The organism is Erythrobacter sp. JB1-7 (assembly GCF_057365015.1).
Map to the genome: position 1 here is coordinate 113,355 of NZ_CP200291.1, position 57,671 is coordinate 171,025.

The 57,671-nt window shown below is 58.3% G+C and carries 52 protein-coding genes, 1 tRNA gene and 1 pseudogene (2 of these 54 cut by a window edge); 37 read left to right on the top strand and 17 right to left on the bottom strand.

The window, feature by feature from the left end; genetic code table 11:
- Together grpE and AC0V6W_RS00585 are read left to right on the top strand one after the other, a co-directional pair.
- On the top strand, positions 1-321 hold the 3' portion of the coding sequence (gene grpE / locus AC0V6W_RS00580; protein WP_486146151.1) for a nucleotide exchange factor GrpE. 258 nt of this gene lie to the left of the window's left edge; the window shows 321 of its 579 coding nt (coding positions 259-579); its start codon lies beyond the left edge, outside the window; it ends in the stop codon at positions 319-321.
- A 9-nt stretch (positions 322-330) separates the two neighbouring features.
- On the top strand, positions 331-1,275 hold the full coding sequence (locus AC0V6W_RS00585; RefSeq protein ID WP_486146152.1) for a cobaltochelatase CobT-related protein: 945 nt from the start codon (positions 331-333) through the stop codon (positions 1,273-1,275).
- Here the strand turns inward: AC0V6W_RS00585 and AC0V6W_RS00590 are convergent.
- Both AC0V6W_RS00590 and AC0V6W_RS00595 read right to left on the bottom strand, forming a co-directional pair.
- Entirely contained in the window at positions 1,272-1,754 is a 483-nt protein-coding gene (locus tag AC0V6W_RS00590; protein ID WP_486146153.1) for a vgr related protein, read from the bottom strand. The two genes, AC0V6W_RS00585 and AC0V6W_RS00590, sit on opposite strands and share 4 nt — an antisense overlap.
- Before the next feature lie 35 nt (positions 1,755-1,789).
- Positions 1,790-2,287 (bottom strand): copper chaperone PCu(A)C, encoded by a 498-nt coding sequence (locus tag AC0V6W_RS00595; RefSeq protein WP_486146154.1) that lies wholly within the window; start codon positions 2,285-2,287, stop codon positions 1,790-1,792.
- Positions 2,288-2,478: 191 nt separating this feature from the next.
- On the opposite strand from AC0V6W_RS00595, the gene dnaK reads away from it, so the two are divergent.
- The 3 genes from dnaK (at position 2,479) to AC0V6W_RS00610 (ending at position 6,612) form a co-directional block, all read left to right on the top strand.
- Positions 2,479-4,419, top strand: coding sequence for a molecular chaperone DnaK (gene dnaK / locus AC0V6W_RS00600; protein ID WP_486151408.1), 1,941 nt, complete (start codon positions 2,479-2,481; stop codon positions 4,417-4,419).
- Positions 4,420-4,501: 82 nt separating this feature from the next.
- Complete coding sequence (gene dnaJ / locus AC0V6W_RS00605; RefSeq protein ID WP_486146155.1) at positions 4,502-5,647, top strand: molecular chaperone DnaJ; 1,146 nt, start codon at positions 4,502-4,504, stop codon at positions 5,645-5,647.
- Between the two features lie 59 nt (positions 5,648-5,706).
- A complete protein-coding gene (locus AC0V6W_RS00610; protein WP_486146157.1) occupies positions 5,707-6,612 on the top strand; it encodes an MBL fold metallo-hydrolase in 906 nt (301 codons plus the stop codon).
- A gap of 4 nt (positions 6,613-6,616) precedes the next feature.
- Here the strand turns inward: AC0V6W_RS00610 and AC0V6W_RS00615 are convergent, their stop codons facing one another.
- Entirely contained in the window at positions 6,617-8,953 is a 2,337-nt protein-coding gene (locus AC0V6W_RS00615) for a patatin-like protein (RefSeq protein ID WP_486146159.1), read from the bottom strand.
- A 71-nt stretch (positions 8,954-9,024) separates the two neighbouring features.
- On the opposite strand from AC0V6W_RS00615, the gene radA reads away from it, so the two are divergent.
- The 9 genes from radA to rnr all read left to right on the top strand — a co-directional run bounded on the left by radA (position 9,025) and on the right by rnr (position 19,367).
- Complete coding sequence (radA, locus tag AC0V6W_RS00620; protein ID WP_486146161.1) at positions 9,025-10,392, top strand: DNA repair protein RadA; 1,368 nt, start codon at positions 9,025-9,027, stop codon at positions 10,390-10,392.
- A 57-nt stretch (positions 10,393-10,449) separates the two neighbouring features.
- Positions 10,450-10,983 carry a CvpA family protein gene (locus tag AC0V6W_RS00625; protein WP_486146163.1) on the top strand — a complete coding sequence of 178 codons (534 nt, stop codon included), beginning with the start codon at positions 10,450-10,452 and terminating at the stop codon, positions 10,981-10,983.
- Positions 10,980-11,420: an iron-sulfur cluster assembly scaffold protein gene (locus AC0V6W_RS00630; protein WP_486146165.1), complete on the top strand. Its 441-nt coding sequence runs from the start codon at positions 10,980-10,982 to the stop codon at positions 11,418-11,420. The genes AC0V6W_RS00625 and AC0V6W_RS00630 overlap by 4 nt, the downstream gene beginning before the upstream one ends.
- Before the next feature lie 60 nt (positions 11,421-11,480).
- A complete protein-coding gene (locus AC0V6W_RS00635; protein ID WP_486146167.1) occupies positions 11,481-13,139 on the top strand; it encodes an MFS transporter in 1,659 nt (552 codons plus the stop codon).
- Positions 13,136-14,179: an alanine racemase gene (alr, locus tag AC0V6W_RS00640; RefSeq protein ID WP_486146169.1), complete on the top strand. Its 1,044-nt coding sequence runs from the start codon at positions 13,136-13,138 to the stop codon at positions 14,177-14,179. Before AC0V6W_RS00635 ends, alr begins: the two co-directional genes overlap by 4 nt.
- Before the next feature lie 66 nt (positions 14,180-14,245).
- The gene (gene phaR, locus AC0V6W_RS00645; protein WP_486146171.1) at positions 14,246-14,809 is read left to right on the top strand and encodes a polyhydroxyalkanoate synthesis repressor PhaR; all 564 of its coding nucleotides are present in this window, start codon (positions 14,246-14,248) and stop codon (positions 14,807-14,809) included.
- A gap of 53 nt (positions 14,810-14,862) precedes the next feature.
- The gene (gene proS / locus AC0V6W_RS00650) at positions 14,863-16,407 is read left to right on the top strand and encodes a proline--tRNA ligase (RefSeq protein ID WP_486146173.1); all 1,545 of its coding nucleotides are present in this window, start codon (positions 14,863-14,865) and stop codon (positions 16,405-16,407) included.
- Positions 16,408-16,428: 21 nt separating this feature from the next.
- Entirely contained in the window at positions 16,429-16,968 is a 540-nt protein-coding gene (locus tag AC0V6W_RS00655) for a DUF805 domain-containing protein (RefSeq protein ID WP_486146175.1), read from the top strand.
- A 68-nt stretch (positions 16,969-17,036) separates the two neighbouring features.
- Positions 17,037-19,367 (top strand): ribonuclease R, encoded by a 2,331-nt coding sequence (gene rnr, locus AC0V6W_RS00660; RefSeq protein WP_486146177.1) that lies wholly within the window; start codon positions 17,037-17,039, stop codon positions 19,365-19,367.
- Between the two features lie 21 nt (positions 19,368-19,388).
- Here rnr and AC0V6W_RS00665 read toward each other — a convergent pair whose 3' ends face one another.
- Entirely contained in the window at positions 19,389-19,841 is a 453-nt protein-coding gene (locus tag AC0V6W_RS00665) for a universal stress protein (RefSeq protein WP_486151410.1), read from the bottom strand.
- A 131-nt stretch (positions 19,842-19,972) separates the two neighbouring features.
- Between AC0V6W_RS00665 and AC0V6W_RS00670 the strand changes: the two genes are divergently transcribed.
- The 4 genes from AC0V6W_RS00670 to AC0V6W_RS00685 all read left to right on the top strand — a co-directional run bounded on the left by AC0V6W_RS00670 (position 19,973) and on the right by AC0V6W_RS00685 (position 24,101).
- Positions 19,973-21,418: a 2-oxo acid dehydrogenase subunit E2 gene (locus AC0V6W_RS00670; RefSeq protein ID WP_486146179.1), complete on the top strand. Its 1,446-nt coding sequence runs from the start codon at positions 19,973-19,975 to the stop codon at positions 21,416-21,418.
- Positions 21,415-21,837 (top strand): hypothetical protein, encoded by a 423-nt coding sequence (locus tag AC0V6W_RS00675; protein ID WP_486146181.1) that lies wholly within the window; start codon positions 21,415-21,417, stop codon positions 21,835-21,837. Before AC0V6W_RS00670 ends, AC0V6W_RS00675 begins: the two co-directional genes overlap by 4 nt.
- 210 nt (positions 21,838-22,047) lie before the next feature.
- A complete protein-coding gene (gene lpdA, locus AC0V6W_RS00680; protein ID WP_486146183.1) occupies positions 22,048-23,463 on the top strand; it encodes a dihydrolipoyl dehydrogenase in 1,416 nt (471 codons plus the stop codon).
- Between the two features lie 14 nt (positions 23,464-23,477).
- Positions 23,478-24,101, top strand: a complete 624-nt coding sequence (locus tag AC0V6W_RS00685; RefSeq protein WP_486146185.1) for a hypothetical protein — start codon at positions 23,478-23,480, stop codon at positions 24,099-24,101.
- Positions 24,102-24,123: 22 nt separating this feature from the next.
- On the opposite strand, the gene AC0V6W_RS00690 is transcribed toward AC0V6W_RS00685, so the two are convergent.
- A tRNA-Ser gene (locus AC0V6W_RS00690) sits at positions 24,124-24,213 on the bottom strand.
- Between the two features lie 117 nt (positions 24,214-24,330).
- Here AC0V6W_RS00690 and AC0V6W_RS00695 point away from each other — a divergent pair.
- From AC0V6W_RS00695 to mazG, 9 genes and pseudogenes are all read left to right on the top strand, one after another.
- Positions 24,331-25,374 carry a lytic murein transglycosylase gene (locus AC0V6W_RS00695; protein ID WP_486146187.1) on the top strand — a complete coding sequence of 348 codons (1,044 nt, stop codon included), beginning with the start codon at positions 24,331-24,333 and terminating at the stop codon, positions 25,372-25,374.
- 38 nt (positions 25,375-25,412) lie between these two features.
- Positions 25,413-26,651, top strand: coding sequence for a D-alanyl-D-alanine carboxypeptidase family protein (locus tag AC0V6W_RS00700; protein WP_486146189.1), 1,239 nt, complete (start codon positions 25,413-25,415; stop codon positions 26,649-26,651).
- A complete protein-coding gene (gene tmk / locus AC0V6W_RS00705) occupies positions 26,648-27,307 on the top strand; it encodes a dTMP kinase (protein WP_486151412.1) in 660 nt (219 codons plus the stop codon). Before AC0V6W_RS00700 ends, tmk begins: the two co-directional genes overlap by 4 nt.
- Positions 27,300-28,265, top strand: a complete 966-nt coding sequence (locus AC0V6W_RS00710; RefSeq protein WP_486146191.1) for a DNA polymerase III subunit delta' — start codon at positions 27,300-27,302, stop codon at positions 28,263-28,265. Before tmk ends, AC0V6W_RS00710 begins: the two co-directional genes overlap by 8 nt.
- Positions 28,258-29,833: pseudogene (gene metG, locus AC0V6W_RS00715) on the top strand (methionine--tRNA ligase). Before AC0V6W_RS00710 ends, metG begins: the two are co-directional and overlap by 8 nt.
- Positions 29,833-30,609, top strand: coding sequence for a TatD family hydrolase (locus AC0V6W_RS00720; protein WP_486146193.1), 777 nt, complete (start codon positions 29,833-29,835; stop codon positions 30,607-30,609). The pseudogene metG and the gene AC0V6W_RS00720 overlap by 1 nt, the downstream one beginning before the upstream one ends.
- Entirely contained in the window at positions 30,606-31,388 is a 783-nt protein-coding gene (locus AC0V6W_RS00725) for an MBL fold metallo-hydrolase (protein ID WP_486146195.1), read from the top strand. Before AC0V6W_RS00720 ends, AC0V6W_RS00725 begins: the two co-directional genes overlap by 4 nt.
- Positions 31,385-31,561, top strand: coding sequence for a hypothetical protein (locus tag AC0V6W_RS00730; RefSeq protein ID WP_486146197.1), 177 nt, complete (start codon positions 31,385-31,387; stop codon positions 31,559-31,561). The genes AC0V6W_RS00725 and AC0V6W_RS00730 overlap by 4 nt, the downstream gene beginning before the upstream one ends.
- Before the next feature lie 79 nt (positions 31,562-31,640).
- Positions 31,641-32,438: a nucleoside triphosphate pyrophosphohydrolase gene (gene mazG / locus AC0V6W_RS00735; RefSeq protein WP_486146199.1), complete on the top strand. Its 798-nt coding sequence runs from the start codon at positions 31,641-31,643 to the stop codon at positions 32,436-32,438.
- On the opposite strand, the gene hflX is transcribed toward mazG, so the two are convergent.
- The 7 genes from hflX to dusB form a co-directional block, all read right to left on the bottom strand.
- Positions 32,435-33,733 carry a GTPase HflX gene (gene hflX / locus AC0V6W_RS00740; protein WP_486146201.1) on the bottom strand — a complete coding sequence of 433 codons (1,299 nt, stop codon included), beginning with the start codon at positions 33,731-33,733 and terminating at the stop codon, positions 32,435-32,437. The genes mazG and hflX overlap by 4 nt on opposite strands.
- A 63-nt stretch (positions 33,734-33,796) precedes the next feature.
- Positions 33,797-34,396, bottom strand: a complete 600-nt coding sequence (hfq, locus tag AC0V6W_RS00745) for an RNA chaperone Hfq (protein WP_486146203.1) — start codon at positions 34,394-34,396, stop codon at positions 33,797-33,799.
- 163 nt (positions 34,397-34,559) lie between these two features.
- A complete protein-coding gene (gene ntrX, locus AC0V6W_RS00750; RefSeq protein ID WP_486146205.1) occupies positions 34,560-35,948 on the bottom strand; it encodes a nitrogen assimilation response regulator NtrX in 1,389 nt (462 codons plus the stop codon).
- Positions 35,949-35,988: 40 nt separating this feature from the next.
- Entirely contained in the window at positions 35,989-38,250 is a 2,262-nt protein-coding gene (locus AC0V6W_RS00755; protein ID WP_486151414.1) for a sensor histidine kinase, read from the bottom strand.
- A 76-nt stretch (positions 38,251-38,326) separates the two neighbouring features.
- The gene (locus tag AC0V6W_RS00760; RefSeq protein WP_486146207.1) at positions 38,327-39,787 is read right to left on the bottom strand and encodes a sigma 54-interacting transcriptional regulator; all 1,461 of its coding nucleotides are present in this window, start codon (positions 39,785-39,787) and stop codon (positions 38,327-38,329) included.
- Positions 39,788-39,794: 7 nt separating this feature from the next.
- On the bottom strand, positions 39,795-40,931 hold the full coding sequence (locus AC0V6W_RS00765; RefSeq protein WP_486146209.1) for a two-component system sensor histidine kinase NtrB: 1,137 nt from the start codon (positions 40,929-40,931) through the stop codon (positions 39,795-39,797).
- Positions 40,932-40,942: 11 nt separating this feature from the next.
- Positions 40,943-41,959, bottom strand: a complete 1,017-nt coding sequence (gene dusB / locus AC0V6W_RS00770; protein WP_486146211.1) for a tRNA dihydrouridine synthase DusB — start codon at positions 41,957-41,959, stop codon at positions 40,943-40,945.
- 77 nt (positions 41,960-42,036) lie between these two features.
- Between dusB and AC0V6W_RS00775 the strand changes: the two genes are divergently transcribed.
- The 3 genes from AC0V6W_RS00775 (at position 42,037) to AC0V6W_RS00785 (ending at position 44,285) form a co-directional block, all read left to right on the top strand.
- Complete coding sequence (locus AC0V6W_RS00775) at positions 42,037-43,194, top strand: bifunctional 2-C-methyl-D-erythritol 4-phosphate cytidylyltransferase/2-C-methyl-D-erythritol 2,4-cyclodiphosphate synthase (protein ID WP_486146213.1); 1,158 nt, start codon at positions 42,037-42,039, stop codon at positions 43,192-43,194.
- Between the two features lie 62 nt (positions 43,195-43,256).
- Positions 43,257-43,763, top strand: a complete 507-nt coding sequence (locus AC0V6W_RS00780) for a hypothetical protein (RefSeq protein WP_486146215.1) — start codon at positions 43,257-43,259, stop codon at positions 43,761-43,763.
- A gap of 9 nt (positions 43,764-43,772) precedes the next feature.
- A complete protein-coding gene (locus AC0V6W_RS00785) occupies positions 43,773-44,285 on the top strand; it encodes a CinA family protein (protein WP_486146217.1) in 513 nt (170 codons plus the stop codon).
- Here the strand turns inward: AC0V6W_RS00785 and AC0V6W_RS00790 are convergent.
- Together AC0V6W_RS00790 and lipA are read right to left on the bottom strand one after the other, a co-directional pair.
- Positions 44,246-44,707 carry a type II toxin-antitoxin system RatA family toxin gene (locus AC0V6W_RS00790; protein ID WP_486146219.1) on the bottom strand — a complete coding sequence of 154 codons (462 nt, stop codon included), beginning with the start codon at positions 44,705-44,707 and terminating at the stop codon, positions 44,246-44,248. The two genes, AC0V6W_RS00785 and AC0V6W_RS00790, sit on opposite strands and share 40 nt — an antisense overlap.
- Positions 44,707-45,657: a lipoyl synthase gene (gene lipA / locus AC0V6W_RS00795; RefSeq protein WP_486146221.1), complete on the bottom strand. Its 951-nt coding sequence runs from the start codon at positions 45,655-45,657 to the stop codon at positions 44,707-44,709. The genes AC0V6W_RS00790 and lipA overlap by 1 nt, the downstream gene beginning before the upstream one ends.
- Positions 45,658-45,801: 144 nt before the next feature.
- On the opposite strand from lipA, the gene AC0V6W_RS00800 reads away from it, so the two are divergent.
- Positions 45,802-46,443: a carbonic anhydrase gene (locus tag AC0V6W_RS00800; protein WP_486146223.1), complete on the top strand. Its 642-nt coding sequence runs from the start codon at positions 45,802-45,804 to the stop codon at positions 46,441-46,443.
- A gap of 48 nt (positions 46,444-46,491) precedes the next feature.
- Positions 46,492-47,220, top strand: a complete 729-nt coding sequence (locus AC0V6W_RS00805; protein WP_486146225.1) for an NYN domain-containing protein — start codon at positions 46,492-46,494, stop codon at positions 47,218-47,220.
- An 82-nt stretch (positions 47,221-47,302) separates the two neighbouring features.
- Here the strand turns inward: AC0V6W_RS00805 and AC0V6W_RS00810 are convergent, their stop codons facing one another.
- On the bottom strand, positions 47,303-48,658 hold the full coding sequence (locus AC0V6W_RS00810) for a hypothetical protein (protein WP_486146227.1): 1,356 nt from the start codon (positions 48,656-48,658) through the stop codon (positions 47,303-47,305).
- A gap of 334 nt (positions 48,659-48,992) precedes the next feature.
- Between AC0V6W_RS00810 and gyrA the strand changes: the two genes are divergently transcribed.
- The 3 genes from gyrA (at position 48,993) to trmFO (ending at position 54,144) form a co-directional block, all read left to right on the top strand.
- Entirely contained in the window at positions 48,993-51,764 is a 2,772-nt protein-coding gene (gene gyrA / locus AC0V6W_RS00815; RefSeq protein WP_486146229.1) for a DNA gyrase subunit A, read from the top strand.
- 131 nt (positions 51,765-51,895) lie between these two features.
- Positions 51,896-52,714, top strand: a complete 819-nt coding sequence (locus tag AC0V6W_RS00820) for a fatty acid desaturase family protein (protein ID WP_486146231.1) — start codon at positions 51,896-51,898, stop codon at positions 52,712-52,714.
- A 44-nt stretch (positions 52,715-52,758) separates the two neighbouring features.
- Entirely contained in the window at positions 52,759-54,144 is a 1,386-nt protein-coding gene (gene trmFO, locus AC0V6W_RS00825) for a methylenetetrahydrofolate--tRNA-(uracil(54)-C(5))-methyltransferase (FADH(2)-oxidizing) TrmFO (protein ID WP_486146233.1), read from the top strand.
- A gap of 22 nt (positions 54,145-54,166) precedes the next feature.
- Here trmFO and AC0V6W_RS00830 read toward each other — a convergent pair whose 3' ends face one another.
- Together AC0V6W_RS00830 and AC0V6W_RS00835 are read right to left on the bottom strand one after the other, a co-directional pair.
- Positions 54,167-54,631 (bottom strand): EF-hand domain-containing protein, encoded by a 465-nt coding sequence (locus tag AC0V6W_RS00830; RefSeq protein ID WP_486146235.1) that lies wholly within the window; start codon positions 54,629-54,631, stop codon positions 54,167-54,169.
- A gap of 60 nt (positions 54,632-54,691) precedes the next feature.
- On the bottom strand, positions 54,692-55,354 hold the full coding sequence (locus AC0V6W_RS00835) for a hypothetical protein (protein WP_486146237.1): 663 nt from the start codon (positions 55,352-55,354) through the stop codon (positions 54,692-54,694).
- A gap of 214 nt (positions 55,355-55,568) precedes the next feature.
- Between AC0V6W_RS00835 and AC0V6W_RS00840 the strand changes: the two genes are divergently transcribed.
- Positions 55,569-57,590, top strand: a complete 2,022-nt coding sequence (locus AC0V6W_RS00840; protein WP_486146239.1) for a TadE/TadG family type IV pilus assembly protein — start codon at positions 55,569-55,571, stop codon at positions 57,588-57,590.
- Positions 57,590-57,671 carry the beginning of a TadE/TadG family type IV pilus assembly protein gene (locus tag AC0V6W_RS00845; protein WP_486151416.1) on the top strand. Its footprint extends 530 nt past the window's final position, so 82 of the gene's 612 nt are visible here — the first part of the coding sequence; it begins with the start codon at positions 57,590-57,592; its stop codon lies off the right edge, out of view. Before AC0V6W_RS00840 ends, AC0V6W_RS00845 begins: the two co-directional genes overlap by 1 nt.

The following is a 57,671-nucleotide window of genomic DNA, read 5'->3' on the forward strand; positions in this document are numbered from 1 at the left end:
ATCCTGAGTGTGTCAGACAATCTGGCGCGCGCAGTGGATGCGATCCCTGATACCTTGCGTGAAGATGACAAGATGAAAGGTCTTGTCACAGGGATTGAGGCGACCAAGCGTGAGCTTGAAAAAGTGTTCAAAGGCCACGGCATCGAACGCGTGCCGGCCATGGGCCTGCCGCTTGATCCCAATCACCATCAGGCCATGATGGAAGTGCCCACCGAAGAGCATGAGCCGGGCACCGTCATTCAGGAAATGCAGCCCGGTTGGACAATCAAGGACCGCCTGCTGCGCCCGGCCATGGTAGGCGTGGCGAAAAAACCGGACTGATAGGGCTCCATGCCCTTAGCTGACCTGCTCATCGTTGCCATCTTAACTGGTGCTGCGATCGGGTTGGGGTACGGATTGTCTGTGCGAAAAAGGCTGCGATCTTCTGCAATTGCAGAGGATCGGCCCGGCGCAAAATACAATATCTTTACCACTGAGTTTGACCATGTGTGCAGCGCCTCTCAGCTCGACACATTGCTCGAAACCCACGCGGTTAATCGTGGGGCGCCAGCAAGCGCGTCTGGAGCGTCCACCGAAGAGAGATATGCTCAAGCGTGCAAAGTTAGAGCAGAACGCCGGGTTCAGTGCCAAACCGCTGAGCGTGTTGACTTGCCTGATTGTTCAGTGCTCGTCTTACTCGATCAATCGGGCTCAATGCATGACTTAATGCCGCGTGTGGCTGGCGAAATTTTTGCCGCATTGGAAAGCTTGGAGGAATCCGGGGCGCACACTCAGCTAACAGGTTTCACAACGGTGGGCTGGCATGGCGGCCAATCGAGATTAAAATGGATCGCTAAAGGAAAGCCACCTTATCCCGGTCGCCTTTGCGATCTGCTGTTGGTCAATCACTGCGATTTTGAAGAGCCAATGAAAACGGCGGATTTGGCTCCGATTGTTCAGTCTAATGTGCTCTTCGAAAACATTGATGGCGAAGCGCTTTTGTGGGGGCAGCAGCATTTGCTTGAACAGCCCGCAAAAGAGCGTGTTCTAGTCATCATCAGCGATGGCGCTCCGGTTGACGATTCTACCATTGTAGCCAACGGCGATGCATTTTTGCCTTCGCACCTTCGAAAAGTGGCGACTGGTATTGAAAGCGCACATGATGTTCAACTGGGAGCGATAGGGTTGGACTTCATGGTGGACGATATTTACCGAAACGCGCAGACATCCGAAGGCGCAATTGGTCTAGGCGAGGATTTGGTTTGCTTGGTCAACGACTTACACGCGCAGATCTAACTCCCCGGAAAATTCACCAGCATATCGTAAGCTTGCGGGTCCGGTGCGCCTGCGACTTTTGCACCGTTTCTCAGCCAGAATGCGTGTTTGACGATCTCGGCCTGTTGTTCGATGCCATAGGCGGCGAACGGTTGGCCGGGTTTCAGCGCATAGTCATAGCGGCAAAACGGGTGGCGGTTTAGTACCAGATACCACCGCCCGCGCGTCTGCGCCTGCCAGATATGCGTCATCTCGTGAATGAACAGCCCCTGCCGGATCAGGTTTTCTTCGGCAAAATCATCGCAATAGGCGTGGCCTTTGGGATGAAAATGCATGTGCCCCTGGGGCGCCATGGTCACTTTGCGCGGCTGAAAGGGAAACCATTTGCGCCGCTTGATCTTTACCGCGCCATAATCGACCGCAGTGCCGAAAACAGAGCGCGCCAATTCCGCCTCGCCCGATGTCAGATGGCGTTCTGCGCCAACCGGACATGCGGGCAAAGTGGGATCGGTTTTGCGTATATCTGGCGGTGCGTTCAGCGCTCGTCCCCGGCGGCTTTCACCTCAGCGCTGAATTTGTGACGGTCGCCGCCCGATACGCGCAATTCCACCTCGACAGTGCTGCCCGGCGTGATGCCTTCATCAAGGTCAAACGCCATCACATGCTTGCCGCCCGGTTCAAACTTGATCGTCTCACCTTTGGGCATGGCGACAGGGCCGGTTTCGCCCATGGTCATTTTGAAATTGTATTCCATCGTATCGTGGACTTCGGTTTTCTCAGCGCCTTCAACGCTGGCCCCGTTGATCGACAGGCCGCGTTCCCCGTTATAGGTGAGGTCGAAATACACCGCCCCCGGATTGCCCGATACCGCCGGCAGCATCAAACGCGCATCGGCAATTTCAAGGCCGGGCACCACGCCTTCGGGCGGGGCCTCAACCGCGGCTTCTTCAGCGCATGCGCCAAGCGCCAATGCAGCCGCCGCTGCCATCACGCTCGCCCCGCGCTTTCGCATTCCAAATCTTAAAGTGCCCATCACGCAAATTCCCCTCATTTTGTCTCGGTATAAAACTAGGGCGTGTCGTCCCTTGTGCCAAGCAAAACCGCACCTATATCGCGGTCATGTTCACGCTGCTTGCGACTTTTGCAACGCCCCGCCACGCGCTGGCGATGATTGCAAGGCCGCTGTCCCGCAGCATTTAGCAATCTGTAATGGATGGGGAAATAATGGCTAAAGTTATCGGTATTGACTTGGGCACCACCAATTCGTGCGTTGCTGTCATGGATGGCGGCAAACCCAAGGTTATTGAAAATGCAGAAGGCGCACGCACAACGCCTTCCATCGTGGCTTTCACCAAAGATGATGAGCGCCTGATCGGTCAGCCGGCAAAACGCCAGGCAGTGACCAATCCGGATAACACACTGTTCGCGATCAAGCGTCTTATTGGCCGCCGGTTTGATGATCCGCTGACCAAAAAAGACATGGGCATCGTTCCCTATGATATCGTCAAAGGCAAAAACGGCGATGCCTGGGTCGAAGCCAATGGCGAGGAATATTCGCCCAGCCAGGTTTCCGCATTCATCCTGCAAAAGATGAAAGAAACCGCCGAAAGCTATCTGGGCGAAAGCGTGGAGCAAGCGGTTATCACTGTGCCTGCGTACTTTAACGATGCCCAGCGTCAGGCGACCAAAGATGCAGGCCAGATCGCTGGCCTCGAAGTCTTGCGCATCATTAACGAGCCGACAGCGGCTGCGCTTGCTTACGGTATGGACAAGGATGATGGCAAAACCATCGCAGTCTATGACCTTGGCGGCGGCACGTTCGACGTTTCCATCCTTGAGATTGGCGACGGCGTGTTCGAAGTGAAATCGACCAATGGCGATACGTTCCTTGGCGGCGAAGATTTCGACAATGCAATCGTCGAATGGCTCGCTGGTGAATTTCAGAAGAAAGAAAACATGGACCTGAAAGCGGACAAACTCGCGCTTCAGCGTCTGAAAGAGGCAGCCGAGAAAGCCAAGATCGAGCTTTCCAGCGCCGCCACCACCGAAGTCAACCTGCCGTTTATCACCGCGCGCATGGAAGGCGGCAGCTCCACTCCGCTGCACTTGGTTGAAACGATCAGCAGGGCTGACCTCGAAAAGCTGGTGGGCGATCTGATCACCCGCACGCTTGATCCGTGCAAAAAGGCATTGAGCGATGCGGGCGTGTCGAAAGACGATATCGACGAGGTGATCCTGGTCGGCGGAATGACCCGTATGCCGCGCGTTCGCGAAGTGGTTGAGAAATTCTTCGAAGCCAAGCCGCATACCGGCGTGAACCCCGATGAAGTCGTCGCCATGGGCGCGGCCATTCAGGCAGGCGTGTTGCAGGGCGATGTGAAAGACGTGCTGCTGCTCGACGTGACCCCGCTGTCACTCGGCATTGAAACGCTGGGCGGTGTCTTCACCCGCATGATTGATCGCAACACGACAATCCCGACCAAGAAAACACAGACCTATTCGACCGCCGAAGACAATCAGAACGCGGTGACGATCAAAGTCTTCCAGGGCGAACGCGAAATGGCGAGCGATAACAAATTGCTCGGCAATTTTGACCTCCTTGGCATTCCGCCAGCACCGCGCGGTGTACCGCAGATCGAAGTGACGTTTGACATTGACGCAAACGGTATTGTCAGCGTCTCTGCGAAAGACAAAGGCACGGGCAAAGAGCAGACGATCAAAATTCAGGCATCGGGCGGTTTGTCCGATGGCGATATTGATCAAATGGTCCAGGATGCGGAGAAATTCGCCGAGGAAGACAAGAAACGCCGTGAAAGCGCCGAAGCGCGCAACCAGGCTGACAGTCTTGTCCATGCGACTGAAAAGCAATTGTCCGAACACGGCGATGCCATTGATGAGGCGACCAAAACCTCTGTCGAGGAAGCTGTTGCTGCGACCAAGACCGCTCTTGAAGGTGACGATGCTGAAGAGATCAATTCCAAAGCGCAGGCTCTGACCGAAGCGGCCATGGAAATGGGCAAGCAGATCTACGAAAAAGAGCAAGCCGCCGCGACCGCAGAAGCAGAAGCTTCGGGTGCAGCCGATGATGCCGCGCCTGAAGCGGCTGAAGATGATGACGTGGTGGACGCCGAATTTTCGGAAGTTGACGAAGACAAAAAGGGCTGATCCCCTTACATGCAACCCGGCGGGGACGGATCGCTATAATTTAGGTGATCCGGCCCCCGCCAGTTCGCCGGGATAGGTCAACATGGTGCAGACAGCTTCAGATTATTATGCAACGCTGGGCGTGGCCCGCGATGCCGATGGCCCTGCGATCAAGGGGGCTTACCGTAAGCTCGCGATGAAGTTTCACCCGGACAAAAATCCGGGCGATGCCGCAGCTGAGGCGAAATTCAAGCAGATTAATGAGGCCTATGATTGCCTCAAAGACCCGCAGAAACGTGCGGCCTATGATCGCTATGGTCATGAGGCGTTTCAGCAGGGCATGAGCGGCGGCGGTGGTGGCCGCGGCGGGCCGGGCGCTGGCGGTGATTTCGGCGATATTGGCGACATATTTGAAACCATTTTCGGCGGCGCATTTGGCGGCGGCGGCGGCGGTGCACGCCAGCAGAACCGGCGCGGGGCTGATCTGCGCTATGACATGCAAATCTCTTTGGAGGAGGCGTTTCACGGCAAATCCACCGAGATCGAGATCGAAGTCAGCCAGGAATGCGACACCTGCGATGGCAGCGGCGCGCGGCCCGGTACAGGCGAGCGTTCGTGCAATCTGTGCCATGGGCGCGGAACGGTGCGCGCAAAACAGGGGCTGTTCGTGGTCGAACGGTCTTGCCCCACATGCAGCGGGCGCGGCGTGGTTATCGAAGACCCCTGCGCGGTGTGCCGGGGCGAGGGCAGGGTGGACCGCCCGCAAAAGCTCGAAATAGAAATCCCGCCGGGCGTGGATACCGGCACGCGCATCAGGCTCGCTGGCAAAGGCGAAGCGGGCGCGCGCGGTGCGCCTGCGGGTGATTTGTATATCTTTATCCATGTCGCCCCGCACGAATTGTTCGAACGCGAAGGGACGACTTTGGCAGCGCGTGTCCCCGTCAGCTTTACGACGGCAGCGCTCGGCGGCACGGTTGATTTCCCCGATATGGACGGCAGCACCAATTCGATCGAAATTCCCGTCGGCATTCAATCGGGCAAGCAATTGCGCGTGCGCGGGGCTGGTATGCCCGTTCTGCAAGGACGCGGGCGCGGCGATCTGGTGGTCGAAATTGCGGTGGAAACCCCGACCAAGCTCAGCCGCAAGCAAAAAGAGCTGTTGCAGGAATTTCGCGAGACCGAAACGGGCGATGAATGCCCGGAAAGCAAGGGTTTCTTCTCCAAACTGAAAGACGCTTTCGGCACCTGATCCTAGACTTGGGGCGCGCGCTGGCATAGACGGTCTCTCGAACATTCGGAGAGAGACCAATGCCTAAAATCGCCGCCAATGCTTTTGCGGCCACTGCCGCCGCCACTTTCGCGTTTACCGCAGTAAGCGCAACCGCCCAAAGCAATCTCGATAATGTCGAGATCCGCACCGAAGAGGTCGCGCCGGGCGTGGCTGTGCTGTTTGGCGCGGGCGGCAATATCGGGGTCAGCCACGGCGAAGATGCAACCGTTATCATCGACGATCAATTCGCGCCTCTATCCGGCAAAATCGAAGCCGCCATTGCTGAACTGGGCGCGGCCCCTGTCAAATATGTCGTCAACACGCATTGGCATTTCGATCATACCGGCGGCAATGAACATTTCGGCAAAACCGGTGCGACCATCTTTGCGCATGACAATGTGCGAGTGCGCATGGCAGCAGGCGGCACGGCAGGCGGGCGCGCGACACCGCCCGCGCCAAAGGAAGCCTTGCCGATTGTGACCTACAGCCAAGGTCTGCGCTTTCACCTGAATGGCGATACGATCAATCTGATGTTTCTTGGCGGCGGGCACACGGACGGTGATAGCGTTGTCATCTGGGAGGAAAACAAGGTCGTCCATATGGGCGATCTGTATTTCAACATTGCAGGCTATCCCTTTATCGACACCAATTCGGGCGGCAGTGTCTATGACGCGATGCGCTCTATTGACGTAGTGCTCGCCATGATTGATGCGGATGCGAAAGTCATTCCGGGGCATGGCCCGATGTCAAACAAGGCAGAGCTGACCGCTTACCGCGCTGTCATTGGCGAAGCGGTCTCGCGCGTTGATGCGCTTGCCGGTGAGGGTGCCAGCCTTGAGGATATTCTGGCGGCCAAACCCCTGGCGGATATCGACCGGGGCGAGGGCGGTTTTATCGATGCCGATGCCTTTGTCACCGCGATCTGGAACAGCAAAGCGCGCTGATAGGTCACTCCGCGTCAAACCGGGCGAGGATTTCTGCCTCAATCGTGGCAATCAATCCGCGCTGGCAGCGCCCGGCCTGAGTTTCCTCCTCCAGCACCGCGAGGAATGCGGATCGTTTGTAAGCGCGGATGACGTGTTCATTCACGCCGCCTTCGATGCTGTCTTCGGCGGTTGAGCAGACGAGATCGATCATTCGCTCTGTCCCGTGCAGGCGGCCCCACAGGTAATCGTTTTCGCGGTAAGCGCGGCTGAAAAACGCGCCGAAATTATAAAACTCGGTCCCGCGCAAAGTCGCTTTCGTCCCGCCATCGCGGATGGAGCGCGCATCTTCGGGCGATATCCGGTCGACTTTAACCGGGTTATATTCCACCAGTCGGTCGCTTTTCAGTAGGGGCAAGGTCGCCAGATCGTAAAAGGGAAAGCCCAGATATGTCAGCAGCATGCGCCGTTTCAGATTGCGCGGCATGGCCTCCAGCGCCTGTGCCAGAATATCCTCAACCTGCGCGTCGACCTGCGCCAATTGAAGATGGGCGGCCAGGCAATCGATCAATTCTCCCGGATCGGTCAGCGCGTTGCTGGCCGCAGCGCGGAATGCCGGGCTGGTCAGCGCATCGGCCTCTGCCTTTTGATACAATTGCAGCGCCTTGTAGATATGGGTGCGCGCCAGATCGAGCGCATCGTCGGGAATGTCAGGATCGCTTTCCCAATCACGCGCCAGCCTGCGGGCCAGCAATTGCAAGCGGCGTATCCGAAAACGGGTATCTTGCGAGCGGAAGAACGCTATCGCCGCTTCACTCGCCCCGCCGCTTTCCACTACCAGCTGATCGGCCCCGCGAACGTCCAATTCGCGGCGCAGCACCTGCACGATCAGATCGGCATTGGACAGGCCCAGTTCGGGCGCGGCCTGATGCGCCATTTCGGCCATGTGATCGACAATGCCGGTGAATTTAAGCTGCGCATACGGACCATAGGCATAGCCTGCATTTTCAGCGGCAGCCTGATGCGCTTTCGCTCGCCAATTGGCGAGCCGTTTTGGCGTGGGATGATTGAGGAAAAACGTCATCCCGAACAATTTTTCCACCGCGCGGTCAATTTCGGGGCGCAGCCCTTTGACAATGCCGGTCAGCCGGGCGGCATCGCGCGACAATTGTTCGATCCGTTCCAGATCATCGCGGATCGGCTGTTCGCGCGGAATGGTTGACAAGGCGCCAAAAATGGCTCCGAAAAAGCCAACCGGCTCGATAGGCTGCTGACTTGTTTCAGGATGGCGATCGGGGCGCGGATCAATATAGACGATGCGCCTGTCGACCGCGCGCTGTGAAGGGCGGCTATCAAGAGCGGCCAAAGCCGCGCCAAACGGCGCATTCACCAGCACCGATCCATCAATCAGCACCACTTCATCCAAGGTTCCGCGCCGCGAATGGACAGGCATCACCCGGTTTAAGAAAGCCTCCCGCGATGGCCACTGCGCGCCGTTTTCGCCTGCCAATCGGTCAATCTCTGCCAAAGTCAGCGGCGGGAATGCGCCGGGGAAACTCGCCGTGGCGCGCGCGGCCAGCGTCAGTTCGAGTGGATCGGCCAGCGGCATTTGCTCAGCTGCGGGCACACGTTCGCGAAAGGCAATCGGCATCCGGTGCTCTGTCTCTTCAATGACAGCGGGCGAATTGAGGCGCAGCAATTCGGCATGGCCGCGAAAATCGGTGGCGGTCACAAACAGATCAAGCGGATGGCCCGGCGGCAGCAGGGGAGCCTCTGCCTCAGCATCGGCCATTTTCTCAAGCGCTTCAAACAGCATGGCGGAAAACTTGTCGCCCGAAAATGGCGGGCTGAACCAGCGACCGCGCACCAGATGCGAAACCTTGCGCCGCACTTCGGCCTGGGTTTCGGGCGAGACAGTTTCGTTCACGACATTGCCGGGGCGTTTTAAAAACCAATCCGCAATCGGCTGCGCCCAAATCTTGGCATAGCGCCACATCGGGCCGTTCTCCGGATCGACCAGCTGATCGACATCAGCATTTTCAAGCCACAGATCAGTAAGCGGCTCCAGCGAATGGCCCGAATGCATGGCTTGGGCAAGGAACACCGCGTTAATCCCGCCCGCGCTCGCGCCTGTCAGAATATCGGGCAGCACGCGCAGTTTCAGCGCATGGTCGCGCTCAATCTCGCACAGCAAATCGCGGTAAACAGCAGCAACGCCCGCTGCGTCTTTTGCGCCTTCACCGTGATAGGCGCGGCTTGCGCGGGCCAAATGCCAGATCTCTTTGGTGATGCCGTGCATGTACACAGCGAGGCTAACCCCGCCATAGCACACCAGAGCCAGTCTTAATTCCTTTTGCCGCATAACAAAGCTGTAAGGGGAAAGCGCCCTGCGATGCAATTGCGTTCAGCTTCTGTTCTCGATAAAGCCTGTGCATGGCCAAAGCGAAAAAACGGTATGTCTGTCAAAGCTGCGGGGCGGTTTCGCCGCGCTGGCAGGGGCAATGCGGGGATTGCGGGGAGTGGAACACTCTGATCGAAGACGCGCCTGCTACGGTGTTTTCGCAAAAGCATGATCTGTCGCGCGGGGGGCGCTCGCTTGAATTTGTGCCGCTTAATCAGCCGGCTGAATTGCCTGTGCGCAAATCCACCGGGCTGGCGGAATTTGACCGCGCGCTGGGCGGGGGTCTGGTTCCGGGCTCAGCGGTGCTGATGGGCGGCGATCCGGGGATTGGGAAATCAACGCTGCTGCTGCAAACCGCGGCCACCATCGCAAAAGGCGGCAATGATGTCGTCTATGTCAGCGGGGAAGAGGCTGCGGGCCAGGTGCGCCTGCGCGCCACTCGTCTGGGCGTTGCCGATGCGCCCATTCGCCTCGCATCTGACACATCGGTGCGCGATATTCTGACCACACTTGGAAGCGGGCCGCCGCCTGCGCTACTGGTCATCGATTCCATTCAAACCATGCATTCCGACACAATCGAAGGCGCGCCGGGCACTGTCAGCCAGGTGCGCGGATGCGCGCTGGAACTTATCCGCTATGCCAAGGAACACGGCACCGCGCTGTTTCTGGTCGGCCATGTGACCAAGGATGGCAGCATTGCTGGCCCGCGCGTGCTCGAACATATGGTCGATGTCGTCATGAGTTTCGAAGGCGAACGGTCACATCAATACCGCATCTTGCGCGCGCTCAAAAACCGGTTTGGCGCGGTCGATGAAATTGGCGTGTTCTCAATGGCGAGCGAGGGGCTGGAAGAGGTCGCGAACCCTTCGATGCTGTTCCTCTCAGGGCGCGATGCGCCGCTGGCAGGCAGCAGCGTTTTCCCCGCATTGGAAGGCACGCGGCCTGTCCTTGTTGAGATACAGGCGCTGATTGTACGATTGCAATCAGGCGCAACCCCGCGCCGCGCGGTGGTGGGGTGGGATAATGGCCGGCTTGCGATGCTGCTTGCTGTGCTCGAATCTCGCTGCGGGCTGAACTTTTCATCAGCGGAGGTCTATCTCAACATTGCAGGCGGATACCGGCTGTCAGACCCGGCTGCCGATCTGGCGGTGGCCTCTGCTCTCATATCGGCTCTGGCGGATAAACCGTTGCCCGATAAATCGGTGTGGTTTGGCGAGGTGTCTTTGGCGGGGGAGATTCGCCCCGTTTCCCATTCCGATCTGCGCTTGAAAGAGGCGGCTAAACTCGGATTTTTGCGCGGATATGGGCCGACGGGTTCAAAGGTTCATTCATCTTCACTAAATTATAACGGTGTTGCTCAATTGGCGAACCTCGTTGACCAGGTGATGGCTCCTGCATAATCGGGGCTTTGAAGCTGCGGCAGTGACGGATGGAAAAGCAGCGTAATCGGGGAAGTTATGGCGGGCTTTGATGCACTTGTTTTGTTAATTGTCGGGGTTGCCGCGATTGGCGGTTTCCTGCGCGGATTGGTGCAGGAAGTGCTCTCGCTCGCCGCCTGGATATTGGCGGCGTTCTCGATCTATTATCTGCACACCCCGCTGACAGAGCAATTGCGCCAGTTTTACGATGCGGACCCGGCGACTTCTATTCTGGCTTTCGCGCTGCTGCTGCTGATCCCCTATGCCGCGATGAAATTGATTGCGAACAATGCGGGTGAGGCATCGCGCAATTCGATCCTTGGCCCGATTGACCGTGTGCTTGGATTTGGATTTGGCGCGGTTAAGGGCGCGCTGATTGTTGTGTTCGCCTTTTCGGTGCTGGTGCTCGGCTTTGATACGGTTTGGGGCTATCAGGGCCGTCCAACGTGGATCACGAGCGCGCGTACCTATCAGGCAGCCGACGCGTTTTCACGCCAGCTTGTAGGCCTGATTGACGAACGCCGCGCGGTTTTGCGCGGGGAAGCGGAAGCGCGCGCACAAGACAGCGAATGAGCGTTTCGCCTGCCACCAAACTGTATACGCCGCGTCTTCTCGGTCTTGCTGCCGCGCTTTATCATCACCCGCTCGATGAAACCGCCGCCTATCAAGGCGCCGCGCAATCGCGCACGTGCGGCAGTTCAATCCGGGTCAGTTTTTCAGCCGATGCACAGGGACGCATTGTGCGCACCGGCATGGCGGTAACCGCTTGCGCAATCGGGCAAGCGTCGGCCGCAATCCTTGCAGGCGGGGCGCAGGGGCGCGGCCTTGATGATATTACGGCGGCTCGGAGCGCGATTGAGCAATGGCTTGGCGGCAATGGTCCGCTGCCCGATTGGCCAGGATTTGACGCGCTTGAGCAGGTTTTGCCGCACACAGGCCGCCACGGCGCTTTGCTCATTGCATGGACAGCCGCACATCAAGCGCTTTCCTCACCCCCGCGCTCAGGCTAAGGCGCATATCAAATGGCGAAAAAGCCGCCTGATATTTGGCCAATGGAGATGGGGACATCCATGGAAAACACATCACAAACCAGCGATGCAGCCGCGCTTGCTGCGCGTCAGCCGAGCGCCAGCGAAATCCGCCTGGTTGTCGGCGCATCATCTGCGGGCACCATTTTTGAATGGTATGATTTCTTTATCTACGGAACGCTCGCTTATATTTTGAAAGATGCGTTTTACGATGTGGACGATCCCACATTGGGCCTGCTGCTGGTGTGGTCGACTTTTGCCGTAGGTTTCGCGTTTCGTCCCATTGGCGCGATCCTGTTTGGCTTTCTGGGGGATAAGCTGGGGCGCAAATACACGTTTCTGGTGACTGTCACTTTGATGGGCATCGCAACCGCCGGGGTGGGCTTTATTCCCACTGTTGATCAAATCGGAGTGGTCGCCCCGATTATCGTCATCATCCTGCGGGTGCTTCAGGGCCTCGCGCTGGGCGGAGAATATGGCGGGGCTGCGATTTATGTCGCTGAACACGCCCCGCCAGACAAACGCGGGTTTTACACCAGCTTTATTCAGGCGAGTGTCGCGGGCGGATTTGTGCTGTCGATCATCGTGGTGCTCGCCTGCCGCGCGATCATTCCCGAAGATGATTTCAACGCTTGGGGCTGGCGCGTGCCGTTCCTGCTCTCGATTGCGCTGCTGGCGATATCGCTGTGGATGCGGTTCAAACTGTCGGAAAGCCCGGTGTTCAAAGCGATGAAGGAAGCGGGCGAGACCGCTGGCAATCCATTTGTCGAAAGCTTCACCTATCCCGGCAATCCCAAGCGTATCTTTATCGCGCTGTTCGGTGTCACAGGCATTTTGACGACGATCTGGTACACCGCGTTTTTCTCCAGCCTGTCCTTCCTCAAAGGCGATATGCGTCTGGATGAATTGACGGTTGAGCTGATCCTGCTGGCAGCCGGCGCGATATCGTTGGGGTTCTATATAATCGTGGGCAAATGGTCGGACCGGGTGGGCCGCAAGAAACCGATCATCATCGGCGCGCTTGCCACTTTGGCGCTGTTGTTCCCGCTGTTCTGGACCATGGGCAGTCTTGCCAATCCGGGCCTTGCCGAAGCGGCCGAGCGCAATCCGGTGGTGGTGACGGGCGAGGACTGCGTCACCGATCCCTTTGCCGAATTGTTCGACCGGCAGCAAACCGATTGCGGCAAAATACTTGGCGCTCTCACTGCAAGCGGCGTTGCCTATACGCTGGAGCCGGGCGGCGAATTGGGCATTACCGTAGGCGGCAATCCGATTGCCATTGGCGAAGATTGGATGGACAATTCCGCAGCGCGCACCGATGGCATTCAGGCCGCCTTGGGAGATGCCGGGTTTGACTTTACCCGCCAAGTGCCGCCAGCGATGAGCATTCTTGGTATTATCGCGATCCTGTCGGTGCTCGGGTTCCTTTCGGCGCTGACATATGGGTCGGTTGCCGCTTTGCTGTCAGAGATGTTTCCGCCCAAAATCCGTTATTCTTCCATGTCCATCCCTTATCACATCGGGGCAGGGTATCTCGGCGGGTTCCTGCCGCTGATATCGGGTATTATCGTGGCGAGCACAGGCAATGTCTATTCGGGCCTGTGGTACACATGGGTGGTTGTCGGATTTGGCGTGCTGGTTGCGTGGTGGGGGCTGCCCAGCGGCCCTCCGAAAGATTTTGAAGACAATCCGGCCACATGACCCCGCCTGATCCCACGTTAGGGCTGAGGATTGATACAAGCGCGCTGGCCGCGAACTGGCGCGCGCTTAATGCGATGTCTGGCGCGGGGGCAAAAGCAGGGGCGGCAGTCAAGGCGGATTGCTATGGTCTGGGCGTGGATATTTGCGTGCCCGCCTTGCGCGATGCCGGGTGCGATGCGTTTTTCGTCGCGCATTGGGGGGAAGTGGCGCCGGTCGCCGCGCATGTGCCTGCGGACCAAATCGCAGTGCTGCACGGCGTATTGAACGCGGCAGAGGCGGATTACGCGCGCGCGGTAGGAACGCTGCCGGTTATCAATTCGCTGCATCAGGCGCAGGTTTGGCAAGAGGCTGGCGGCGGGCGTTGTCATCTGATGGTGGATACGGGCATCAACCGGCTCGGCGTATCTTTGGATGAGCTTTCCGATCCGCGTATCCATGTGCTTGAAGTCGATACGCTGCTCTCGCACCTTGCCTGCGCGGATGAGGACAATGCGATGAACGCCGCGCAATTGGAGCGGTTCAATTCGGCGCGCTCAAAAGTAACGCACCGCGCTGCCAGTCTTGCGAACAGCGCGGGCATCGCGCTGGGCAGGGAATACGCCTTTGACCTCACCCGGCCCGGCATTGCGCTGTATGGCGGGGTGCCGCGCGGAGAGCTGGAAGGTGTGATCAAACAGGTCGCTTATGTTGAGGCCGCGATCCTTCAGACCCGCACAATTGAGGCGGGTGAAAGCGTGGGATACAATGCCCAGTTTACAGCAAAGCGTCCGACAAAAACGGCCACCGTATCGCTCGGATATGCCGATGGGTTTTTGCGCGCTCGGGGCCCGCGCAATCACATGCTGCACGGCGAAACCGCGCTGCCGATCATCGGCAGGGTTTCGATGGATATGATCGTAATCGACCTAACCGGCGCGGGCGATCTTGTTGCAGGCGACTGGCTGAGCGCGCCCTTTGACCTTCCCAATGCTGCGCAGCAAAGCGGCCTGTCGCAATACGAATTGTTGACCACACTTGGTGCGCGATTTTCCACGATCTGAGCAATATGTTGCGCTGCACATTGTGCAGGTGCTAAACGCAGCATAACGAACAGAACAGGGATCAGCATGGCAAAGAAATCAGACAATGCCGATGGCGGCATCATCATCAAGAAATACGCCAATCGGCGGCTCTACAACACCAGCTCATCGAGCTACATCACGCTTGATGATCTGGCGACGATGGTGCGCGACAATGTCGAATTTCAGGTCGTGGATGCGAAATCGGGCGACGACATCACCCATTCGATCCTTACTCAGATCATCATGGATGAAGAGGCTAATGGCGAACAGATGCTGCCTGTCAGTTTCCTGCGCCAATTGATCGGAATGTATGGCAATTCGATGCAGGGCCTGATGCCGTCTTATCTCGAAGCGAGCATGGCCAATTTCCGCGACAATCAGGGCAAGATCCGCGAAGCGTTCGAAAAAGGCATGAGCGCCAACCCAATCGCCGCCATCCACGAAACCAATATGGCGATGATGCGCGCCGCAGCAGAAACCCTCATTCCCGGCGCGGGCGCTGCGACCAAGCGTGAAGCGAACAAGCCAGACGCTGCGCCCGATGAAATCGCGGCATTGCGCGATCAGATGGCCGCCATGCAAAAGAAGCTGGACGAGCTGGGCAAATAACGCCAAGCGCGCCCGCGCACACCCCATCGGCCAGATTTAAGCAGGAATTACCCGTGTCCAATATCCGCCACGCTTTGACCGTAAAGCGCGAAGACGATTTCGCGAAATGGTATCAGGAAATCATCTCGGCTGCTGACATGGCCGAGGAATCGGGTGTGCGCGGCTGCATGGTGATAAAGCCGTGGGGTTACGGAATCTGGGAACGCGTGCAGCGCTTGCTGGATGACAGGATCAAAGCGGCGGGCGTGCAAAACGTCTATTTCCCGATTTTCATCCCGCTGGCCAATTTCGAACGCGAAGCTGACCATGTCGAAGGTTTTGCCAAGGAAATGGCGGTTGTCACGCATCACCGCCTGATTGCCGATGGGGAAGGGGGCCTGATCCCCGATCCAGAGGCCAAGCTGGAAGAGCCGCTGGTTGTGCGGCCAACGTCTGAAACCATTATCGGCGATGCGATGGCGCGCTGGGTGCAAAGCTGGCGCGATCTGCCGCTTATGCTCAACCAATGGGCCAATGTGGTGCGCTGGGAAATGCGCACGCGGATGTTTTTGCGCACATCCGAATTCCTCTGGCAGGAAGGGCACACCGCCCACGCAAATGCGGATGATGCCAAGGCCGAAACCGAGCGCGCTCTGGAAATGTACCGGGCGTGCGCTGAAGAAGATTTGGCGCTGCCTGTGATTGCGGGCGAAAAGCCAGAGAATGAACGGTTTCCCGGCGCGGTCGAAACATGGTCAATCGAAGCGATGATGCAGGACGGTAAAGCCTTGCAAGCGGGCACGTCGCATTATCTCGGCACCAATTTCGCGCATGCAGCGGGCATTCAATACCAGGACCGCGAAGGCACTCAGCAACACGCGCACACCACCAGCTGGGGCGTTTCGACCCGGATGATTGGCGGGGTTATCATGACCCACGGCGATGATGATGGGCTGCGCGTGCCCCCGCGCATTGCTCCGCATCAGATCGTGATCCTGCCCATGCTGCGCGACAAGCCTGAAGACGAAGCTGTGCTGGCCTATTGCGAGGAAGTGCGCGCCTCGCTCGCATCGCAGTCTGCTTTGGGTGAGCCGCTGCGGGTATTGCTCGACAAGACGCCGGGCAAAGCGTCTGCCAAACGCTGGGACTGGGTGCGCAAAGGCGCGCCGATCATCATCGAGGTCGGCCCGCGCGATATGGAAAACGCGAAAGTCGCCGTGCTGCGCCGCGATCAATTGTGGAACGTGGACAATGGCAAGCCCAATATGGCTTTCACGCCGCGCGATGAATTTGCCGCCGCTGCGCCTGATATGCTCGCCGATATTCAGACCGCCTTGTTTAGCGAAGCTGCCGCGCGCCGCGATGCCAATATCACGCGCGGGGTCACCGACTGGGCCGAGGTTGAGGCGTTTTATGCGGGCAATACGAGATATCCCGGTTGGATCGAGGTCCAATGGTGCAGGCCGGCAGGCGCAGGCCTTGAAAAAGTCGTCGAGCAATTGAAAGCGATGAAGCTGACCTTTCGCAATGTCCCGCGCGATGCGGCGCCTGCGGACGGCGCGTGCATCTTTACTGGCGAACCTGCTGTGGAACGCATTCTCATCGCTCGGGCATATTGAGTTTAATCAGGGGGAAATATCATGGGCGATGCCGTCAAACACTGTCTTGCCAATCTCACCAATTTTGATGGACGCGATGCGCGTGCGACATTCTGGTGGTGGGTTCTGGCCGTTGTAATCGTCAGCGTGATAGTCAGCATCGCCTCCAGCATGGTGTTTACAGCGTCGTCCATGGCAGGCGCGTTTCAGTCGGTATCGGCAGGGGGCGATCCGGATCAGATCGAGGTTGAGATAATGCAGTCGATGGCGGGCTCGCTGGGCATTCAGACATGGATCAGCGCAGGCATCTCGATCCTTGGCATGGCGGCAATTGCTGCGACATTCATCCGCCGTTTGCGCGATGCAGGCCTGCCGCCCGTGCTGGTCGTGATCCCGATTATCGCAACTCTGGTCAGCGTATACTTCAGCATCACAATGGTGGAGGAAATGGCCGAAGTGATGGCCAGCGGCGATCTTGAAGCGATGAATGCGATGACGGCATCCACCGCCGGGTGGAGCCTGATTGGCTGGATCGGCTATCTCGTCATTATCGTTGGCGGGTTGCTGCCGACTAAGGATTGAGCGGGCTTTGGGCTTTGTCAGGCCTGCGCTAATCGACAGCGAGGCGGCGAGCGGCTAAGGCGCGCGCAATGGCAAAAACAAAACGCTCAAATGCAAAACAGCCCCAGGGCCTGCCCACCAAAAAGCAGGTTCTGGAATTCATCCAGACATCCGACATTCCGGCAGGCAAGCGAGAGATTGCCAAAGCCTTTGGCGTCAAAGGTCAGGAAAAGATCGCGCTCAAACGCTTGCTCAAGGATATGGCCGAGGAAGGCCTGATCGACGGGAGCAAATCCGCCTTTCACCGCATGGGCGGCGTGCCCAAGGTGACGGTGCTGCGCGTCATTGAGATTGAAGACGGCGAGCCTGTTGCGCAGCCTGACAATTGGGATCCTGAAGCACCCGGCAAGCCGCCTCGTTTGATCGTCAAAGAGGGCAAAGGACGCAGCGGACGCGGCGCTGCTGCTCTCAAAAAAGGCGACCGCGTGCTTGCCCGGACCGAAGAAACGCCCGGTGGCTGGATCGCGCAGCCGATCAAGAAACTGCCCGCCCGCACCGAAGGGTTGATGGGCGTGGTTGAGATCGACAAAAGCAACACCGCATGGCTTGCCCCGGTTGATAAACGGGTGCGGCATTCGGCCCGGATAAACGATCTGGGAGAAGCCGAAGAAGGTCAATTGGTCCTGGCCGAACGCATGGGCCGATCAGAGCGCGCCGGCGTCAAAGTGATCGAAGTGATCGGCGATCCGCTTGCGCCCAAAAGCTTCAGCCTGATTGCCATCGCCAAACACGGCATCCCGCACATCTTCCCGCAAAAAGTGATCGACGAAGCGGGCGCGGCAGCTGACCTCACTCTCAGCGAAGAAAAACGCGAAGACCTGCGCGCATTGCCCATCGTGGCGATTGATCCGGCCGATGCGCGCGATCACGATGATGCGATCTGGGCAGAGCCTGATGGCGAAGGCGGGTTCAATGCACTGGTCGCGATTGCTGATGTCAGCTTTTACGTGCGCCCCGGATCCGCGCTCGACAAGGAGGCGCGCAAACGCGGCAATTCGGTCTATTTCCCCGACCGGGTCGTGCCCATGCTGCCCGAACTCTTGTCGGCGGATATGTGTTCCCTGCGCGAACACGAAGACCGCGCGGCCATGGCGTGCCATCTCAAAATCAGCGGCGAAGGCAAAGTTACCGCGTACCGCTTTACGCGCGCGCTGGTGCGTATCCATCACAATATCGCTTATGAAGATGCCCAAAGCGCGATTGATGCAGGCGGTCCGCCCGAATATCTGGCGAATCTGTGGGAGGCATGGAAAGCGCTCGCCGCCGCGCGGGCGAAGCGTGATCCGCTCGATCTTGATTTGCCGGAACGCCGCGTTCAATTGAATGATGAAGGACAGATCACCGAGATTGCGGTGCGCGAACGGCTTGATGCGCACCGCGTGGTCGAAGATTTCATGATTGCAGCCAATGTTGCTGCGGCCAAAGCGCTGGAGGCGAAGAACGCGCCGGTTGTTTACCGCGTGCACGAAGTGCCCGCGCGCGAAAAGCTGATTGCTCTGCGCGAATATCTGGGCACGATGGGCAAAAAACTGGCTCTGGGTCAGGTGATAACGCCGGGCCTGTTCAACGCCATGCTGAAAGATATCAGCGACGAGGCGGAAAAGCCGCAAGTGATGGAAGCGGTGCTGCGCAGCCAGATGCAGGCCTATTACGGCCCGGCCAATGCGGGGCATTTCGGCCTGGCGCTGGGGTCGTATGCGCATTTCACATCGCCCATTCGCCGCTATGCCGATTTGCTGGTGCACCGCGCTTTGGTGGATGCTTATGGCCTTGAACAGCCTGCGCCCGGCAACGAAATGCCGCGTAAAACGGGTCTTTCGGACAAGGACCGGGCAAGCCTTCAGGAAATTGCCGACGCGATCAGCCAGACCGAACGCCGCGCAATGGAGGCAGAGAGGGATACCACCGACCGTTATGTCGCGGCATGGCTATCGGGGCGTGTGGGTGAGACTTTCGACACGCGCATCACCGGGGTTCAGGGCTTTGGCTTTTTCGCCACAATCGAAGGGATGGGCGGGGACGGGCTGGTGCCGATATCGACATTGGGTGATGAATATTTCCGCCACGATGAAGCAGCGCAAGCTTTGATCGGGGAAGACAGCGGCACCCGCTATGCGGCGGGCGACCGATTAAAGCTGAACCTTGCCGAAGCGAATGCGCTGACAGGAGCGCTCAAATTTGTGCCGGTGGATGCAGATGGCAATGCGGTAGAAGTGCGCGGCGGACGCTCGGATCGCGGATCACGGCGTGGGGGTTCGCGGGGCGGCGGGCCAAGAGGCGGCCCCAAAAAAGCGGGCAAGTTCGCCACCGGAAAACGCGGGCGGCCCGGCAATATCCGCCATCAGGGCCGGCGCAAGTAATCCGGCCCTGAACCGCCCCGTTCAGGCAAGATGGTCGCTGTCTTTCTCGTCATAATCATGCGGGATCACATAAAGCGGGCAGGGCAGGGTCCCGGCATTGGCCGAAAAATGCGTGACCAGCGGGCCGGGATTGCTGCCTTTGGCCGCTCCGAGTACCAGCGCGGCAACCTCTTCATGGGCGGCGAGAAATTCGCTCACCAGTTTTTGGCCATTGCCCGATTTGACATCAATCGCAGGCATGATCCCGCTTTCCACAAGCAGATTGCCTGCCACACCGTGGGCGAGCATTTCGGCCCGGTCGCGGGCTTCTTGTTCGATTGTCGCCTGCACTGCGCCAAAGGCGCTGAAATTCTGCTGAGGCACCAAAGCGAGGATCTGCACCGCGCCACCAACGCTCACCGCGCGCCGGGCGGCAAAGCGCAAAGCCGAGCGGGCTTCTTCCGTTTCATCGATGACCACAAGGAATGTGCGCATAACGTGGTACATGCGCTACCACCAAACTAATCAATTGCAAAACAATCGAACGCTTGCTCCCTTGGCGCGAGGCCTTAAAACGGGAGCGACACACCCATCACCTCCCCGGGATACAAGGATTTTTGCCGCCTATGCCTATCGAACTCAAAATGCCTGCCCTCTCGCCAACCATGGAAGAAGGGACACTGGCCAAATGGCTGGTCAAAGTCGGCGATCCAATATCGTCCGGCGATATCATGGCTGAGATTGAGACCGACAAGGCGACCATGGAATTTGAAGCGGTCGATGAAGGCGTGCTGGCATCGGTGCTGATCGAAGAGGGCACAGAGAATGTGAAAGTCGGCGCGGTAATTGCGATGCTGGCCGAAGACGGCGAAGATGTGGAAGCGGTAGCGGCAGCCGGTGGTTCGGGGTCTGCACCTGCGCCGGCTCCGGCTCCAACGCCTGCTCCAACTCCTGCACCAGCGAGCGCCGCCAGCGACGCGCCCTCCGCATCGCCCACTGCGCGCAAATTGGCAGAGGCAAACGGGATAGATCTGGCGCAGATCACCGGAACTGGCCCCAAAGGCAAAATCACCAAAGGCGATGTGGAGAGCGCGATTGAGCAAGGGGGCGGATCACCTGCGCCAGCGCCAGCCCCTTCTTCGGCACCCGCTCAGGCCACGGCATCTTCAGATGGTGGCCGCATCATCGCATCCCCGCTTGCCAAACGCATTGCGGGACAAAAGGGCATCGACCTGTCTGCCGTTAGCGGATCTGGTCCGAATGGCCGCATTGTGAAAGCCGATGTGGAAAATTTCGATCCCGCATCCGCGCCTGCTCCTGCTGCCAGCGAGGCTGCACCTGCTTCCACTCCAGCGCCTGCCACGCAAGTGCCAGATCACGGCGCGCCGTTCGAGGAAGAGAAAGTCTCAGGCGTGCGCAAAGTCATTGCCCGCCGCCTGACCGAGAGCAAGCAAACCGTTCCGCATTACTACCTCACCATCGACATCCATCTTGATCCGCTGCTTGCCTTGCGCAAACAATTGAACGCCTCGCTTGAAGCGGACGGGGTGAAGCTGTCGGTCAACGATCTGCTGATCAAAGCGCTCGCCCGCGCGCTCATCCGGGTGCCGCAATGCAATGTCAGTTTCCATGGCGATACCATGCGCCGCTATACCCGCGCCGATGTCTCGGTTGCTGTGGCTGCGCCTTCGGGGCTGATCACACCTGTCATCACCGAGGCCGATACCAAAAGCCTTGCGGTGATATCGCAGGAGATGAAGACGCTTGCCGGAAAAGCGCGCGATGGCAAATTGCTCCCGCACGAATATCAGGGCGGCACGGCCAGCCTCTCCAATCTGGGCATGTTCGGCATCAAGCAGTTCGATGCTGTCATCAATCCGCCGCAAGGGATGATCCTGGCGGTTGGGGCAGGACAACAGCAGCCCTACGTGGTGGATGGAGAGATCAAGCCCGCCACCGTGCTCCACGCATCGGGCAGCTTTGACCACCGCGCAATCGACGGCGCAGAAGGCGCGCAATTGATGGAAGCTATCAAGCAATTGTGCGAAAATCCGCTGGGGCTGGTGGTGTGATGCGGGCAGGTTTGCTGGCCGCTATCGCAGCATTTGCCCTTGCGATGCCCGGCCTTGTCAGCGCCTCTGCCGATTTCGAAACTGGCGAGCGGCTTGTCATGGTCGGGTATGACGGACCTGATTTCGATGCGTGTTCCAGCATGGGTCAAGTACACGGCCTTACCCGCGGCGGCGATGGGTTTTTGAGCGTTCGGATTGCGCCCGGCACCGCTTCGAAAGAACGCGACCGGCTGCTGAATGGCAACCGACTGACTTTGTGCGATATGCATGGCGATTGGTACGGCGTCGTCTATCAAAAGCCGGGCGATGATCTGGCTGATTGCGGCACGGGCACGCCGTCTGCTTTTGTCGGGGCATATCGCGGCCCGTGCCGATATGGCTGGGTTCACAAATATTTTGTCGAGCATTTGGCAGGCTGAACGGCGTATGGACCGCTTTCCTACAGGCGCGGGTTTGGGGCATAGGGGCGCAGTGTTCTGCGTTCATTTCCTGCCGCCTGTTGCCCGCCGCAAATATGCGCGAAACGCGCGGGGCTGCGCGCTCCCTTCTTTCTCCCCAGGACCGTGTAACATGCGGTCCATGTCTCTTCTTTCATCCTCTCCTCCTCCCCTCTGAAACAGGATCACACCATGGCTGAAACCCAATATGACGTAATCGTGCTTGGCTCTGGGCCGGGCGGCTATGTGGCTGCCATCCGGGCCGCGCAATTGGGCCTGAAAGCCGCCATTGTTGAGCGCGAGAACCTGGGGGGCATCTGCCTCAACTGGGGCTGTATCCCGACCAAAGCGCTGCTGCGCTCGGCTGAGATCAAGCACTATATGGACAATGCGGCAAATTACGGCTTGAAAGTCGCAGGCGCGATTGAGGCGGATCTGGACGCTATCGTCAAACGCTCTCGCGGGGTGGCCAAACAGCTCAATCAGGGGGTCGCCCACCTGATGAAGAAGAACAAGGTCACCGTCCACATGGGCGAGGGCAAGCTGACCGGGCCAACCACCCTTGAGGTGACATCGGACAAAGGCACTCAGACACTCAGCGCAAAGCACGTAATCGTGGCTACAGGCGCACGAGCGCGCGATCTGCCGTTTGCACCTGCCGATGGAAAGCGCGTGTGGACCTATCGCCATGCGATGGTGCCGGGCGAGATGCCCACAAAGCTGCTGGTGATCGGATCAGGCGCAATCGGGATCGAGTTTGCAAGCTTCTACAACGATATGGGCGCCGATGTGACCGTGGTAGAGATGCTGGACCGGATCGTCCCAGTTGAGGATGCTGACGTTTCCACCTTCCTTGCCAAATCGCTCAAGAAACAGGGCATAACCATCATGACCGGCGCAGGGGTCGAAGGGATTGAGGTCGGCGGCAAAAGCGTCAAAGCCACGATCAAGGATGCCAAAGGCGCGGTGGAGACGGCTGAATACAGCCACGTCATCACCGCTATCGGCATTCAGCCTAACACCGAAAATATCGGGATAGATGCACTGGCGGAAATGGATCGCGGCTTCATCCAGATTGACCCGTATGGCCGCACCAAAACGGCGGGCCTTTGGGCCATTGGCGATTGCACGCCCGGCCCGTGGCTGGCGCACAAAGCCAGCCACGAAGGGGTGACCTGCGCCGAAGCGATTGCGCAGGAGCTTGGCAACAAAGATGTGCATCCCCATCCGCTCAACCGCGATGCGATACCCGGCTGCACCTATTGCCATCCGCAAGTCGCCAGCGTCGGCATGACAGAGGCCGCGGCGCGCGATGCTGGTCTGGACATTAAGGTCGGCAATTTCCCCTTTATCGGCAATGGCAAAGCCATCGCGCTGGGCGAAGCAGAAGGCTTTATCAAAACCGTCTTTGATGCAGGCACAGGCGAGCTTTTGGGCGCGCATATGGTGGGCGCCGAAGTGACCGAACTGATCCAGGGTTATACCGTGGGCAAAACGCTGGAGACAACCGAGGAAGAGCTGATGCAAACCGTCTTCCCGCATCCGACTTTGTCAGAAATGATGCATGAAAGCGTGCTCGATGCTTACGGGCGGGCTCTCCATATGTAAGCGCAAGAGGAGCGATGATGACGGAAAAGACAGAATTGTCCGTTGCCTTTCCCACGCCGTGTGACGAGCCTTGGGATGGTATGAGCAGTGAGCAAGGCTGCCACCGGCACTGCGCTGTGTGTGAACGCACAGTTCACGACCTTGAAGCGATGACATTTGAAGAGGCGCAAGCGCTGCTTGCCATGGATGAAGAGGCCTGTGTCAGAGCTAAAGTCGGCGCAGATGGCGCGATCAAGCTCGCAGACAGAAACGGGCAAGGGCAACGCCGGTTAAAGGCCGCCTTGGGCGGGGCCGCAACTTTGGCGATGGCGGCGTGTTCGTCCGTGGATGGACCAGCGGTTTCGCCTCGCTTCACTGTTGCTGGGTCAGTTGAACCCTATCAACGCAATGCACAGATCATATTGGAAGGAGCAATACGCAGCTACAAAACGCGCGCGCAAAACGATGCCACCTTTCAGTTCACCAACCTTAAGCCGGGAACATACAAGCTGGTTGTTCAAGACTATTGTGGGAAACAAACCCGCATTGAACAGCTGCACGTGGGCGAGGATGATGTGAATGTTGGCAAGCTGGACTGGGAAGCGGACTGCATCATCGTAGGCAAGATGACACCTGCCGACCCGCCATCGCGCGCGTAGACTGCGGTTGCTTGAAATAGGGTGGCGGACAGTCAGGGATTCGAACCCTGGAAGGGCTTGCACCCTTGCTGGTTTTCAAGACCAGTGCATTCGACCACTCTGCCAACTGTCCGCACGAGATGGGTCTGTGAGCGAGGCTCTCTAGCGGGGGATTTCGCGATTGTCACCATGGGAGTGTCACGCGATTTGGTTATAGAGGGTTCATGCTGATTATGAGATACCCGAACCCATGCTGAAACACTCAACTCCTTTCGCTTTCCTGATCGCTGTTATCGCGATGTTCGGTGCCTTTGCCACGCCCGCCTTTGCGCAGGTGCAGGCGCGCGATGGCATTGCCTTTGATGCCTATATGGAGCTGCTCAAAGCCCGCGCCAGAGCCGAAGGGGTGAGCGAGCAGACGCTGGCGCGCATGACATCGGGGCTGACACCGAATGCGCGGGTGATTCGGCTCGATCAGGGGCAGCCGGGCACGCCGACACGGCGCGGCTATCCTGCGCTTGCCCCCTATATCCGCACGCATGTCAATTCGGTGCGGATTGGTGGCGGACAAAATGTCTATCGCCAAAATCGCAGCATGCTGGGCCGGGTCGAAGCGGAATACGGTGTGCCGGCAGAGATTATCGTTGCCATTTTCGGGCATGAAACCAGCTATGGCCGGATCCGGGGTAATTTCGATCTGTCGCGCAGTCTGGCAACGCTCGCATGGGAAGGCCGCCGGCGCGAACTGTTCGCTGGCGAATGGGTGGCGCTGATGCAAGTGGCGGATCGGGGCTATTCGCGCGGTCAGCTGATCGGCAGCTATGCCGGTGCATTTGGCAATCCGCAGTTTCTGCCGAGCGTTTATCTGCGGCTTGCCGCCGATGGCGACGGTGATGGCCGCGCCAATATCTTCTCCAACCGGGCAGACACATTTGCTTCTATCGCCAACTATTTCCGCGATGCCGGATGGCGCACCGGCCAGCCATGGGGCGTGCGCGCGAATGTGCCGGCGGGTTTCGATGTCGATGCTTACAAGACCAAGCTGAAAGCCGCCGTTTGCCCGCGCGTCCATGAACGCCACAGCCAGTGGAAGACGGTGGCCGAATGGCGCAATCTTGGCGTCGCCCCGCAGCGTTTTCTGCCCGATGACACGCTGGTCTCGTTGTTCCAGCCTGATGGTCCGGGCCAGCCCGCCTGGCTGCTGACGGGTAATTACCGGGTGATCCTAGAATACAATTGCTCCAACTATTACGCGATGAGCGTTGGCCTGCTGGCTGATGCAATCGTGAACTGAGCAGCGACTACCGCTCGCAAATCGGTGTGCGCGCGGCTATGCGTCACGGATATGTGGTGTTTGTGTTTGGGTTTCTGGTTGTGAAAAGATCAAAGCTCGTGCTGGCGGTGATGGCAGCGCCTGCTCTGGCCATGCTCGCCAGCGCGCCAGCCCATGCCCAAGTTGCTGCGCCTACCGGCGTTCCATCTGAGCGCGATGCGCCTGTTGCGATGCTAGTCGATATCTCCAGCGGACAAGTGCTGCACGAACGCAATGCGCAAAGGCGATTTGTCCCGGCTTCTATCACCAAAGTGATGACGCTGTTTCTTGCCTTCGAATTGATCGAGGCGGGTGAGCTTGATCCGGGCCAAGTGATGACAGTCTCACCCGGCATTGCCGAAGAATGGCAGGGCAAGGGCTCGACCATGTTCCTGGAAGCGGGCGCTCAGGTTCCGCTGTCCGATATGCTGCTGGGCATTGCCAACGTGTCGGCCAATGATGCAGCCACCGTGCTGGCCAGCACCCCTATTGGCGAGACTGCGGGATCGGTTGAGGGCTGGACACAGGCGATGACGGCCAAAGCGCGCGAGATTGGCATGGTGAACAGCCATTTTGCCACGCCCAATGGCTGGCCCGATGGCGGCCAGACTTTCACCACAGCAAGCGACCTTTTGACGCTGGCGCAGGCGCTGCTTGGCCGCCACCGCGCGCATTATGATCGCTATATCGGGCGCAAGACTTTCGCTTATAACGGCATCACGCAGACCAATTACGATCCGCTGATTGAACGCTTTGCAGGCGCGGACGGGATCAAGACGGGCTTCACCAATGAAGCGGGCTACAACTATCTCGGTTCAGCCGAGCGGGATGGACAGCGCCTTGTGCTGGTCCTTGCCGGAACGCGCAGCATTGGCGCGCGCGCCAATCTGGCACGCCGATATATGGAATGGGGCTTTGCCGCTTTTGAACGCCAGCGTCTGTATGACAAAGGCGCTGTCATCAGCGAAGCGCGCGTCCAAGGCGGCGCATCGCGCATGGTCGAACTGGTGACAGACCGCGAGGTCTTTATCAATCTGCCCAAAGACAGCGCCGCTGATGGCCCCGCCGATCCATCGGTAAAAGTGCATTATCTGGGGCCACTGCGCGCGCCTATTGCTACGGGCGAAGAGGTCGGCTTTCTAGAAATTACCGCTCCTGGAATGGAGCAAGCGCGCGTGCCGCTGCTTGCCAAAAGCGCGGTTGAAGAGGCCGGGTTTTTCACCCGCATCTATAACGGCGTGCTGGGGTGGCTATCGTGACCGAGGCGGGCTCAAGGGGGCGTTTTATCGCGCTTGAAGGGGGCGAGGGCGCGGGCAAATCGACGCAGGCCAAATTGCTGATCGCGGCTTTGGAACAGCGGGGCATTGCAACCGATCTCACTCGCGAGCCGGGCGGGACACAGGGCGCAGAGGCCATTCGCGAATTGCTGCTGCATCCGCCGGGCGAAGGGTGGGGGGCTGAGGCTGAGGCCCTGCTATTCGCTGCCGCCCGCGCCGATCATGTCGCGCGCCGGATCATGCCGCAGATATCGTCAGGCACCTGGGTCATATGCGATCGCTTCGTCGATTCCAGCAGAGCCTATCAGGGCGGGGCAGGGGGATCGGGCGATGCGGCCATACAGGCCCTTCATCAATTTGGCAGCAAGGGTTTGCGGCCCGATCTCACGCTGGTGCTGGCGCTTGATCCGCAAGAGGCAGCACGGCGGCTAGCCGCGCGCGACGGCGATGAAAGCGACGCGATTGGCGGGCGCAGCGCGGATTATCATGCGAAGGTCGCGCGCGCTTTCCGCGATCAGGCGGAGCGTGATCCCGGCGGCAGCGTCATCATTGATGCCGGCGGCGATCCGCAAGAGGTTCACGCGCGCATCTGGCAAGCGGTCATGCCGTTATTGCAAGGCGAATCGGGCCATGACTGACTGGCCCAATCACGCCGCCGCATGGCGCGAATGGCGCAGCGCCCTTGGCGGCGAGCGGATGCATCATGGCTGGATCTTGGCGGGCAAAAGCGGGCTTGGCAAAAACGACTTTGCGATGGCCGCAGCGCGCGAATTGGTCGCAGAAGATGGCGTGCCGCAACCCCAGGGCGATCACCCCGATATCCTCACGCTCACCTATGGCGCAAAAAACGATAAGGAAGCGCGCCTTCAGGCCGATGGCAAACCGTTCGAACGCGCGCGTTCCATCCGCGTTGATCAGATCAGGCAAATGCAAAGGCGGCTGAACACCCGGCCAACATTGGGCGCGCGCCGAGCGATCATTATCAACCCTTCCGATGATATGGAGCGCAATGCGTCAAACGCGCTGCTCAAAAGCCTGGAGGAACCCCCGCAGGGGACGTTCTTCCTGCTGGTCACGCACCGGCCATCGCGCCTGCTGCCCACGATCCGTTCGCGCTGCCGCATGGTGCGCTTTCCCGTTATCAGCGAAAGCAATCTGCGCGCCATGCTGGAGGAGGCAGCCCCCTCAGACCCGGCGGCGATCAATGCCGCGATTGCAGCAGCGGAAGGGTCTTTTGGTGCAGCCTTGCGATTTGTGGAGCAGGATCTGGGCGGGCTCGCCGGATTGATCGAGGATTTGATCACCAAAGGCGACCCAGCGCTGGCCGCGCGCACCGACCTTGCCCGAGCGATCGGGGCGCGCGCTGATCGGGAAAGGCTTTCTGCCGTGCTCGAACTCGCGCAGGCGATCACCGCTGACCATGCGCGCAAAACGCAAGTTTCCGCCCACCGCGCACGGTTGATTGAAACCCATGCCGCCTTGGTCAAGCTTGCCGGCGAAGCGCCCAGCTACAATTACGATACCGGCCTTTTGACAATGCAAATCGGCACCTTGCTTAGCGAGGCCGCGCCCGCTAGCGAACACGCCCATGGCTGAACCCTCAAACGCCCCGTATTACATCACCACTGCGATAAGCTATCCCAATGGCCGCCCGCATATCGGCCATGCCTATGAAGCGATTTCCTCCGATGTGATCGCGCGGTTTCAGCGCTTGCAGGGCCGCGATGTGCGCTTTCAAACGGGCACCGATGAACACGGCCTCAAAATGGCGCGCAAAGCCGAAGAACAGGGCCGCACCCCGCGTGAACTTGCCGATGAGATGTCGGGGTATTTCCAGGATATGTGCGCAGCGCTTAATATCAGCCATGATCGCTTTATCCGCACGGTTGAGGATGATCACCACCGCGCCAGCCAAGCTATCTGGCAGCGCATGGAGGCAGCAGGCGACCTTTATCTCGACCGTTATGAAGGATGGTATTCGGTCCGCGACGAGGCCTATTACGATGAAAGCGAGCTGACGACAGGGGAGGGGGCGAGAAGCTTTCCCCCAAGGCACGCCGGTGGAATGGACGGTTGAGGAAAGCTGGTTTTTCCGGCTTTCGAAGTATCAGGACCGCTTGCTCGAATTGCTTCGCTCTGACGGTTTCTTAGAACCTGTCAGCCGCCGCAATGAAATGATCGCTTTTGTTGAACAGGGCCTGCGCGATCTCTCGATCAGCCGCACCAGCTTTGATTGGGGCGTGAAAGTCCCCGGATCTGACAATCATGTGATGTATGTCTGGGTCGATGCGCTTACCAATTACCTCACCGGGCTGGGTTTTCCTGATGAGACTGCGAATTATCCCAAATTCTGGCCCGCCAATTTGCATCTGATCGGCAAGGATATCGTGCGCTTTCACGCGGTCTATTGGCCCGCATTTTTGATGAGCGCCGATTTGCCTTTGCCAAAACAGGTGTTTGGCCACGGATTTCTGCTCAATCGGGGGCAAAAGGAATCCAAATCGCTCGGCAATGTGACCGATCCTTTGGCCTTGGCCGATCAGTTTGGCGTTGATGCCCTGCGCTATTTCCTGATGCGCGAAGTCGCTTTTGGCAAAGATGGCAGCTATTCACCCGAAGCGATTGTGGAACGCGCCAATGCCGAACTTGCCAACAGTTTTGGCAACCTGGCGCAGCGCACTTTGTCGATGATCCATAAGAATATGGACGGGGCGATTGAACTTTTTGATGCGGCCCCTGCCGATGATGATCTGGCCAGCACCGTCAGCGATGCGTGCCGGCGCGAATTGCCGCGAGAATTTAACGCGCTCAACTTTTCAGCCGGGATTGATGCGTGGATGCGCGCGGTGTTTGCGTGCAATCAATATGTTGATGAACAGGCTCCGTGGGCGCTGAAAAAAACTGATCCTGACCGCATGAGAGTGGTCTTGCAAACCCTGTTTATGGCGATCCGTGATCTGACCATTGCGATCCAACCGGTGGTTCCGGGTAAAGCATCCGCACTGCTCGATCAGCTTGGCATTGCTCCTGATGCGCGCAGTTATAGTGCGCTGGACAATGCCGATTGGTATCGCAATCTCGTCGAAAGCGGCTTTGTCCTCAGCAAACCGACGCCTTTGTTCCCGCGCCTCGAATTGCCCGAGGATGCAGGGGAGGGGGCGTAATGCTCGTCGATAGCCATTGTCACCTTGAATATAAGGGCGTGATTGAAGACCAGCAGGGCGTGCTGGAACGCGCGCGCGGTGCAGGGGTGGGGGCGTTCCTCAACATCTCGACCAAACAAACCGAATGGGACCAGGTCGTCGCCACCGCCATACGCGAAGATGACGTGTTCGCCAGTGTCGGCATTCACCCGCACGAAGCAGACGCCCACGCTGATCTGCCCCGCGAGGTGCTGTTTGCTGCCACGCAAAACCCGCGCGTCATCGCCATTGGAGAAACCGGGCTCGATTATTATTACGAACATTCGGACCGCGAAACGCAGGCCAAATTGTTCCGCATGCATATCGATGTCGCGCGCGAAACGGGCCTGCCCGTCATCATCCACACGCGCGATGCAGAAGCTGACACATTTGCCATTCTGGACGATGAAATGGGCAAGGGCGCGTTTCCAGCGCTCATCCATTGCTTCACCGCGTCGGCTGAATTTGGCCAGAAAGTGCTCGATCTGGGGCTGACCATTTCGCTTTCGGGCATAGTCACATTCAAGAATGCGAAAGAGCTGCAAGCGGTCGCCAAAACCGTGCCGGAAGACCGATTGCTGGTGGAAACCGACAGCCCGTTTCTTGCCCCGGTGCCGCATCGCGGCCGCCCGTGTGAGCCTGCTTTTGTTGCAGACACCGCGCAATTTGTGGCGGACCTGCGCGGCGAAACGCGCGAGCATCTGGCTGCTGTTACCACTCGCAATTTTGCGCGTCTTTTCAGCAAGGCTGGCTTGTGAAATTCATCATGCTCGGCTCTGGCACCTCAACAGGTGTGCCCCGGCTTGGCGGAGAGGATGGCGCGGGCGATTGGGGCGATTGCGACCCTGATGAACCCCGCAACAGACGCACGCGGGTCTCCATTCTGGTGGAAAGCGATGATGGCGCGCGGGTTCTGGTTGACACATCCTCTGATTGCCGCGCGCAATTGCTGCGGCACCAGATCGGGCGGCTTGATTGCGTGTTCTGGACGCACGACCACGCCGATCACTGCCACGGCATCGACGATTTACGCGTGCTGAGATATGGCCGCGGCGGCCCGATACCGGGCTATGCCTCGACAGAAACAGTACGCCGTCTGCGCCAGCGGTTCGGCTATGTCTTTGCAGGTCAGGATGGGTATCCGACCATTGTGACGCTCGACACGCTTGACCGGTTGCGGATGATCGCCGGATTTGGCGTGGAGTTCTGCCAAATGGCGCATGGCAGCGGCGAAACCACCGGATACAGATTCGAAGCGGATGGCAAATCCATTGCCTATGCAACCGATTACAGCGCCATAAACGATGCCATGATCGAATGTTTCGAAGACGTCGATATCTTGGTTAGCGATTGTTTAAGACGCGATCCGCACCCAACGCATGCCAATCTGGACCTGGCGATAGAGCTTGGCGAACGCTGCGGCGCAAAGCAAATCGTGCTCAGCCACCTTGATAAAAGCATGGATTACCGCACACTGGAGGCAGAAACGCCCGATCATGTGATCGTTGGCTTTGATGGGTTGGAGATGACAGCATGAATGATGTTGCGATTGTTTCAGTGATAGCAATGCTGGGCTGGCTGGTTCTGGCTGGCGGTGCGCTGGCTTCATTCAAATTGAGCTGGGGCAAAATGGTGCAATTGATCCTGATCTGGGCCTGCATCTTTACCGGCGGCTTTCTGGTCGCCAACCTGATGGGACTTGAGCTTTGAGGGTGAGCATCCCTGTCTACGGGGTGCCAATATTTAACATAATATATATTATCAATCTTGCTGAGGCGAGGTTCTTGCGATGAGCGAGCCCGCCAAAAAACCCGCCGCGCAGACCCCTATCGGCCGTCTCCTCGCTATCATGGCGCAATTGCGCAATCCTGATGGCGGATGCGAATGGGATCTGGCGCAGAATTTCAGGACAATCGCACCGTACACGATCGAAGAAGCTTACGAAGTTGCCGAGGCGATTGAGCGCGGCGATATGGCGGAATTGCGCGATGAGCTTGGCGATCTGCTGCTGCAAGTCGTCTTTCATGCGCGCATGGCGCAAGAAACTGGTGCATTCGATTTTGACGATGTCGCAGACGCTATCAGCGACAAGATGGAAGCGCGCCATCCACATATTTTTTGCGATGCTGGCGGGACCATGGGCGAACAACGCTGGGAAACGATCAAAGCCGCCGAACGCGGTGAAAAAGGCATGCAAAGCGCGGTGGACGGCGTGGCCTTGGCTTTACCGGCCTTGATGCGCGCGCAAAAATTGCAGAAACGCGCCGCGCGTACAGGGTTTGACTGGCCCGATACCGATGGTCCTGAGGCCAAGGTTTTTGAGGAAATACAGGAGCTTAAAACGGCAAGGTCACCATCACACAAAGCCGAAGAAGCAGGCGATTTTCTGTTTGCAGCGGTGAACCTGGTGCGGGCGCATGGGATCGACGCAGAAGAAGCCCTTCGCGCGGCAAATTCCAAGTTTGAACGCCGTTTTCGCGGGATGGAACAGCGCGCCCAGGGTGATTTTGCTGACCTGGATCTCGATCAAAAAGAAAGCCTGTGGCAGGCCGTGAAGGCTGATGAGAAAGGCAGCGGCAGCGCCTAAAGCGTCGCGTATTGCCCCAATTCCTTGGGGTTAAGGCGCACGATCAGCTCGCGTTCTGGCCCCGCATCCCCTTCTCCCGCATCTGTATCGCTGCGCACATCGCCGTGCGCGTGCAGCCATGCGATCCGGCGGCCATCGCTGGCGGGCAATCTTATCGTCACTTCGCGCGCGGTCGCGGTCAGCATATCGGCGATGCGCGCTTCAAAACTTTCCATCCCGCTGCCATCAAGCGCAGAGAGCAGCACAGCGCCAGAATTGGCCGCTGCTGTCTCCAATTCTGCCAAATGGTCTGCGTCCAGCAAATCGGCCTTGTTCCAAACCTCGAGGATGGGAATGTCGCCCTCCCCCGTTTCGGGATCGACCACGTCAAGATCGCTCAAAACCTCGATAACCTGCTTTTTCTGTGCGGCATGCGCTTCGCTGGAAATATCGCGCACATGGCAAATGATGTCCGCACCGGTGACTTCTTCGAGTGTTGCCCGGAAAGCGGCGACCAATTGGGTGGGCAAATCGGAGATAAAGCCGACCGTGTCCGACAATATAGCCTTTTCAACGCCCGGCAGGCTGATCGCGCGCATCGTGGGATCGAGCGTTGCGAACAGCATATCCTCTGCCATCACCTCTGCGCCCGTTAGCCGGTTGAACAGGCTAGATTTTCCCGCATTGGTATACCCAACCAGCGCAATCACAGGCCAGGGTGCCCTTCCCCGCCTTTCGCGGTGCAAGGCGCGCGTTTTACGCACTTGTTCGAGCTCCCGCCTGAGCCGCGCCATGCGCTGGCGGATCATCCGCCTGTCGGCCTCAATCTGGGTTTCGCCCGGACCGCCCAGAAAGCCAAACCCGCCGCGTTGCCGTTCAAGGTGTGTCCAACTGCGCACCAATCGGCTTTGTTGATAGTCGAGATGCGCCAGCTCAACCTGCAAGCGGCCTTCCGCCGTGGCGGCGCGTTCGCCAAAGATTTCCAGAATTAACCCTGTGCGATCAATGACTTTGCGCTTGAACTTGTCTTCAAGATTGCGCTGCTGGATTGGCGTCAAAGCGCCATCGACAATCACCAGCTCCGCCTCGTGCAGCTCGCAATCGGTTTTTATGCGTTCAACCTGCCCTGATCCGAACAAAGTGTTGGGCTGCATCTGGCGGATCGTGAACACTTCGGAATGCGCGATGACCACCCCAATGGCGAGCGCCAGGCCTTGTGCCTCCTCAAGCCGTTCCTTGGCGCTGAGGTCATAAGACAGGCTGCGCACATCCGGGCACAACACAAGGGCCCGCGCACCGCGGGTCACCTCGTCCATCAAGTCATCATCGAAGCTCAGTCGTCTATCCTAGAATGGGCGGGGCCGCAGCGGGCCGTGCCCTCACCCTTCATCCAGCTCGCCAAATTCAGGATCGTCATCATCATCAGTGAGATCGACTGGCGTGGCTGGCTGAATGGTCGAAACCGCGTGCTTATAGGCCAGTTGCACCGCCCCTTCACGCTCGAGCAGCATGCAGAACAGATCATAGGACGCGATCCGCCCCTGCAACATCACCCCGTTCACCAGGAACATGGTAACCTGCACATTCGCCTCGCTCACCCGGCTGAGGAAAATGTCCTGCAACAATCGCTGTTTGGAGTTGCCCGTACGCATCTCAAACTGATCGGCATCGACCGGTTGTCCCGGCATGATCGTCGAAATGGCGTGCTTATACACCAATTGCGACTGTCCATCGCGGCGCAAAAGGATCGAAAAATTGTCAAACCATGTGACAATCCCTTGAAGTTTAACGCCTTTTACCAGAAACATGGTGACAGGAATTTTGTTTTTGCGCAGGAAATTCAGAAACGCGTCTTGGAGATTGCCTGCGCCTGCCTTGCCGCGCGCACCTGATGAGCGCGACGAATTACCGCTTTGCACCGCATCTGATTGCTCAGAGGCAGGCCGTGGGCGCGGAGAGAGAGTTCGCCCATTTGACATGTTTTATGCTCCTATTATTGGCGGCCGCTTTTGCGGTCCGCGGTAGAACGGTTGAAGTGATCGATCACTTACAGCGCCCTCACCCTTTTATGCCTTTGACTAGGCATAGGAGCAATGCTTGAATTGCTTTACAGCCAAATGGATGCGTTTTTCTTGCAGCAGGTCAGTCTTTACGCACGTTTTCGCGCCGTTCTGCCATGCCAAGCAATTTGAGTTTGCGGTGCAAAGCTGACCTCTCCATCCCGATAAACGTCGCCGTTTTGGAGATATTGCCAGAGAATCGGCGGATCTGAATGGTGAGATATTCGCGCTCAAAGCTCTCGCGCGCCTCTCTTAATGGCACACCCATCATCGCGGAAAGCCCCTGTCCTGATGCGGCAAGGCGCCCTCCAGTAATTTCGGCGGGCAGCATATCGGTTTCCACCATAGTCAGCCGTTCGCGCGGGGTCATGATGATGATGCGTTCCACGACATTGCGCAATTGGCGCACATTGCCCGGCCAGTCATAAGCCTGGAACGCCGCCATCGCTTCTTCCGAGATGTCGGGCGGGGTGATCCCCTGATTGGTCGAATAGCGGGTGAAAAAATGCTCAGCGAGAGCGGGAATATCATCGCGTCTCTGGCTCAGGCTTGGAATGGCGACGGGCACGACATTCAGGCGGTAAAACAGGTCTTCGCGAAAGCGCTTTTCTTCCATTTCGAGCGCCAGATCGCGCGACGTTGAGGAGACAACGCGCACATCGACCCCAATCTGGCGCGTGCCCCCTACCCTCACAAAGCTTTGCTCGGTCAGCACGCGCAGGATGCGGGCCTGTGTGGAAAGCGGCATATCGGCCACTTCGTCGAGGTACAAGGTGCCGCCATCGGCCAATTCGAGCAAGCCAGAGCGTACCTGCCGCCCGTCATTTTCCTCACCGAACAATTCATGCTCAAAGCGTTCCGCCGTGATGCGTGCGGAATTTACCGTGACGAACGCTTTGTCGGCGCGCCCGCTCCAGGAATGGAGCAGCCTTGCCGCAACTTCCTTGCCTGCGCCCGCTGGCCCCGTGATCAACACGCGGCTGCCAGTGTTCGCGACGCGTTTCAATGTCGCGCGCACTGTGTTGATGGACGAGGAATTGCCGGTAAATTCCGCCCCATCCACGGCCCCTTCGCGCAGGCGCGAGTTTTCACGGCGCAGGCGTTCGGTTTCGGTTGCGCGTTCGACCAGCAAAAGCAGGCGCTCAGCCTCGAACGGTTTCTCGATAAAGTCCATCGCACCGCGTCCAATCGCGGATACGGCGGTGTCGATATTGCCATGACCGGAGAAAATGATGACCGGCAATTCAGGCTCGCGCACTTTGATCGCGTCGAGCAATTCCAGCCCGTCCATCTCGCTGCCGTGCAGCCACACATCGAGCAGCACCAAACTGGGCCGGCGTTCATCTATCGCGGCCAAAGCGCCGCGGCTTTCAGCAGCAGTGCGGCAATCATACCCCTCATCTCCGAGCACGCCGGAGACGAGTTCGCGAATATCATGCTCATCATCGACAATCAGAATATCGAGCGACATCAAAGTTTCCTTGGGTTGATAGGGGTCATGTTGATACGGGTCATAATGCAGGTTCTGCCGAGGCAAGTTCGGGATCGCGGGCAAAGCGCAGGGTGACAGCGGTGCCGCCCTTTTCGCCGGTGGCAAAGCTCATATCGCCGCCATGTTCATCGACAATCTTGTTCACAATCGCGAGGCCAAGCCCGGTGCCTTTCTCACGCGTGGTGACATAGGGTTCGGTCAATCGGTCGCGGTCTGTGGGAAGGCCAATGCCGTTATCGGTGACGGTGATGACGATAAAGCCCGCATCCGCTGTGCCAGTATCGGAGATGGTATCGGTGATCCTTACCAAGACCTCGCCTGCATAGGGAGCGGGTTCGATGGCCAGTTTGGCCTCCACCGCTTCGACCGCGTTTTTAAGCACATTGGTCATCGCCTGACCCAGCTGATGACGATCGCAGCGTATGGTGGAACGCTCCGCCAGATCGAGCGTCACTTTGAAGGCGATCTTGGAATGCGCGACCTCTTGCAGGAACACCGCCTGGCGCACCAGATCCACCGGATCTTCGGGGCGGAACATGGGTTTGGGCAGACGCGCGAAAGACGAGAATTCATCCACCATTTTGCGCAAATCGCCGACCTGACGCACAATGGTGTTGGTCAATTCGTCAAACAGCTCTTCGTCCTTGTCGATCTGCTTGCGATAGCGGCGTTTGAGCCGCTCGGTGGCGAGCTGGATCGGGGTGAGCGGGTTCTTGATTTCGTGCGCGATACGGCGCGCGACATCGGACCATGCCGCCTGCCTTTGATCGAGCAATTGGCGCGTGATGTCTTCAAAAGTGATCACATGACCGCTTGATCCCGGAGCTGCTTTCACGGCCAGCGTCAGCAGCTCATTGCCGCGAGCGTGGCTGACGATCTGGCTCTCTTTGCCATCGCGCAGCATCTGGCAGATTTCGGGCGCGATATCGCTGAGCGATCGCCCCACAAGTTGATCGGATGCGGCGTCATTTTCACCGCCATTTCCCAGCAGCGACTGAGCGGATGAATTCATCAGCAGCACCCGGCTTTCGCTATCGACCGAGACAACCCCTGCGGAAACCGATTCCAGCACCGCTTCCATAAAGGCGCGCCGATCATCGATCTGGCGATTGGCGTTTACAAGCGCATCGGTTTGCTTTTCCAATTGCGCAGTCATGCGGTTAAAGGCCCGATTGAGCAGGCCAATTTCATCCGCGCCAGTGCGCCCCTCAACACGCAGTGCAAAATTGCCCTGCCCCACTTTACGCGCGGCACCGACAAGATCCGTGAGCGGTTCAACCTGACGGTCGGCAAAACGCAGCGCGAACCACACTGCCAGCCCGACCAAAAGCAGGCTGACTGCGAACAATGCAATGTTGAACCGCAATTGCAGCGTGCGCGCGTCAGCGGTCAGCGATTCATACGACGATGAAATGGCCTGCGCGCGCTCCCAGGAATTGAACAGGCTCGCCTCGGTCGTGCGTGCATTGTAGAGGTAAATCCCGCTTTCCGCATCAATCGGGGCGAGCGCCGCTATGCGTTCCGGACTGCCCGCAACTGCGACAAAATTGCCCTCATCAAGCTGCGGCAAAGCGGCCTCGCTGAATTCGAGCCAGCGATTGTCGTCCAGCAGGTTCATAATCGCAGCTGTGCGCAAAGATCCGTCGGGCAGGCGCTGCAGGATCGCGCTTTCGGTGATTTCGCGCGGTTGGGCCTGATAGGCATAGAAATCGGGGAAATTGTCATCCGACAACTGCCCACCCCGCTCGAAGAAGAAAAAGCGCAAATCGCTGGCCATGGCGATGGTTTCTTCCTGCACATCGGCTTGGTTGGCATCGTAATAACTTTGCGCCAATTCGTTGGCGTTTTCCATCAGCCCGCGCGAATCGTCTGAAAACCAGAAATCCACGCCCGACTGGAACAAAAAGGCAGCAAATCCCGCCACCAGCAAAGTCGGGACCGCAGCCACAATCGAAAAGAAGAACACAAGCCGCACATGCAGCCGCGCCGTGCTGCCCGCTGCTCTCCGCATGGCAAGCCTTCGCCCAACGAGCACCAGGATCGCCATCGCGGGAACGAGCGTTGCAATCAGCAGCAACGACGCTTGCAAAGTGGGCAGCAATTCGCCCGCTTGCCGGTCACCCGAATATGTCAAATATGTCGCAGTGATAGCCGCGATAAGTGCAATGAGAGAGGCCGCTTCCAGCCATGCAAAGATGTTCGCCTTTCGCGAAGAGACGATAAAACGCCGCCACCAGCGCGGCGAGTGACGCGGCGCAAGATTTCCGGGATCAGCGGGCATATCCATCGTGGCTTACTTACAACGCCACTGTGTCTTTCGTGCAAGTAAAAAACGCCGCACTGTCCTAAAAACTACGTCAAAGCGGTCTTGCGAAGCGATCAGGCACGATGTCGAGCTCAACGATGCGTTTGCGCAACGTATTGCGATTGATACCCAGCCATTGGGCAGCGCGCAGTTGATTACCGCTTGTCTGGCCCAGCGCGTGTTCGATCAGCGGCTTTTCAAACGCGGCCAGCACGCTGTGATAGACGGTGCCCTGCGCAGGGCTTTCAGTCTCGAGCCAAAAGGACAATGCGGAGGCAAAACCCGGCTCGTTTGCCTCGCCTGAAAGGCCAAGGCCGATGGGCGTTTCATCGCCAATAATGTCAGCCAGGCTTTGCGCGTCGATCATGTCCTCGCGCGCCATCAGAGCGAGGCGAAAGACCACATTGCGCAATTCGCGCACATTGCCGCGCCACTGGCGGGCTTCCAATATGGCCAAGGCATCAATGGTCAGGTTGCGCCTGGGCAATCCTTCTTCGGCTGCGCGGATAAAGAAATGCTGCACCAGCTCGCCAATATCCTCGCGCCGTTCGCGCAAAGGCGGCAGTTCAATCGGGACCACATTGAGCCTGTAGAACAAATCTTCGCGGAAACCGCCCGATGCAATCAAAGGCGCCAGATCGCGATTGGTCGCTGCAACAATGCGGACATCCACCGCGATTTCCTGCCGCCCGCCAACGCGCCGGATCCGGCCCGATTGAAGCGCGCGCAGCAGCCGGGTTTGCGCGTCCGCAGGCATGTCGCCGATTTCATCGAGGAACAAGGTGCCGCCATTGGCCTGTTCAAATTTACCGATGGCCTGCGCAATCGCTCCTGTAAACGCGCCCTTTTCATGCCCGAACAGCTCGCTTTCAATAAGATCAGCAGGGATCGCAGCGGTGTTGACCGCGACAAAAGGCCCAGTGCGCCGGTTGCCCAATTGATGAATGGCTTCAGCAACCAGTTCCTTGCCCGTGCCGCTTTCGCCAGTGATCAGCACGGTTAGATCATTGCGCAGAACGCGGGTGATCATCCGGTAAACCGATTGCATCGCCGGACTGCGCCCAACCAGCGGCAAGCCATCGCCATCGGCTGTGATCTCGTCGGGAATGGCCTGCGCCATTTTGCGCTGACCCGCGGCCTTGCACACGGTCTGGACCAATTCATCAAGGTCGAAAGGTTTGGGGAAATATTCAAACGCATCGCTGTCACTGGCGCGCACGGCGGTATCGAGTGTGTTTTGCGCTGACAGCACGATCACGGGCATGTCGGGCGCGGCGCTTTGCACTGCATCAAGGCTGGCCAGACCATCGCCATCATCCAGCATCACATCGGTGAGCATTACATCGTATGGGCCATCAGCCAAAAGCTCATCACGCCGCGCAATGCTGGTGCAGTGGCTGATCGCAAAGCCTTCGTCTTCCAAAGCGGCGATAATGACAGTGGCAATGGCGCGGTCATCTTCAACCAGCAGGATGCTCGCGGTGCCATCCGGGCCTGAACTGATTTGGGTCATGCCGGCCTCATCCCTTGCCCGTTGCCAGCGGCAGATGCAGCCGGAAATGCGTAAGCCGTGCGCGGGCATCGCGTTCGTGGCCGATATTGCCGTTCATATCGCGCACCAGCTTGCGCACCAAAGCCAGCCCCAGCCCCTGGCCCGATTGTTTGGAGGATACGAAGGGTTCGAAGACATAATCACGCATGGCCGGATCAATCCCGGTGCCGTTGTCGCTAATCGTGATTTCAATCGGAAGCTTGACCGCACGGCCCAGCCTGATCGCGCTGAAAGCAAGCCCGCTGACAAACCGGGTCTGCACAGTGACGCGCGCCGGATCGCCTTCATGATGATTGGCCAAAGCGGCATCGCGGGCGTTTGAGATCAGATTGATAAGAACCTGCTCCAACGCATCCCTATTGGCAAAAACCGGGGGCAAGGAGGGGTCAAACTCCTCTGTCATAATCACATCGCTGGTGCCCGATGCTTGAACAATCGCAAGCGCTGAGCGGATCGCCTCGTGCAGATTGCAGGCGGATGCGGGGTCAGGCTTTGACCTGCCCAATTGCTGCATCCGGTCAATCAACCGCGCGATCCGGTCCACTTCATCTGTGATCATCCGGGCGAGCGATTTGTCCTTGTGCGGCAATTTGCGCGCGATCAATTGCGCCGCCCCGCGAATGGCGGCCAGCGGGTTCTTAATCTCATGCGCGAGGATCGACGGCGCTCCCAGCGGGGCATTGTTGCGTTCGCCATAGATAGGGTCGTCATGGCCAAGTTCAGACATCGCCACCACTCGCCAGCCATGGCTGGATGGCATGGGCGAAACGGTGAGATTGACTTTCATCTCGCCAGAGCTGGCCGCCACCGTCAATCCGCGCGCCAAAAGGGCAGCATCGGTGTCCTCAATCCGCTCCACTACGCGCGCCTCGGTTATGGCGAGAGCTTGGACGATATGTTTGCCGATCAAGCGTTTTTCGCTTGTCCCAAGCATATTTTCAGCGGCGTGATTAACTTCGGCAATGCGCCCTTCGTGATCGATCAGGATCACCGCAAATATCAGGCCCGCAATTTGGCTGCGCGCATCGGGCCGCGTGTTTGCGGGGGTATCGCCAGGCTCATGGACAGCGTCCGAAGCTGCATCCTGCGGTGCGGGATCGGACACGATTGGCGCCATCACGCCGCTCTGCGATTGAGGAAGGGGGTATAAAACCGTTCGAGTTCGCCCAGCACTTCGTCAGGGTCGTTGATAAAGTTCGCTTTATGCCGCCATTCGGCCGAACCATGCATCCCCTTGGTGTACCAGCCCAGATGCTTGCGCGCGATCTTGGTGCCGACATCGCGGCCATAATGGTCGAGCATGCGTTCATAATGTTCCACCACGGTCGCATATTGCAGATCAAAGCTGGGTGTGGGGATGGTTTCACCCGTGCGCAGCCAATGCATCACCTGCCCCAAAAGCCACGGTTTTCCATAGGCTCCGCGCCCGATCATCAGCCCATCCGCGCCCGATTGTTCCAGCGCCTTTGCCGCATCAGCGATGGTGCAGATATCGCCATTGACGATGACAGGGATTGAAACCGCCTCTTTCACTTTGCGGATAAACGACCAATCGGCGCTGCCTTTATACATCTGATTGCGCGTGCGGCCGTGGACTGTGATCATCTTAACCCCTAGATCCTCGGCAATGCGGGCCATTTCAGGGGCATTGAGGCTTTGGTGATCCCATCCCATGCGCATTTTGACCGTGACAGGCACGTCCACCGCGTTGACGGTCGCTTCCATCAGCTTGGTCGCAAGCGGCACTTCTCGCATCAGGGCAGAGCCTGCCAATTGGCCCACAACCTTTCGCACCGGGCAGCCGAAATTGATGTCGATGATCGCTGCGCCATTGCCTTCTTGCAGCTTGGCCGCCTCGCCCATGCTGACAGGATCGCAGCCCACCAGCTGCATGGAAACGGGCTCTTCGGTTTTGTCCCACTCCGCCTTTTGCACCGATTGGCGCGTTTCGCGGATGGCCGCTTCGCTCGCGATCATTTCGGTTACGTTTAGCCCTGAGCCAAACCGGCGCACGAGAGTGCGAAACGGCTTGTCCGTCACGCCTGTCATGGGCGCAAGGATCACCGGCTCGTCAATCATGACGGGGCCGACCTTGATCGGCTTTAAGCTGGGAGGAGAGGGTAATGCTGTCATGGGGGTAATTGCCTAATTTATAGGCAGCGCATAGTGGATTGCGAAATTCCCGTCCAGACCCTAAGCGCATCAGCTTCATGTTGTCAGATGCCGCCCTCCCCCCATTTGCCGCGATTGTCGTTGCCGCTGGCAAAGGTTTGCGCGTGGGCGGTGAGACGCCCAAACAGTTTCGCGACTTTCAGGGAAAGCCTTTGATCCGCCATTCGGTGGAGGCATTGCTGAATGCCGGCGCATCGCCCGTGCTGGTGGTAGTCGCGAAAGATGCGGCCCAATACGCGCAAAGCGCGCTTGGCGGCCTTACGGGGATCGCATTCACGCAGGGCGATGCCACCCGGCAAGGGTCGGTGCGCAAGGGGCTGGAGGCATTGGCGGATGATGCTCCTATGCGTGTGCTGATCCATGATGCGGCCCGTCCAGACCTGCCTGCCCCGGTGATTGATCGGTTGCTGGCAGGCCTTGAGCAGCACCCCGGCGCCATCCCCACTCTCCCCGTGGTCGATAGCCTGGCCCTTGCCAGCGATGACGGCACCATGGCGGGCAAAGCAGAGCGTGAGGCGCTTCGCCGGGTGCAAACCCCGCAGGCGTTTCGCTTTGCCGATATCCTTGCAGCGCATCGCGCTTGGCAAAGTGCGCTGAATGCAGGCGATGATGCGCAAGTGCTTTCAGCCAGCGGGGGTTCAGTTGCGCTGGTACAGGGTGACGAACGATTGAAGAAAATCACATTTGCAGAAGACTTTATGGACGCAGCCACTCTCCCCCCTGTTCGCATTGGCCAGGGCTATGATGTGCACCGCCTGGCCGAAGGTGAGGAATTGTGGCTGTGCGGTATCAAGCTTGAGCACATGCACGGGCTTGCCGGGCATTCCGATGCTGATGTGGCGCTTCATGCGATCACCGATGCGGTTTTGGGCGCGATTGCTGAAGGGGATATTGGCACCCATTTCCCGCCCAGCGATCCGCAATGGAAAGGGGCACGGTCCGCGCAGTTCCTTGCCCACGCGGTCAAACTGGCGAGTGACGCTGGCTATGCGATTGGCAATGTCGATCTGACCATTATCTGCGAAGCGCCCAAGATCGGCCCCCACCGGCCCGCCATGCGCGCAAAAGTGGCCGAGATTATGGGCGCGCACGAAAACGCGGTGAGCATCAAAGCGACCACGACCGAACGGCTCGGCTTTACAGGCCGGGGCGAAGGCATGGCAGCCCAGGCGATTGTCGCATTGCAGCGCCGCTAATTTATCAAGGAAGCAACGAACATGAATTCCCCCTTATCGCCTTACCGCTTGCTTTGGCCGCATTGGCCAGCGCGCAAACCGCACAGGCGCAGCAAAATTGCGTCGCGCCCCAGGACGTTACCGATATGGTGACCTATGCCGTACCGCTTGCCTTTGATGCAGCGATGCAAAGCTGCGATGCAAAATACGCCGCCGATGGATTTATGAAGACCAAAGGCGGCGATTTCGCCAATCGCTTCCGCGCAAAACAGGATACCGCATGGCCGGGCGCTTACCGGCTCGGCAAACAGATGATGGCCACCAGAGCCGCTGAGCGCGCAGAGCAAGGCGACGAGGCCGGTGCAGGAATGCTCGAACTCATCGATCAGATGCCCGCAGATCAAGTGCGCCCGTTTTTCGACGGATTCGTGCAGCAAATGATTGCCTCAGAAATCAAGCCTGATACGTGCAGCGATATTGAACGCGGCCTCACATTGCTTGCCCCGCTGCCTGCGGAAAACACCTCAGCCCTTGTCACATTCATCTTTGAGATGAGCGGCGTTAAAGACCCGCAGATCTGCCCGGCCTAGGACCACTTTATGACCTCTCTGCTTCTCCCCGTCGACATCACCGAGTTGGCGGCCCGCGTCATTGCCGAAAACCAAGAGGCCGGCCGTATGGTTGCCACCGCGGAAAGCTGCACGGGCGGGCTTGTCGCCGGCGCGCTCACTGAAATTGCGGGTTCCTCGGCCGTGCTTGATCGCGGTTTTGTGACCTATTCAAACGAAGCCAAGATGGAGATGCTCGGGGTCAGCAGCGATATCATCGAAACCTTTGGCGCGGTTTCCATCGCGTGCGTGTGGGCCATGGCAACCGGCGCGCTTGAACGATCGGGCGCGGATGTTGCTGTCGCGATCAGCGGCGTTGCAGGCCCCGGCGGCGGCACACAGCTTAAGCCTGTGGGCACCGTCGTCTTCGCGCGGGCGTTTCGCAATCAGGATGGCGAACCCGAAGGCGAATTAAAGCATTTCGATGGCGGCGATGGGCCCGATGGCCGGGCGAAAATTCGCCATCAGGCGACGGTCTGTGCGCTCGAATTGCTGCTGCCGTAAAGCTCAAAAGCGCGGCTTTCAAATGCGGCGACCATTTTGCGGAAAGCGCGGTCAAAATACTGGCCTGCAAGCCGTTCAAAAATGCGGTTTTTGAATGTGAAATCGACGGTAAACTCGATCTCGCAATCATTGGGGCCAAGCTCCCGAAACTTCCACACATTATCAAGATCGCTGAGCGGTCCGTCGACATAATGCACCGCGATTTCATTGGGCCGGTCCTTGGCCACGCGAGAGGCAAAGCTCTCGCGAAGTCCTTTGAACCCCACAACCATATCGGCGACCATTTCGGTGTCGGAATTGGAGCGCACGCGCGTCGCGATGACCCAGGGCAGAAACTGATTGTACCGCCCCACATCCGCAACCAGATCGAACATCTGCTGAGCGCTATAGGGCAGCTGACGGGTTTCGCGGATGCCGGGCATTACGCGTTCGCTTTGGCCAGTTTTGCCTCGCGCGCCGCGCGCATGACGGCGAAATCTTCGCCCGCGTGATAGCTTGACCGGGTCAGCGGGCTGGAGGCGACCTGCAAGAACCCTTTTGCCCGCGCAATCGAGCCGAATGCGTCAAACGCTTTGGGCGTCACGAATTCCTCCACGCTCGCATGTTTGGGTGTGGGCTGGAGATATTGGCCCATAGTGACGAAATCGACCTCGGCGCTGCGCATATCATCCATCACCTGATGCACTTCTAAGCGCTGTTCACCCAGCCCCAGCATAATCCCCGATTTGGTAAAGATCAGCGGGTTGTGCGCTTTCACTTCCTCCAGCAATCGCAGCGAGGCGTAATAGCGCGCGCCCGGCCGGATCGTGGGGTAAAGCCGGGGAACGGTTTCCAGATTGTGGTTGTAAACGTCTGGACCCGCAGCGCAGATCGCCTCAACCGCCGGGCGCATTTTGCCGCGGAAATCGGGTGTGAGAATTTCAATTGTCGTATCCGGCGTGTTGCGCCGCAGCGCCTCGATCACTTTGACAAATTGCGACGCGCCGCCATCGGGCAGATCATCGCGGTCAACGCTGGTGATGACAATGTGTTGGAGGCCCATCTTTGCCGCTGCAATCGCGGTGTTTTCAGGCTCCATCGGATCAACTGCGCGCGGCATCCCCGTTTTGACATTGCAGAACGCACATGCCCGCGTGCACACATCGCCAAGGATCATGACGGTCGCGTGCTTTTTGGTCCAGCATTCCCCGATATTGGGACATGCGGCCTCTTCGCACACAGTGTTGAGATTGAGATCGCGCATCAAACGGCGCGTTTCATGATACCCCTCGCTCACCGGAGCGCGAACGCGGATCCAATCCGGTTTGCGCTGACGTTTGGGACGGTCTTCGCCTGTTTGCGCAGGCTTGGGCGTATTCGCAAGGTCGTTCATAGAGGTCATCTAGGCGGCACAAGCGGGCGCTGCAAGCGTGCACGCCCTTGCAAAATGAGTAAGTAAGCTGCGGGCAAGCGCATCGCCCCTCTTGCCCCCCTGCCCCCGCATATGCTTATCGCTTATGCCAAGAGGGATACGCACATGCCAGAATATGCCGAATTGCTGAAAGGTTATCGCCGATTTCGCGAGGACACCTATCCGCGCCAGCGCGAGCGTTTTGACCAGACCATTGCGGAGGGACAGCATCCCAAAATGCTGGTTATCGGCTGTTCGGACAGCCGGGTTGATCCCGCGCAGATTTTTGACGTTGATCCCGGCGAGATATTCGTTGTGCGCAATGTCGCAGCGCTCGTCCCGCCATACGAAACCACGCCGGGCAAGCACGGCGTGTCCGCAGCGGTCGAATATGCGGTGCAAGTTCTCGAAGTCGCTCAGGTGCTTGTGATGGGGCATGGCCGATGCGGCGGATGCAAAGCCGCGCTCGATCAAAGCCTTGCTGGGCACGGACCAGGCGATGGCGGATTTGTCGCGGGCTGGATCAAACTGCTCGATGAGGCGCGCGAACCGGTGGCGCGCAAACATGGCACTGAGGGGCGCAAGGCGGAGCTCGCGATGGAATTTGCCGCCATCCGCCAAAGCCTTGCCAATTTGCGCACTTTCCCTTGGCTCGCCGACAAAGAAGCCAGCGGCGCGCTTAAACTGCGCGGCGCACACTTTTCCATCCGCGAAGGTGTGCTCTATTCGCTCGATGAAGAAACGGGCGAATTTCTGCCCGAAGACTGATTGCCAAGATCGCCCGCACTCCAACGCGCAAAAGGCCCGTGCCAGACAATGCCAGACACTGAACTGAAAAATATCGCTCTGCTGATTGATGCGGACAACACCACGCCTGACGGCATCGACCCCGTCCTTACCGTGATGGCCGAGCTGGGCCAGGTGAACATCCGCCGCGCCTATGGCAATTTTGCCAAAGACAATTTGTCTCGCTGGGATAAGATCACCAACAAATTCGGCATCCGACCGCAGCAGCAATTCGACGTGTCGAAAGGCAAGAACGCCACCGATATGGCGATGACGATTGATGCGATTGATCTGCTGTATCAGGGTAAAGTCGATGGCTTTGGCCTGATGACATCGGACAGCGATTTTACCCCGCTTGTCACCCGGCTGCGGCAGGACGGCATCCTTGTTTACGGATTTGGCGAAAGCAAAACGCCTGACGCGTTCAAATCGGTGTGCACCCGGTTTATCGACATCAAGAAATTGATCGGCAGCTATGCGGAAGATCGCAAAGGCTCTGACAAGTCGGCGCCGAAAACCAAAGGCGAAGTGCTGGATGAAGATCTGCTGGAGCTGATCACCGCTGCTTATTCAGAGGCAAAACGCGATGAGAAAGGCTTTGCCCGTTTGCAACAGGTTGGCCAGATCGCGGGCAACAGGTCGAGCTTTGATGTGCGCAATTACGGTTTCAAAAGCCTCAGCGACCTGTTCGAAAGCCTGCCCAATTTCAGTCTTGATCGGCGCGCGGGCAATCAGATTTACGTCAAACGCCTGCGGTAACGCGGCGCGCGTTCAGGCAAAGAAAAAGGCGCTGCAACCATCAGGTCGCAGCGCCTTTTTTGTGTTCAAATCGAACGAAGGCTTAGCCGCCCGTCAGCTCCTGCAAGCTTTGGGTTTGCGGTGCTGCCGGGCTTTGTTCGTCAGCATAGGCGATCCACAGCCGCGCAATCGGAGCGCGTGATCCTTCGACCTTGGCAAAAGTTTCGCGGGCTGCCGCAAAATCCCCAAGCCCAGCCTGCGCAATGCCAAGCCGCGTCATCGCTTCGCCTGCATCAACGCCGGGCATGCCCAGTGCTTTTGTGTAAAGCTCTGCCGCTTTGGCATATTCGCCATAGCTGAGCAAAGCGCTGGCGGCCGCCGTCACAGTGCGCAGTTGGGCTGAACCTTTGCGTGCATCGGCTTCCAGAGCGGGCAAATCAGCCCGGTCAGCAGCGATCCGTGCCGTGGCGGTTTCAAGCGATTCTGACAGATACGAATTGTCGCGCGACACATCGCCCGATGCATAACCCGCCTCGATCACCTCTTTCACCTCTTTGGGAAGGCGGCGCGCATCGGCAGCTTCGACATAATAGTCGTAATCAGCTGCGTCTTTCAAAGCGTCAACCTTGCGGCTCAGACGGAAAAGATCGAGCAATTCCTGGTTTTGGAACTCATTCAGATTGCGCGTCACATTGACGGCATCTTTCCAATTGGTCGGGCTTGGATAGTCAGCGATCCAACCGAGCACAAAGTCATAGACTTGCGGCGTGATTTCGTTGTTGTACGAGATTTGGATACCGCGGCGATACCAGTTGTCTGGCACTTCTACGCCCTGATTTTTGCGGTCTTTGATCGCGCTGTCGAGAAAGGCGAGACCTTCGACGTTTTGCTCTGACGAAAAGAAACTTTCCGCCATCAAGATTTGCATATCAGCAGCGCTCACCGTTTCTGATGAGTAATTCATATTGATAGCCTGCTGCAGATAATTGCGGGCTTTGCCGAAATCCTGCTGCGCATTGGCCAGTTGATATGCGATAAAGTTAAAGCGCGGCAGCCGGTCAATTGCGACCTTGCCGCTTGCAAGCATCAATTCCATGCCTTGCAATTGCATGGCCTGATCTTTCGCGCCGATACCGGCGTTGAACATCATCCCGCCAAGCGCGTTCTTGTCATCCGGCGTTGCAGCAAGGGGCACAAGCGCCATAACTTGCGGCTTAAGCGCGGCGGCATCAGCGCCCTCGACCTTCAGCGCTTCATCCACGGGCTGAAACGCAGCAACAAATGCCTCGGTGTACTCTGGTTTGCTCTCTTTCTTCTTCTTTTTCTTTCGCTGCGCATGCGCCTCTGCGGGCATCACAGCAGTCGCGACGACAGCTGTCCCGGTGGCAAGCGCAATCGCCAATGCGATGCCTGAAAACGGCTTTTTCGCGGGCGAAAGGCGCGGTGTGGTGATGGTCATCCTGGTGTGTCCTCCTTAAGGATTTTTACGATGCCTGCGTCTTTGGCGGCAGGCTGGAATCAATTTTTCGAAAGCACATTTGGACGTGCATTCCGTCATTTGCAATTCCTTGTAGGCGAACTGGGCTGAACGGCCTTTGAATGGTGAAAAAATGGTTAGCCATTGGCCCTGTGCCGCGCGCAGCTGAGCCAATTGAACGAAACGCACGGGCACTTGTGGAAAACGGCTGTGTGTTCCAACTTCGTTCCTGTCACGCGGTGGTAATATCCGTGCATTGGGCTTACCTTCATCCCAACGAAAAATTGAACCAATTTGATCAGAAACGGCCCCTCTTTTGAGCGATAGCGACACCATCGACCCCGCCCTGCCCGCAGTACCGGGAGATTTCGAACGCATCGACATCGTCGATGAGATGAAGACGAGCTATCTCGATTACGCGATGAGCGTGATTGTCAGCCGCGCTTTGCCCGATGTGCGCGACGGATTGAAACCGGTTCACCGGCGGATTTTGTATGCCGCGCAAGTTGGCGGCTACACTTCCACCAAACCATACCGCAAGTCGGCCAAGATTGTCGGTGAAGTGATGGGCTCATACCATCCCCATGGCGACAGCGCGATTTACGACGCGCTTGCCCGAATGACGCAGCATTGGTCTTTGCGCGTGCCGCTGATCGATGGTCAGGGCAATTTCGGTTCGATGGACCCCGATCCGCCAGCGGCGATGCGTTATACTGAAAGCCGCCTTGCCAAAGTGGCCGAAGCGCTGCTGACCGATATCGACAAGGATACGGTCAATTTTCAGGACAATTACGACGGGACTGAAAAAGAACCGACGGTTCTGCCGGCGCGCTTCCCCAACTTGCTTGTCAATGGTGCAGGCGGGATTGCCGTGGGGATGGCCACCAATGTGCCGCCGCACAATCTGGGCGAAGTGATTGATGGCTGCCTTGCCTTCATGGACAATCCGGCGATCACATCAGAGGAATTGATCGAATACATCCCCGGTCCTGACTTTCCGACAGCGCCGCTGATCCTGGGGTCAAGCGGGGCGAAATCAGCATACACAACCGGGCGCGGTTCAATTCTGATGCGCTGCCGTCATGAGATTGAAACACGCTCTGGCGACCGCGAAACCATTGTATTCACATCCATTCCCTATCAGGTTGGCAAATCCAATCTGGTTGAGAAAATCGCAGAGGCGGCCAAGGAAAAGCGGATTGAGGGTGTCTCGGACATCCGCGATGAAAGCTCCCGCGAAGGCGTGCGGGTTGTTGTTGATCTGAAACGTGATGCCACTGCCGAAGTGGTGCTGAACCAGATCTGGCGGCACACTCCGGCGCAATCGGGTTTCCCGGCCAATATGCTCGCCATTCGCGGGGGCCGGCCCGAAACGCTGATGCTGCGCGATTTCATTCAGGCGTTCATCCAGTTCCGCGAAGAGGTCATCACCCGGCGCACAAAATTTGAGCTCAACAAGGCCCGCGAACGCGCGCATATCTTGCTGGGTCTGGTGGTTGCGGTCTCTAACCTAGATGAAGTGGTCGCGATCATTCGCGGCGCGCCCAATCCAGCGACCGCGCGCGAAAGGCTGCTCGCCAAAGAATGGCCGATTGGCGATATCGCGCAATATATCCAACTGGTCGAAGCGATTGAACCCAGCGCAGATCAGGAAGGCGGCACCTACACCCTGTCCGAACGACAAGTGCGCGCCATTCTGGAACTGCGCCTGCACCGCCTGACTGCGCTTGGCCGCGATGAGATTGGCGATGAATTAAAAGAGCTTGCGACACAAATCGAAGAATTGCTCTCAATTCTCGCAGACCGCGTCAAATTGTACGGAGTGATGCGCGAAGAGCTGGAGGAAATCCGCGCCACTTACGCGACACCGCGCGTCTCTGAAATTGCGCCTGCATGGGATGGTCTTGAAGATGAAGACCTGATCGAGCGCGAAGAAATGGTCGTCACTGTCACCCATGACGGATATATCAAACGCACCCCGCTCTCCACTTTTCGCGCGCAAAATCGCGGCGGCAAGGGGCGTGCGGGCATGTCCACCAAGGACGAAGATGCCATCGCCGAAATGTTCGTCACATCGACGCACACGCCGGTGCTCTTCTTCTCAACCGCGGGCAAGGTTTACCGGCTCAAAGTGTGGAAATTGCCCGAAGGCGGTCCCGCCACACGCGGGCGGCCGATTGTGAATATGCTCCCATCGCTTGATGATGGGGAGACCATTCGCACTGTTCTGCCTCTGCCTGAGGACGAGACGGAATGGTCTGCTTTGTCCGTGGTGTTCGCCACCGCCAAAGGCAGTGTGCGGCGCAATTCGATGGATAGCTTCACGAATATCCCCTCCAACGGGAAATTCGCGATGAAATTTGATGGTGAAAGCGAAGACAAGCTGATCGGGGTTGCTTTGCTTGAGGAAGGCGACGATGTGCTCCTCGCCACGCGCATGGGCAAAGCGATCCGGTTTGCTGGCGAGGATGTGCGTGAGTTCACGTCGCGAACATCAACCGGCGTAAGAGGTATGAAATTCAAGGAGGAAGGCGATGAAGTTGTTTCGCTTTCTATCCTTGCAGGCGGATCGGCCACACCGGAAGAACGCGACACCTATCTGAAAGTCGCCCCGTGGAAAGCGGATGAGGATGCCCCGCCGCTCTCCGAGGATCACGAACGTATGGCAGGCGAAGAGGAGTTTATCCTCACCGTGTGCGCCAATGGCTATGGCAAGGTGTCCAGCTCATACGAATATCGGCGCGCTGGGCGCGGCGGCATGGGTATCACCAATATCGACAACATTGCGCGCAATGGCCCGGTTGTGGCTAGCTTTACCGTGAGTTCAGGTGAGCAATTGATGCTGGTGACCGATCAGGCGAAACTGATCCGCATCGGCCTTGATAGCCTGCGCGTGATGGGCCGAAACACGGCCGGGGTGCGTCTGTTCACGGTGGGCAAGAACGAACACATCGTCAGCGCGGTGAAGATCGAAGAGCCTGAGGAAGACGCAGCAGAATGCGAAGCGGCCGAAGGTGAGGAAAGCACTGAAGCCGGAACAACGGCTGATGGCGCATCGGACACAGCAGGCACCGGCAACCAAGAATGATGCATTTGCCGCAGCGTTAAACCCTCTTTGCCCCAAGGTGTTGCGCGAAACGCATCATTTATAGTCCCGATTGCACTCACCTGTCAGGCACCAAAATGCTATCTCTCCCCACGACATAAAGGGAGTGCGTCATGCATGACATTGAGCTTGATCCCGCCCGCCTGAAACGCGCTGTTCGGCGTGTCAAATGGCGCGATTTGACCCAAATGCGCGCGCGCGACGGGCTGCGTGAATGTCTGCACCCAGTCCCGTGGCTGATCCTTGGTCTTGCCCTGTTTCATTGGGGATATTGGCCGCTGGCCTTCGCGGCTGAGTTTATGTTCTTCCTCACCGCTCTCAGGCTCAACCACGAGGCGATCCATCACAATCTGGGCTTTGGCGCGCGGGGGCACCGGCTGGTACTCCATGCTCTCAGCGTGGTCATGCTGGGCAGCAACAATTCGGTCGCGTTCAACCATTTGCGCCATCACCAGCACATAAACACCGATCAAGACCTTGAGGGCAAAGCCGGCCAGATGAGCCTGTGGCAAGTGCTGATTTATGGGCCTTTATTCCCGTTCGAATGCCACATTGCAGCGCTCAGCGAAGGCGGGCCTGCGTGGCGGCGGCGCGTTATGATTGATCTTGCGCTTAATCTGGTGATGCCTTTGCTCGCCTTTGGGTTCGGCCTCACCTTTATCATCTGGCACTGGCTGATGATGCTGGCCGCACAATGCTTTACCGCCCTGTTCGCGGTGTGGATCACTCATCGCGGTTGCAGCGAAAGCGCCTTGGTCGCGCGCAGCCAGCGCGGGCGGATGGTGAATGCGGTTAGCTATAATATGTTCTTCCATTTGGAGCATCACCTCTTCCCCGCTGTGCCGGTGCGCAATTTGCCCGAACTTGCCCGCAGGCTTGAGCGCGAGGAACCCGCCCTTGCGAAAGCGGTGCGGCCTGTTCTGGGCGCGTAACGCGCGGATTGCAGGTTGCGCGCCGCCCGCCTACATGGCGCAGCATGGCAACAGATGTTCACATAATAGGCGGCGGTTTGGCCGGATCAGAAGCAGCCTGGCAGCTCGCCCAACGCGGTGTCCGGGTGAAACTGTCTGAAATGCGCGGCGCGCCGGCGGAATGCGGCGGCGAAATGACGCCAGCGCATCAAACAGATGGGCTGGCGGAACTGGTGTGTTCGAACAGTTTTCGATCAGACAATGACGAAAGCAATGCAGTGGGCCTGCTGCACCATGAAATGCGCAGCCTCGACAGCATCGTCATGCGCGCAGGCGAGGTCGCGCGCGTGCCTGCTGGCAGCGCCATGGCAGTGGACCGCGATGTGTTTTCCGCCGAGGTCCAAAAAGCCCTGGCCAGCCATCCCAATATCGAAATTGTGCGCGAGCGGGTCGATGCCCTGCCCTCATCCGGATTGACTGTTGTGTCGACCGGGCCGCTAACCGCTGCCAGCCTCGCCCGCAGCATTGTAAGCGCAACGGGCGAAGAACGGCTCGCTTTTTTCGATGCCATTGCGCCCATCGTCCACCGCGACAGCATTGATATGTCCAAATGCTGGATCCAGTCGCGCTGGAACAAGACCACCGAGGCTTCCAACGAAGATGGCGACTACATCAATTGCCCGATGACAAAAGAGCAATATCTCGCTTTTCACGCAGGGCTGATTGACGGCGAGAAAAGCGATTTCAAGGAGTGGGAAAAGGACACGCCCTATTTCGACGGGTGCATGCCAATCGAAGTCATGGCGTCACGCGGGGTGGAAACGCTGCGTTATGGACCGATGAAGGGTGTGGGGCTGGACAATCCCTATGCTGCGACAGAGGAGCACCCCGAAGGCACCTGGCCCTATGCCGTCGTGCAGCTGCGGCAGGATAACAAGCTTGGCACTTTGTGGAACATGGTGGGGTTCCAGACCAAGCTGAAATATGGCGCACAGGTCGAATTGTTCCGCACTATTCCGGGGCTGGAGAATGCAGAATTTGCCCGCCTTGGCGGATTGCATCGCAACACGTTCCTCAATTCTCCCGAAGTGCTGGACCGGCAATTGCGCTTGAAAGCCGCGCCGCATATCCGGTTTGCTGGCCAGGTAACGGGATGCGAGGGCTATGTCGAAAGCGCAGCGATTGGGCTGGTTGCAGGCATGATGACAGCAGCGGAATTGGCGGGCAGAGATTGGGAGCCGCTTCCCCCGACAACGGCCATGGGCGCATTGCTAAGCCATATCACCGGCGATGCGGATAAGGCGACCTTTCAACCGATGAATGTCAATTTCGGATTGTTTCCGCCGCTGCACGAAGTGAAAAAGAAGCAGCGCAAACGGGCCTATACCGACCGCGCCAAAGCTGATCTGGCGAGCTGGATCGCAGGGTCTAAAACGCCTGTGCTCGCATAAACCCCCGTGCTCGCATAAGCCATTAACAGCGGCACGCGGGCTTCTTTGGCTTTTTCTTTGGTGCAGTTGTGGCAAATTCAGCCGGGGTCAGCTTGCCATTGCCATTGCCATCGGCCTTTGCGAACCGGTCTGATGTGGTCTTGGCCCATTCTTCAAATGTCAGCAGATTGTTGCCGTCCACATCGAGTTTGCGAAACGCATCGGAGCGGGTGGAAAGCATTTCGTTGCGGGTAATCTCGCGGTCGCGATTGCGATCATAGCGGAAAAACCGGCGCTCCTCGCGCGTCAGCTCGCTGGCGGTGGGCGGCGCGGGGCCTGTCAATTCGCCCGGATCAACCTCGGGCAATTCGTCTGGCGGGGGCGCTTCTTCTTCGGGTTCGGGCGGCGCGGGGGCGTTTTGCTCTACCTGAGCGCGGCCCTGCCACCAGTAAACGCCGACGCTGGCGATCACCAATCCTGCAAACAATCCCAATATCGCCTGACGCATCCCGGCCCCTTTTCATGCGGTCAATGCGGCACAATAGCGGCTATTGGCGAACCGCTGCGATTAACGTCCTGTAATCGCCGCTCGCATGGCAACAATCGATGCGCCGCGCCCCTCCATCAGAGGCCGGCCTCCGCGCACCAGCGCACGGTGGCCCAAAGCGCCCAGCACTGCCAATCCGCGCGCATTCCGGGGCAATCGCCCCTGCGGTCGATCTTTCTCCAATGCCAGCGTGACCAGCAATTCACGCTCCTCTTCCAGCGACACTTTCGCCGCGAGGTCTGCCAAAGCCCAATGCCATGCGGCGACCCGCGCGAACGCATAGGCGCTGTGAGAGGCATCAAGCGAGACAGCCGCCAGCATGGCGTCGCACCGCCCACTGGCAAAGGCTGCCGCGTCTTTCCCGCGCAAAGGCGGCTCGGCCAAGAGATGCTCCCACCCATCCACCAAAGGCACAAGATCGCCTGCCCTGCCCTGCCAATGCACCTTTATCGCATCCAGAACCGCATCGCCCTGCGGCCAGCTGTCGGGCGCGCTGCCCAGCATATCGCGCCACCAGGCAAGCCGCATTTGGCCCAGCATCGGCTCGCTTGTGCCCGCCACCAATCGGGCGAGCCGTGCGTCCAGTTCCAGCAACGTCCTTAACGTGCCGCGAAGGGTTTGCCCGGTATGGGCCGCAGCCAGCGCCGCTTCATCGGGCAAGGATTCTGATGGGATCTCGGACACGCGGGACAGTGCGTAGCTTGGGATTGCAAGGGTTTGTCAAGCTTTCTGGCCTAATTCCCCAAAAGACATACCGATTTAACAACCTGATACAGCTTTCATACTTTCTTAACCAAGGCCGTTCGGATTGCGGTTACCCGGCAGCGCTAAGCCTTGCTGACGTAATTATAACTCCGTCCCGTTCCCCCAGGGGGACAACGCACAAGGAACGCAGCCAATGGGCACGCAACCGACACATCGCAGCACCTTTCTGCGCACACTGCTGAATGACACCTCGGCCAACACGATTGTGATTGCCGCTGCTTCGCTGATCCCGCTGATCGGTATGGTCGGCGGCGCTGTGGATTCCTCGCGGTATTACATGACATCCGCGCGGCTTCAGGCAGCGTGCGATGCAGGGGCACTGGCCGCACGCCGCGCCATGGTGACGGATGATTTCACATCCGAGCATCGCCAAGTCGGTGAGAATTTCTTCGATCAGAACTATCCCGAAGGCACGTTCGGCCTCGCCAATCTTCAGCGCGCCTATTCCGCCGATCAGGATGGCACAGTAACAGGCACCGCAACGGGCGATCTGCCAACCAGCCTGATGGGCATTTTCGGATATGAAGAGTTTGATTTGACGGTTAGCTGCACGGCTGACATCAACATTTCCAACACCGACATCATGTTTGTGTTGGATACAACCGGCTCGATGGGTTCCACCATGGGTTCTGGCACGCGCATGACCGCGCTGCGCACGGCCGTGATGAATTTCTATGACACAGTGGAAACCGCGACATCGAACAGCGCGCAAGTGCGATACGGCGTTGTGCCCTATTCGCAGCTTGCCAATGTCGGCGGCTCTATCCCGACACAATTCATGGCCAACACGCACACATATCAATCGCGCGTTGCCGAGTTTACCAAGGAAAGAGTGGCTGTTGATAATCCCGGTGATTGGGAGTTTGAATCGGCCACAATCGTCCGCCTGAGGTTGCAACGCCGAGATGATTTAGTCCGTACAGACGTAACCGATACCTTCAGCAATATTGGCAACAACAATTGCCGCCGGCGCAAACCGTCCGATTATAACGAGTTCGTCGATGAACTGGGGCCTTACGGTTTCCAATGGCGCCGCACCGAAGGCAATATCCGGCGGACACGGTATAACGACACCAACGAGGATTTCCTTGTTTATCGCGGCTATGCCAAATTTAACCGCAACAGTGGCGGAGCAAGCCGCACCTGCGAAGTTGGCTACAATGTCTATAACGGCAAAGGCGATGCCTTGTGGGATCTGCGCGAAACTCGTGAGAACATCACGACCGTAGAGGAAAGGATCGAATTCGATCGCTACGTCTATCGCCCGGTTGATCTGTCCACTCCACCAGACAACAACCGTGACGGCGATGAAAATATCGACGAACGGCCCAGCTGGAGCCAGGTGAACCTGTCGACACTCTATGATGACAACCGGATCGACATGCCAGTTGGCGAGCAAGGTGCGATGAGTACTTTGACATGGGATGGCTGTGTTGAAGAGGCGCAAACTGTTGCCACAGACACCTTTAGTCCGGTGCCTGCCAACGCGCACGATCTCAACATTAACTTGATCCCGACAACAGAGGTGCAACGCTGGAAACCTGTTTTGCGCGATGCTGTCTGGCGGCGAGAAGACGGCAGCGGTAACACCACAGATTGGCTGTACCAAACCGGTAATGAGCGACGTCCCAATGCCTATGCCTGTCCGCAAGCCGCTTTCCGCCTGACTGATATCACTCGGGGGGATTTGCAGACCTATGTGAACAGTCTGAACCCGAATGGGTTTACCTATCACGATGTCGGTATGATTTGGGGTGCGCGCTTCCTGTCACCGCAGGGCATCTTTGCCGGTGACAACGCAGCAGCGCCTAACGGTGATGCCATTGCCCGCCACATCGTCTTCATGACGGATGGTCGACTGGTCATGAATACGGAAGGATACAGTTCTTACGGTATTGAATGGTGGGACCGCCGAGTAACAGGCAATGGCAGTGATGCCTTCAACCGCCACGCAGCTCGCTTCCAAGCGGCCTGTGCGGCAGCAAGAAACGAGAACATCACTGTTTGGACCGTCGCTTTCGGCACTCCGCTCGATCAGAACCTCATCGATTGTGCATCACCTGGCCGTTCTTACTCTGCCAACGACGCAGAAGCCTTGAATAGCGCATTTCAGGAAATCGCACAGAAAATCGCAGCTTTGAGGCTTACATCGTGATGCGGGTGCCAAACGCGCTCTCTCACTTCGGCAAAAAGGGGCTCCGCGATCAACGCGGAGCCACCTTAACCGAATTTGGGT

Excerpts from the sequence above, each read along its gene's own strand:
- AC0V6W_RS00585 (WP_486146152.1), top strand. The coding sequence starts at position 331 with ATGCCCTTAGCTGACCTGCTCATCGTTGCCATCTTAACTGGTGCTGCG.
- AC0V6W_RS00595 (WP_486146154.1), bottom strand. The coding sequence starts at position 2,287 with ATGGGCACTTTAAGATTTGGAATGCGAAAGCGCGGGGCGAGCGTGATG.
- dnaK (WP_486151408.1), top strand. The coding sequence starts at position 2,479 with ATGGCTAAAGTTATCGGTATTGACTTGGGCACCACCAATTCGTGCGTT.
- dnaJ (WP_486146155.1), top strand. The coding sequence starts at position 4,502 with ATGGTGCAGACAGCTTCAGATTATTATGCAACGCTGGGCGTGGCCCGC.
- AC0V6W_RS00610 (WP_486146157.1), top strand. The coding sequence starts at position 5,707 with ATGCCTAAAATCGCCGCCAATGCTTTTGCGGCCACTGCCGCCGCCACT.
- AC0V6W_RS00615 (WP_486146159.1), bottom strand. The coding sequence starts at position 8,953 with ATGCGGCAAAAGGAATTAAGACTGGCTCTGGTGTGCTATGGCGGGGTT.
- radA (WP_486146161.1), top strand. The coding sequence starts at position 9,025 with ATGGCCAAAGCGAAAAAACGGTATGTCTGTCAAAGCTGCGGGGCGGTT.
- AC0V6W_RS00625 (WP_486146163.1), top strand. The coding sequence starts at position 10,450 with ATGGCGGGCTTTGATGCACTTGTTTTGTTAATTGTCGGGGTTGCCGCG.
- AC0V6W_RS00630 (WP_486146165.1), top strand. The coding sequence starts at position 10,980 with ATGAGCGTTTCGCCTGCCACCAAACTGTATACGCCGCGTCTTCTCGGT.
- AC0V6W_RS00635 (WP_486146167.1), top strand. The coding sequence starts at position 11,481 with ATGGAAAACACATCACAAACCAGCGATGCAGCCGCGCTTGCTGCGCGT.
- alr (WP_486146169.1), top strand. The coding sequence starts at position 13,136 with ATGACCCCGCCTGATCCCACGTTAGGGCTGAGGATTGATACAAGCGCG.
- phaR (WP_486146171.1), top strand. The coding sequence starts at position 14,246 with ATGGCAAAGAAATCAGACAATGCCGATGGCGGCATCATCATCAAGAAA.
- AC0V6W_RS00655 (WP_486146175.1), top strand. The coding sequence starts at position 16,429 with ATGGGCGATGCCGTCAAACACTGTCTTGCCAATCTCACCAATTTTGAT.
- rnr (WP_486146177.1), top strand. The coding sequence starts at position 17,037 with ATGGCAAAAACAAAACGCTCAAATGCAAAACAGCCCCAGGGCCTGCCC.
- AC0V6W_RS00665 (WP_486151410.1), bottom strand. The coding sequence starts at position 19,841 with ATGCGCACATTCCTTGTGGTCATCGATGAAACGGAAGAAGCCCGCTCG.
- AC0V6W_RS00670 (WP_486146179.1), top strand. The coding sequence starts at position 19,973 with ATGCCTATCGAACTCAAAATGCCTGCCCTCTCGCCAACCATGGAAGAA.
- lpdA (WP_486146183.1), top strand. The coding sequence starts at position 22,048 with ATGGCTGAAACCCAATATGACGTAATCGTGCTTGGCTCTGGGCCGGGC.
- AC0V6W_RS00685 (WP_486146185.1), top strand. The coding sequence starts at position 23,478 with ATGATGACGGAAAAGACAGAATTGTCCGTTGCCTTTCCCACGCCGTGT.
- AC0V6W_RS00695 (WP_486146187.1), top strand. The coding sequence starts at position 24,331 with ATGCTGAAACACTCAACTCCTTTCGCTTTCCTGATCGCTGTTATCGCG.
- AC0V6W_RS00700 (WP_486146189.1), top strand. The coding sequence starts at position 25,413 with ATGCGTCACGGATATGTGGTGTTTGTGTTTGGGTTTCTGGTTGTGAAA.
- AC0V6W_RS00710 (WP_486146191.1), top strand. The coding sequence starts at position 27,300 with ATGACTGACTGGCCCAATCACGCCGCCGCATGGCGCGAATGGCGCAGC.
- AC0V6W_RS00720 (WP_486146193.1), top strand. The coding sequence starts at position 29,833 with ATGCTCGTCGATAGCCATTGTCACCTTGAATATAAGGGCGTGATTGAA.
- AC0V6W_RS00730 (WP_486146197.1), top strand. The coding sequence starts at position 31,385 with ATGAATGATGTTGCGATTGTTTCAGTGATAGCAATGCTGGGCTGGCTG.
- mazG (WP_486146199.1), top strand. The coding sequence starts at position 31,641 with ATGAGCGAGCCCGCCAAAAAACCCGCCGCGCAGACCCCTATCGGCCGT.
- hflX (WP_486146201.1), bottom strand. The coding sequence starts at position 33,733 with ATGGACGAGGTGACCCGCGGTGCGCGGGCCCTTGTGTTGTGCCCGGAT.
- hfq (WP_486146203.1), bottom strand. The coding sequence starts at position 34,396 with ATGTCAAATGGGCGAACTCTCTCTCCGCGCCCACGGCCTGCCTCTGAG.
- ntrX (WP_486146205.1), bottom strand. The coding sequence starts at position 35,948 with ATGTCGCTCGATATTCTGATTGTCGATGATGAGCATGATATTCGCGAA.
- AC0V6W_RS00755 (WP_486151414.1), bottom strand. The coding sequence starts at position 38,250 with ATGCCCGCTGATCCCGGAAATCTTGCGCCGCGTCACTCGCCGCGCTGG.
- AC0V6W_RS00760 (WP_486146207.1), bottom strand. The coding sequence starts at position 39,787 with ATGACCCAAATCAGTTCAGGCCCGGATGGCACCGCGAGCATCCTGCTG.
- dusB (WP_486146211.1), bottom strand. The coding sequence starts at position 41,959 with ATGACAGCATTACCCTCTCCTCCCAGCTTAAAGCCGATCAAGGTCGGC.
- AC0V6W_RS00775 (WP_486146213.1), top strand. The coding sequence starts at position 42,037 with ATGTTGTCAGATGCCGCCCTCCCCCCATTTGCCGCGATTGTCGTTGCC.
- AC0V6W_RS00785 (WP_486146217.1), top strand. The coding sequence starts at position 43,773 with ATGACCTCTCTGCTTCTCCCCGTCGACATCACCGAGTTGGCGGCCCGC.
- AC0V6W_RS00790 (WP_486146219.1), bottom strand. The coding sequence starts at position 44,707 with ATGCCCGGCATCCGCGAAACCCGTCAGCTGCCCTATAGCGCTCAGCAG.
- lipA (WP_486146221.1), bottom strand. The coding sequence starts at position 45,657 with ATGAACGACCTTGCGAATACGCCCAAGCCTGCGCAAACAGGCGAAGAC.
- AC0V6W_RS00800 (WP_486146223.1), top strand. The coding sequence starts at position 45,802 with ATGCCAGAATATGCCGAATTGCTGAAAGGTTATCGCCGATTTCGCGAG.
- AC0V6W_RS00805 (WP_486146225.1), top strand. The coding sequence starts at position 46,492 with ATGCCAGACACTGAACTGAAAAATATCGCTCTGCTGATTGATGCGGAC.
- AC0V6W_RS00810 (WP_486146227.1), bottom strand. The coding sequence starts at position 48,658 with ATGACCATCACCACACCGCGCCTTTCGCCCGCGAAAAAGCCGTTTTCA.
- AC0V6W_RS00820 (WP_486146231.1), top strand. The coding sequence starts at position 51,896 with ATGCATGACATTGAGCTTGATCCCGCCCGCCTGAAACGCGCTGTTCGG.
- trmFO (WP_486146233.1), top strand. The coding sequence starts at position 52,759 with ATGGCAACAGATGTTCACATAATAGGCGGCGGTTTGGCCGGATCAGAA.
- AC0V6W_RS00830 (WP_486146235.1), bottom strand. The coding sequence starts at position 54,631 with ATGCGTCAGGCGATATTGGGATTGTTTGCAGGATTGGTGATCGCCAGC.
- AC0V6W_RS00840 (WP_486146239.1), top strand. The coding sequence starts at position 55,569 with ATGGGCACGCAACCGACACATCGCAGCACCTTTCTGCGCACACTGCTG.